Origin of the sequence: Streptomyces sp. NBRC 110028 (assembly GCF_001417735.1) — a bacterium.
GTDB lineage: Bacteria > Actinomycetota > Actinomycetes > Streptomycetales > Streptomycetaceae > Streptomyces.
In genome coordinates this window covers 120,094-177,499 of record NZ_BBUZ01000024.1, presented here as the reverse complement: position 1 = coordinate 177,499, position 57,406 = coordinate 120,094, and the positions used below count along the sequence as shown (strand labels likewise).

The window sequence follows — 57,406 nt, the reverse complement described above, 5'->3', positions numbered from 1 at the left end:
GGGCCGCTGCCCCGGATGACGACGGTCTTGCCCTGGCCGAGGGCCCGTTGGCGCAGGTCGAGAAGGATGTTGAGGCCGGAGCAGTCGCAGAAGGTCAACGCGGTCAGGTCCAGATCGACGCCGCTCGCCGACCGGCGCAGGGCTTCGTGCAGGTCGCCCCGGAGCAGCTGGCCGGTTAAGTCGAGTTCCCCCCGCAGACTCACGCGCATCCGGTCGCCGTCCGGCGCGATGTCGGTTGCCGCCGGGCAGGGCGGGAGCACCGCCGGCCCGCCGTCACTCTCCGCGTGCCCGACGCACTTCGCGACGACAGGCTGTGCCGGTTCCGGCATGGCGGTGGCCCTCCCCTTTTCCGATCACCAACCTCGGTTCTCAGACTCACCTACCCGCCCCACACACGTCAACCGATACATGAAATGTGTTACGTGTTTTTGGTTGCGTGCGTGATCGGTCGCTAGAGTTGGGCCATGGACGAAGTGCCCGAGCCGCACACCGGATGGACGTTCCTGACCAACCATGCGCGGGTGCTGGCAGCCATCGCGGACAATCACAACGCCCGCATCCGTGACATCGCGGTGCACTGCCGACTCACCGAACGCGCCGTTCAGAAGATCATTGCTGACCTGGAGCGGGACGGTTATCTCTCTCACACCCGGGAGGGGCGCACCAACACGTACCAGATCGACCCGGGCAAGGTACTGCGCCACCCGGCCGAAGCCGGACTGACGGTGGCGTCGCTGCTCTCCTGGCTCGTCCAGGACGAGGCCGAACGCACGACGCTCCCCGACGGCCACGCCCGGTCCCACACCTCCGCCTGACCGAGGCCGCGTTCGGCCGCGGCCGTCACCATGTCGTAAGCGGAACGGCTCGCTCCCCGTAACCTCCTGCCCACCGGGGCGCATCCGCGCTGTGCAACGCTGGGACCCGGCCCGCGCGCCCAGCGCGGGCCGCGATCCGAAGTGAGGCCACGGCGTGCAGAAGCCCCGATGGAAGACCGTGGGGGGAGCCCTGCTCCGGGTGGCGGCCGTGTGGGCGGTGTCGACGCTCACCATGCTGGCGCTCGCGGGCATCCTGCCCGATTTCCACTTGCAGGCCGCTGACGGCGACAGCGCGACGAGGGTCGCGGTCACCGCCGCCAGCGGCGCGGGCGCGTTCGGTGTGCTGAGCGCGCTGGTGTGGCCGCTGCTGGTGCGGGCGTTGCTGCTGATGCCCGCGTTGGTGCTGGGGCTGTTGGTGTTCGTGCTGAACGGCTCGCTGCTGCTCCTCGCGATCGGGCTGATCCCGGACGGGCGGGGCACGGTGGAGCCGGAGACGGCGGTCGTGGTGGCGGCGGTGATGTCGGCCGCGTCCTCGGCGACCAGCACGTTCCTGACCGTACGGGACGACGGGGCGTACCGGCACAGGCTGGCGCGGCTCGCGGACCGAAGACGGCGGCGCAGCGGGGAGGACGGGGGCCGGGCGCGGCCGCCGGGCACGGTGTTCCTCCAACTGGACGGGGTGGGGCACGCCGTGCTGCGGGACGCGCTGCGGCCACGGGACAACAAGCCGCCCGTGATGGAGACCGTGTCGACGTGGGTGGGCGGCACCCACACCGTCACGCCGTGGCGCACCGACTGGTCCAGCCAGACCGGCGCCAGCCAGCTGGGCATCCTGCACGGTTCGAACGAGGACGTGCCCGCCTTCCGCTGGTACGAGAAGAAGAGCGGCGAGGTGATGGTGAGCAACCGGCCGTCGAGCGCGGCCGTGTTGCAGCGCCGGGCCGCCGCCCGCGCCGGGCACGAGGGGCTGCTGACGGTGGACGGGGCGAGCCGGGGCAACCTGTTCACCGGGGGTGCCGACGAGCTGGCGCTGGTGCTGTCGGTCGCGGCGCGGCGCAGCAAGCGCAACCGCTCCCGCAGCGGCTACTTCACGTACTTCTCCGACCCGGCCAACGCCACCAGGACCGCTGCCTCGTTCGTGGCCGAGGTGTGCCGGGAGATCTGCCAGTCCACCCGCGCCAAGCTGCGCAGGGAGACGCCCCGGGTGGGGCGCGGCGGGCTCTACCCCCTCATCCGGGCGTTCGCCACGGTGGTGGAGCGGGACGTGGTGGTGGCGGCGGTCATCGGGGACATCCTGTCGGGCCGTACCGCGATCTACGCCGACCTGGTGGCGTACGACGAGGTGGCGCACCACTCCGGGCCGCGCAGCCGCGACGCCCAGCAGGTGCTGGCCCGTCTGGACCGGTCGATCGCGCTGATCGCCAAGGTCGCGGAGCGGGCGCCCCGCGACTACCGCATCGTGCTGCTGTCCGACCACGGCCAGAGCCCGGGGCCGACGTTCGCGGGGGCGTACGGGCTGACGCTGAAGGACCTGGTGCGCGCCGGGTGCGGGCTGCCGGTGCCGAAGGCGGCCGGGCGTACGGCGAGCGGGGCGGAGGCGCGCGTGGCGGCGCGGGCGGCGCTGCGCCGGCCCGAGAAGGACGAACCGGAGGGAGGGGAGGGGCAGTCCCGGCCGGTGGTGCTGGCCTCCGGGAACCTGGGGCTGATCTCGTTCCCGGACGTCCCCGGCCGGATGAGCCGCGAGGCCATCGACCGGCGCCATCCCGCCCTGCTGCACACCCTCGCAGGCCACGCCGGGATCGGCTTCCTGCTCGTGCGCTCCGAAACGGAGGGCGCGGTGGTGCTGGGCGCCGGCGGTGCCGAGCACCACCTCGACACCGGCCGGGTGATCAAGGAGAGTCCGCTCGCGGTCTTCGGGCCGGGCGCCGCCGATGCCGTACGGCGGACCGCGCACTTCCGGAACACCCCCGACATCATGGTCAACTCGGCCTACGACGCGGCGACCGGCCAGGTGCACGCGTTCGAGGAGCAGATCGGCTCGCACGGCGGCCTCGGCGGCGAGCAGGGTCATCCCTTTCTGCTGTGGCCGGTCCGGCTTTCCGCGCCCGTCGCGGCGGGGGAGGAGCTGGTGGGTGCGGAGCGGGTGCATACGGTGCTGCGGCGCTGGCTGCGGGAGGCGGACGGACCGGAGGTTCCTCAGGGTCTGGGTGCGGGGGAGGAACGGGGGCCGGAGGAGGCGCCGGAGGTGCGGGTTCCGGGGGACGGGGTCTTGTCTGACGGGTCGCAGGGTCTCGCGCAGGAATCCCGGGTTCCGGGCCCCGCCGCCGTACCTTTTCCGGTCACTCGCCCTGTTCTGCCGGACAAAGCCCGGTGATTTGGTGCACCGTACATCGTCCCTGACGATATTCACATGCTCGACCAGCACCACACGCGCCGCTTCGGCCTGCCCACGGCGACCACCCTCGTCATGGGGAACATCATCGGCGGCGGCATCTTCCTGCTCCCCGCCTCCGTCGCCCCGTACGGCACGCTCAGCCTGCTGGCCTTCGTCGTCCTGACGGTCGGCGCCATCGCTCTCGCGCTCGTCTTCGGGCGGCTCGCGCGGCGCGACCCGAGTACGGGCGGGCCGTACGTCCACGCCCGCGCCGCCTTCGGCGACTTCGCGGGCTTCCTGTCGGCGTGGTCGTACTGGACGATGACCTGGGTCAGCAACGCGGCGCTCGCGGTGGCGGCGGTCGGCTATGTGCATGTGCTGGCCCCCGGCCACGCGTCCAAGGGCACGGACCTGGCCATCGCGCTGCTCGCGCTGTGGCTGCCCGCGCTGGCGAACCTCGCGGGGACGCGCTGGGTCGGTGCCGTCCAGTTCGTCTCGACCGTGCTGAAGTTCGTGCCCCTGCTCTTCGTGGCGGTCGTCGGCCTCTTCTTCTTCGACCCGCACAACATCGGCCCCTTCAACGCCGGCGGCGGCAGCGCGGTCGGCGGGGTGTCGGCGGCGGCCGCGATCCTGCTCTACAGCTACCTCGGCGTGGAGTCGGCGTCGATGAGCGCGGGCGAGATGGAGAACCCGGAGCGGAACGTGGGGCGCGCGAGCGTGCTCGGCACGGTCGGCGCCGCCGTGGTCTATCTGCTCGGCACGGTGTCGGTGTTCGGCACCGTCGCCCACAAGGACCTGGTGAACTCCACCGCGCCCTTCTCCGACGCGGTCGACGCGATGTTCGGCGGCACGTGGGGCGGCACGCTGATCGCGCTGGCCGCCGTGGTGTCCATCGTCGGCGCGCTCAACGGCTGGATCCTGATGAGCGCCCAGGCGCCGTACGCGGCCGCGCGGGACGGGCTCTTCCCGGCCGTGTTCACGGTCAAGCGGCGCGGGGTGCCGACGGTCGGGGTGTTCGTCGGGGTGATCCTGGCGTCGGTCCTCACCGTGGTCAACTACACCTCGGGGTCGAACGGGGTCTTCGCGACGCTGGTGCTGATCACCACCTTCTCGGCGACGGTCCCGTATCTGCTGGCGGCCGGGGCGCAGCTGTACTTCCTGCTGGCGGGGCGCCGCGAGAAGGTGCGGACCGGGCGCTTCGTCTGGGACCTGGTGCTGGCGCTGGCGGGCTTCGGCTTCTCCTTCTGGCTGGTCTCGGGGGCCGGATACGCGGCGGTGTACCAGGGCGTGCTGTTCCTGTTCGCCGGGGTGCTGGTGTACGTGGTGATCGCGGCCCGCCGCCAGAGCCAGGGGGCGGGCGGCGCGGTGACCGAGAACGGCGCGGTGGCGGAGGCGGGTACTCCGTAACGGCGTGTGCGAATATCTTTTCGTAAGCGCCATATGCTGTTTCTTGCCTCTTCGCTATTCCGCCGGGATATGCGACCGCGAGCGGTTTCCTATGCGGCGAATGAGGGAGAGGGGGTGGACGTTCTGTGCTTTCCTTCGCCTTTCCTCTTTTCTCGTGCGGTGCGATTGAGCGAAAATTTCTCTTCATGAGTGCCGAGTTGACCTCCGGGTGCCCCTTCCGCCTCGACCCGACCGCCCGCGACATCCACGCCGAGGCGGACCGGTTGCGGGACCGGGGTCCGGCCACCCCGGTGGAGCTGCCCGGCGGGGTGGTGGCCTGGGCGGTGACCGACCCGGCTCTGGTGAAGCGGCTCCTCACCGACATCCGGATCTCCAAGGACGCCCACCGGCACTGGCCGGACGACTACATCGACGAGCGTATTCCGCCCAAGTGGCCGCTGCGCCTGTGGGTGGACGTCCGTAACGCGCTGACCGCATACGGCCCGGAACACGTCCGGCTCCGCCGGCTGATCGGCACCGCGTTCACACCCGGCCGCATCCGGGCCCTCGCCCCGAGGATCGAGGAGATCACCCGGTCCCTGCTCGACGGGCTGGACGCCACCGAGGACGCCTCCCCCGGCACGGTGGTGGACCTGCGGTCACGCTTCGCCTGGATGCTGCCGCTGATGGTCGTCAACACCCTCCTCGGCGTCCCCGACGAGCTGCACAACGCCTTCCGCGCCGGGGTCGCCGGGATCTTCGCGACCGGCCAGTCGGAGGCGGAGGCGGAGGCCAACACCCGTGAGCTGTACCGGCTGTTGACGGGGCTGCTGGCCACCAAGCGGCAGGCTCCCGGCGACGATGTGACCAGCGCGCTCATCGGCGCACACGACGACGAGACCGACTCCCGGCTCAGCGAGCAGGAGCTGCTGGACAGTGTGCTGCTGCTGATCGGCGCGGGACACGAGACCACGGTCAACCTGCTCGACCACGCCATCGTCAACCTCCTCACCCACCCGGACCAGCTCGCCCTGCTGCGCTCGGGGAAGGCGTCGTGGGACGACGTGGTGGAGGAGACCCTGCGCCACCAGGCGCCGATCGCCTCCATCGTCATGCGGTTCCCGATCGAGGACGTCCACGACGCGGCGACCGGGCTGACCTTCCGTCAGGGCGACCCCATCGTCATCAACTACGCCGCTGTGGGACGCGATCCGGGGACCCACGGCGCGGGCGGCGGAGACTTCGACCTCACCCGGGCGACCCGCCGCGAGCACCTGTCGTTCGGCTACGGTCCGCACTTCTGCCTGGGCGCGGAGCTGGCCCGGCTGGAGGGGCGCATCGGGCTGAGCGCCCTCTTCGCGCGCTTTCCCGGCCTGGCCCTCGCGGTGCCACCCGCCGAGCTTCGCCCATTGGAGTCCTTCATCTCCAATGGGCATCGGCACCTGCCCGTCCTGCTGCGCGACTAGATCTTCTTCGGGACCGTCCACCTCGCATACCTCGCATAGGGCGAGTTGGCCATAAAACGGTCCGTCACGTTTTGGTTGCGTACGCCACGCGGCGACTGCTACGGTCGCTTCATTCTGGAACTGATGTTAACTCGCACTGTGAATGCTGCGGTTCGTCAACGATCCTGGTAAGACCCAGCGCGAACCTTATCGACATCTGCCATGAAGAACTCCCGATGAACCGGTCGACGTGTGGGCGTCGGCGCGCCGGGTAGGGGCAGAGGGCTCGCGTTCCATGAGACGGACGGGGTAAGCGGAAGTCCACGGGGGTGGCCTTGAGCTGGTCATTACTTCACCTTCGCGTCGATCGGCCGGGCCGGTCGGCCAGTGCCCGGCCCTCCATGGGCAATACGCCTCCTGATGTCTTCGTCCATCGCTGTCTTCCATGAAGCACCGGATTGTCACAGGGGGATAGGCACATGAATGGTCAGCTGCTGGCTGACACTGCCGAAATCATGACGCACCGGTCCACCGAAATGGTGTCCCTGGGCGACTTAACGCACTTTGATTCGCCGCGGCTCTCGGGCGCGGACAGCGAACATGTGCGCCTCCTCGCCGAGTCGGACACCGAACTGCCGCCCATTCTGGTCAATCGCAGGACCATGCACGTCATCGACGGGATGCATCGGGTACGGGCCGCGGACCTGCGCGGCCAGGCAAAAATCGAGGCGATCTTCTGCGAATGTGACGACGAAGAGGCGTTTGTCCTCGCGGTCAAGGCAAATATCTCGCACGGACTTCCCCTGCCACGGGCCGACAGGAATGCCGCTGCCAAACGTATCATCAACTCCCACCCGGAATGGTCCGACCGGGCCATTGCCTCGGTCACCGGGCTCTCCCACAAGACGGTCGGCGCGATCCGCCGCCGTGCGAGTGGGGAAATTCCCCAGTCGAGCACCCGGCTCGGGCGCGACGGCCGGGAGCGCCCGGTGGACGCCGCCGAAGGCCGTATCCAGGCAGGCCGGATACTCGCCGAGCGCCCCGGCGTCTCGTTGCGCGAGGTCGCCCGGGAGGCCGGGGTCTGCGCCGCCACCGTGCGGGACGTCCGCGACCGGCTGCGGCGCGGTGAGGCCCCCGTGGGGCCCGTACGCCGCGAGCCCGAGGCGGCCGCCACCGCGACCCCGCTGCGTCCCAAGGCGGTGGCCCGGATCGACGGCTCCGACCGCGCGGCCGACCGTGCCCCGGACCTCCCCGCACTGATCCACAATCTGCGCAAGGACCCGTCGCTGCGGCTCTCCGAGTCCGGCCGCACGTTGCTGCGGCTGCTGGACGCCTGCACGGTGGGCCCGCAAGAGTGGACCCGGATCAGCGACAACGTGCCGCCGCACCGCGTGGAGCTGATCGCCACGGCCGCACGGGAATGCAGCCGGGCGTGGCAGGACTTCGCGACGGAGCTGGAGCAGCGCTCCGGCCGGCAGGCATCCGGCTGAGGGTTTCCGGCCCGTCTCCTTCTTCTCCTCCGTTTCTTCTCCGCCGTTTCCTCTCCTTCGTCGGCCCACTTTCATCGGGTCGATGCCCGATCGCATCGTGAGTCAGCTTCTCGGCGCCTAGGGAAGGCAGGCATGACGATCCATCACCCCAGGGGCTTCCCCGACACGGACGCCCGGGATCTCCTCCGCTCACTGGTGGCGCCCGACCCGCCCCCGTTCGCCCTGCTGCGCAGAGCGGGCGCGGGCGGGCACGAGGTGGAGGTGCTGACCGGGACGGTGGCCGAGGTGGGGGCGCTCGCCGAACTGCCGTCGCCCGGCCCCGGGGACGGGGACGCCGGCCCCGGGGGAGGCGGACCGGCCGAGGTGCTGGCGGTCATTCCCTTCCGCCAGGTCACCGAGCGCGGCTACGCGTGCAACGACGACGGCGAACCGATCCTGGCGCTCGCCACCCGGCGCCGCGCCGCGCTGCCGGTCAAGGAGGCGCTGGATCTGCTGCCCGACGCCGAAGTCGACCTGTGCGACAGCGGGTTCGACATCGGGGACGAGGACTACGAGAAGGTAGTGGAGAAGATCCTCGACCAGGAGATCCGGGCCGGTGAGGGCTCCAACTTCGTCATCAGGCGCTCCTTCCGGGCCACCCTGTCCGACTACCGGCCCGAGGTCGCCATGACCGTCTTCCGGCGGCTGCTGACCATGGAGTCCGGCGCCTACTGGACCTTCGTGGTGCACACCGGCGACCGCACCTTCGTCGGCGCCTCCCCGGAGCTGCACGTCCAGGTCGAGGGGGGCACCGCGCGGATGAACCCGATCAGCGGCACCTACCGCTATCCGACCTCCGGCGCGGACCTGGACGGGGTGCTGGAGTTCCTGGGCGACCAGAAGGAGACCGACGAACTCTTCATGGTCGTGGACGAGGAGCTGAAGATGCTCGCCCGGGTATGCGACCGCGGCGCCCGGGCCCGCGGCCCCTATCTGCGCGAGATGGCCAAGCTCGCGCACACCGAATACCTGCTGGAGGGCGCCACGTCGCGGGACGTGCGCGAGGTGCTGCGCGAGACGATGTTCGCGCCGACCATCACCGGCAGCCCGCTGGAGAACGCCTGCCGGGTGATCGCCCGGCACGAGGAGAGCGGCCGCGGCTACTACGGCGGCGCCCTGGCCCTCCTCGGCCGGGACCCCACCGGCCGGGCCACCCTGGACTCGGCGATCCTGATCCGCACCGCCGACATCAGCCGCGCGGGCGCCCTGCGCATCGACGTCGGCGCCACCCTGGTCCGGGACTCCCGGCCCGCCGCCGAGGTCGCCGAGACCTGGGCCAAGGTGGACGCGCTGCTGGCCGCCACCGGACTGGAGCGGAGGGCGGGGCCCACCACGCCGGTCCGGCCCTCGGGCGGCGGCGCGCCACTCGCCCACGACCCCGAGGTGATCAGCGCGCTCGAGCGGCGCAACGCCGGGCTGTCGGCCTTCTGGCTGGGCAAGGAGGACGCCGCGCCCGCCGCGCCCGCACGGACCGCCGGGCCACAGGCCGGGCGGGTGCTCATCGTGGACGCCGAGGACATGTTCACCGGCATGCTCGGCCACCAGACCCGCTCGCTGGGGCTGGACGCCACCATCCGCTCCTGGGACGCGGTCCGCCCCGGCGACATCGACGGCTACGACTGCGTCGTGCTCGGCCCCGGACCCGGCGACCCCCGGGCCGCCACCGACCCCAAGGTGCGCGGCATCGCCGGCCTGATCGGCCGGCTCTTCGCCCGAGGAGTCCCGTTCATCGGCGAATGCCTCAGCCACCAGGTGCTGTGCGCACTCCTGGGGCTCGAACTCTTCGCCCGGGAGCGGCCCAACCAGGGCACCCAGCGCCGCATCGACTTCTTCGGACGCTCCGAACCGGTCGGCTTCTACAACTCCTACGCCGCCCGCCATCCCGCCGGCCGGCTCCACTCGCCCCTCGCGCGCGGCACCGTCGAGCTGTGCCGCGACCCGGCCACCGGCGAGGTGCACGCGGTACGCGGCGAGCGCTTCGCCGCCACCCAGTTCCACCTGGAGTCGGTGCTCACCGAACACGGCACCGACCTCCTCGCCGACCTGCTCGGCTGGGCGCTGCGGCGGCGGCCCGCCGAGCTGATCGAATGCGACGCCGAGCGGTGATCGGCGACGGCACCCGGGCCGCGCCCGGACCCACCGGGCCCGAGGGGACGGTGGCCGCCCAGCAGCCGCGGTGGCGGACCCATCCCGACTACGCGGCGAGCCGGGCCGCGCTGGCCGCCGCGCCCGCGCTGGTGACCGCCGCCGAGCTGACCCGGCTGCGCCGGGCGCTGGCGGTGGTGGCCGGTGGCGGCGCGCGGATGGTGCAGCTCGGCGACTGCGCGGAGAGCTTCGAGGAGACCGGCGCCGATCACGTCCGCGCCAAGACGGCCGTACTGCACGCCCTGGCGGACGAACTCGTCGACGACGGACCGGTGTTACGGGTCGGCCGGATCGGCGGCCAGTTCGCCAAGCCGCGCAGCCGGCCCTTCGAGGACGTCGACGGGGTGCCGCTGCCCGCCTTCCGCGGCCACATGGTCAACGGCGAGGCCCCGTCCGCCCGGGCGCGGGCCCACGACCCGCGGCGGATGGTGCGGGCGTACGAGGCGAGCGCCGAGGTGTTATGGGTCCTGGCCCGCGAGCGGGACCGCCGGAACCCCGGCGACGCGTGGTGCGACGGGCCGTGGGCCAGCCACGACGCGCTGGTCATCGACTACGAGGCCCCGCTGGTCCGCGCCGACGCCGGGCAGCGGATCCTCGGCTCCACCCATCTGCCCTGGCTCGGCGACCGCACCAGGGCGCCCGGCTCGGCCCATGTGCGGCTGCTGTCCCAGGTGGCCAACCCGGTCGCGCTCAAGCTCGGCCCCACCGCCGACCCCGCCGAACTGGCCGAGGTGTGCGCCCTGCTGGACCCCGACCGGGCCCCCGGCAGACTCACCCTGATCGCGCGCATGGGCGCGGAGCGGGTCACCGACCTGCTGCCGTCCCTGGTGGCCGCCGTACGGGCCGGGGGCCACCGGGCGGTCTGGCTGTCCGACCCGATGCACGGCAACACCGTCCGGGCGGGCGGGCACAAGACGCGCCATCTGAGCGCCATCGTGGACGAGGCGATCCGCTGCAGACGCGTCCTGGAACGGGCGGGGGAGCACCCCGGCGGACTCCATCTCGAAGTCGCCGCATCGGATGTCACCGAATGCCTCGGCGGAAAGGTCGACCGCGTCGAGCGACTTGGTGAGCGCTATACGACGCTGTGCGATCCGCGGCTGAATCCCGACCAGGCCGCCGAATTGATGCGCACCTGGATTCGAGCATAGGAATCCGTAGACTCGGAAATACCTCCAGGAGGTGAGGATTTGACCGAGCACAAGGAAACCGACGGCATCGCCTGCCGGGTCGCACTGGTCACCGGTGCGGCCGGCGGAATCGGATCCGCCATCGCACGGGCGCTCGCGGGCCAGGGAACTCTGGTGGCCGCCGTGGACAAGGACGCCGGCGGGCTGACCGCTCTGGTGGAGAAGATGGTGGCGGACGGACTGGCCGCCGTCGCCTTTCCCGCCGATGTCACCGACAGCGAGCGCATCAATGAGATCGTCGACCGGATCGAAACCGAACTCGGCGCCGTGGACCTTTTGGTGAACGCGGCCGGAGTGATGCGGGCCGGGTCCGCCCTGGAAATGTCGGACATCGATTGGCGGGCCATCTTCTCGATCAATCTGGACGGCGTCTTCCACTGTTCCCGGGCCGTCGCCTCGCGCATGAAGGAACGCGGCGAGGGCGCCATCGTGACCGTCGCCTCCAACGCGGGCCGGATACCCCGGGTGCATATGGCCGCTTACGGTGCCTCGAAGGCCGCCGCGTCCCTCTACACCAAGTCCCTCGGACTCGAACTGGCGGAATACGGAATCCGCTGCAATGTGGTGTCGCCCGGTTCGACCGACACCGACATGCTGCGTTCGCTGTGGTCCACCGATGCCGACCGGCAGACCACCCTCGACGGCTCGATGGCCACGTACAAGACCGGAATCCCGCTGCGCCGGATCGCCGAACCCGGCGACATCGCGGACGCCGTGCTCTTCCTCGCCTCCGACCGGGCCCGGCACATCACCATGCAGGACCTGTGCGTCGACGGCGGCGCCGTTTTGGGGGTGTGAGGCGTGGGAATCCCCGCCATCGCGCCCTATCCGATGCCGACCGCGGCCGATCTGCCGAAGAACCAGGTCGACTGGCGGCCCGACCCCGAGCGCGCCGTCCTGTTCCTCCACGACATGCAGCGGTACTTCCTGGCGCCCTACGACCCGGAAAGCGCCCTGTACGGCGAGCTGCTGGCCAACACACGCGCCCTGCGCTCCCGGGCCGCCGCGCTCGGCATGCCGGTGGTGTACTCGGCCCAGCCCGGCGACATGGACCGCCGCGAGCGCGGTCTGCTGCACGACTTCTGGGGGCCCGGGATGTCCGCGCACGAGCGGGACACCGGAATCGTCGAACCGCTGCGCCCGGCCGACGGGGACACCGTTCTGACGAAATGGCGGTACAGCGCTTTCGTCCGCTCCGATCTCCGTGACCTGTTTCAGGAGTCCGGCCGCGACCAATTGATCGTGTGCGGGGTTTACGCCCATGTCGGCTGTCTGATGACCGCGGTCGACGCCTTCAGCTCCGATATCCAGCCGTTCCTGGTCGCGGACGCCCTCGCCGATTTCACCGCCGACCACCACCGGTCCGCGCTGGACTATGCCGCGCGCTGCTGCGCGGCGATCCACACCACCGAGCAGATGCTGGATTTCCTGGCCGCCCGATGAGCCGCCCGATGAGCCGCGCGCCAGAGCCGTGCGCCAGAGCCGCCCGATAGAGGGATGCTGACCCATGAATTCCACGGAAACGTTCCGCGTGGCCGCCACCACCGACATCCATGCCGATCCCGCCACCGTCTTCGCCTACGTCAGCGACCTCACCCGGGGCGGTGAGTGGAGCCCCGAATGCCTGGGCGGGGAGTGGACCGAAGGAGAACCCGGGGCGGTCGGTTCCGTGTTCACCGCGCGCAACCACCGCGAGCCGGATGTGGTGGCCTGGGCGCCGGTCGTGCGCGGGGACTGGACCACGCAATGCGAGGTCGTGGAATCCACCGCACCCCGCGCGTTCAGCTGGGCCATGCGCACCAAGGACGGACGCGCCCAGGAGAGCGTATGGTCGTTCACGGTCGAGCCGACGGCGGGCGGAGCCACGCTCACCCACGCCTTCTGGATGGGCGAACTGACCGAAGGCATGCGGGGAATTCTCCACGGCCTGAGCGACGCCGAGGTGAAGAAGTTCCTCGACGACTGGTCGGACAAGATCGACGGCGATATGCGGACCTCGCTCGCCCGTATCAAAGCCGCACTCGAAACCGCCTCCTGACGGCGAGGGGTGACGCCCACCGTGATTCTGCAACGCATCGGGAACAGAGGTCTGTTCCTGGGCTCCTTCTTCGACGGCGCAGCCAGGAAGAGCCCGTACCAGAAAATCACCCTCGACCACGAACTCGACATCGCGCCGGAGCTGGGCAGCGACCTCACCGTCTACGCCTGCGCGAATCTCGTCGCCGAAATGGCGTCCGCGCTGCGTGATCTGCGGGTGCGCCCGGGAGACAAGGTCGCCGTCTACAAGGAGGACGGCTTCGACATCTTCCTGCTCACCTGCGCGGTCGCCCGCGTCGGCGCGGTGCCCGTCGCCCTCTCGCCCAGCCTCGGCGGCGAGGTCGTCGCGGAGCTGCTGAACCGCTGCGACTGGCCGCATCTGATCACCGACGAGAAGAAGCTCCTCGGCGAGCTGCCAACGGGTGTCACCAAGGCGTGCGAGCGGGTCCTCCTGGTGACCGGCGAGGCCGAGGGCACCACCCCGCTGCGGCGGGACCCCGAGGCGCGTCCGCGCCCGTTCACCCGCACCAGGGCCACGCGCCCGGCGCTGCTCACCCACACCTCCGGCACCACCGACGTCCCGAAGCTCGTCGTGCACACCGCCCGGTCGCTGCGCGCCCGCTACCGCCCGCAGGCGCTGGGCGCCCGGCTGCTGATACGCGGCCGCGAAACCCTCGCCGTCCGGGTGTCGTTCGTCCACTCGCGCCTGGTGACCGCGCTCGCCATCGCGCTCAAGCGCGGCTTCCCGATCGTCATCACCAAGGACGCCACGCCCGAGCGGATCGCCGACATCTTCGCCGAGACCAAGCCCGGTGTGCTGGAGGCCCACCCCAACACGTTCGTGGAGTGGGAGCCGCTGGCGGACGATCCGCGCGGTCCGCTGTCCAACGTGGTGGCCCTGAGCAGCACGTTCGACGCGATCCACCCGCGTACCGTAAGGAAGATCCTGGGCGCGTCCCGGCGCCGGCGCCCGTTCCACCTCCAGCTGTACGGCCAGAGCGAGGTCGGGCCCACCGTCGGCCGGGCCACCTCCCGGCGGCGCGCGATGTCCGCCGACGGGCGCTGCGTCGGCTTCCCGTTCCCCGGGATGACGGCGGTCCGGGTGGTCGACCGCGACGGCCGCACCCCGGGGCCCGGCACCCCCGGCTTCATCGAGGTCCGCTCCGACGGCCGGGCGCTCACCTACTTCGGCGAGGACGCCCGCTTCCAGCGGCAGCTGGACGACGGCTGGTGGCGGATGGGCGACGTCGGCTACCGCACCCGCTGGGGCTGTCTGCACGTCTCCGACCGTGAGGTCGACGTCATTCCCGGCTTCGGCAGCGCGCTGGAGGCCGAGGACCTGCTGATGTCGCGGCTCGACAGCCTCCTGGAGGTCGTGGTCGTCCCCGGGGAGGAGGGCGCGCCGACCCCGGTCGTGGTGACCCGGGACGGCGGTCCGCTGGACCTCGTCCAGTGGCGGAAGGCCGCCGCCCAACTGGCCCCGATGCGCCCGCCGGTGCGGCTGAGCCTGGACGAACTGCCGCGCACCGCCACCGCCAAGGTGCGGCGGCTGGAGCTGGCGCGGCTGCTGCGGGAGCGGACCACCGAGCCCGGGCCGGACGCCCGGCCCACCGAAGAGTAGGGGGAAGGTCACCTTGGCGCAGCGAACAGCGCACCGGAAGACACCCGATCACGAGCGCGTGTTCGGCTGGCTGGACGACCCGTCGGACGAGCGCGGGATGCGGTTCCGGCTGGACGACGGCTCCTGGCAGCGGCTCACCTACCGGGAGCTGGCGCGGCGGACCCTGGGCGCGGGCGCCGCGCTCGCGGACGCGGGGGTGCGGCCCGGCGATGTGGTGCCGCTGGTGCTGCCGGGCGGGGAGGACTTCGTCACGCAGTTCTTCGGGCTGCTCGCCATCGGCGCCACCCCGTCCGTGCTGCCCCTGCCGCTCGCCCTGCGCGGGGGCGAGGGCTACCAGAACCAGCTGAAGGCCATCACCGCCCGCATCCATCCGCGCCACGCCATCGCCGACCCGCGCTACCACGACGTGGTCGCCGAGAACGTGGCCCGGCTCGGCGGCGCCACCGAGGTGCTGGCGCCGCTTTACGCCGACCGCCCGGAGGAGGCGCCGCGCGCCTGGGGCGAGCTGGCGGTGCTCCAGTTCACCTCGGGCTCCCGCGGCTCACCGCGCGGGCTGCGCATCTCGATGGCCAACCTGGCCACCAACCTGCGCATGATCCAGGGCTGGATGAACCCGGTGGGCTACGGCGCGGTCACCTGGCTGCCGCTCTACCACGACATGGGGCTGGTCGGCGGGCTGCTGGGCGCGCTGACCCTCCAGGTGGAGCACGCGCTGATGCGGCCCGAGCAGTTCATCCGGGACACCCGCGGCTGGATCGCCGAGTACGGACGCACCCCGTACTCCAACATGTGCATGCCCAACTTCGGCTTCGAGCGGGTGCTCTCGGCGGTCGGTCCCGACGACCTCGAAGGGCTGGACTTCTCCCCGCTGACCGCCGTGGTCAGCGGCGCGGAGCGGATCGACCCCGCGGTGCTGGCCCGCTTCGCCGCGCTGCTCGGCCCGCACGGCTTCGACGTGCGGGCGCTGATGCCCGCGTACGGGCTGGCCGAGGGCACCCTCGCGGTCACCGGGGTGAGCAAGCACCACGCCGCCCGGATGGTGCGGGCCCAGGGCCTGGAGCGGCGGCTGGGGGAGAAGCTGGACGTGAGCGAGGTCGTCGAGCTGACCACCGCGCCCGTCGACGAGCCCTGGACATGGCAGGTCTCCTGCGGTCCGCCGCTTCAGACCGCGCGCGTGGAGATCCTGGACGAGGACGGCGCCCCGCAGCCCGAAGGGGTGCTCGGCGAGATCTACGTCGAGGGCCCCTCGGTCGCCGACGGCTACGCCGACCCGCGCCCCGAGGACCTGGCCAAGCTGCACGACGGCAAGCTCTACACCGGCGACGCCGGATTCCTGCTGGACGGCGAGCTGTATGTGATCGGCCGGCTCGGCGACAGCGTGAAGATCAACGGCCAGAACGTCTTCGTCGAGGACATCGAACTCGAACTCGTCGCCTCCGGGGCCATCTCCCGGCGGTACGCGACCGTCGTCGCCGGGATCACCGGGGGCGAACCGACGGTGCTGGTGGTCACCGAACGCCCGCTGGGCGACCGGCTGGACGACGCGCTGTCCGTCATCTCGTCGTTCACCGGCGACACGGCCCGCGCCCGGGTGCTGTACGTCAAGCGCGGCACCATCCCCCTGACCTCCAGCCGCAAGCCCCGCCGCCGTTCGCTGTGGCTGTCCTACGTGGCGGGTGAACTGAAGGAGCGTAACGACTCGTGAGTGTTGTGGCCGCAACCGTGGAGCAGACCGCACCGGCGGGGCAGACCTCCCGTCTCTTCACGGCCGGACCGTTCGGCGAGCGGGTGGAGGACACCCGTGAGCGCGTCGCGCAGCTGCTGCGCCGGGCCTTCGAACCGGTCGCCGAACAGGCCGAGGCCGAGGGGCTGTTCCCGCGCGACGCGCTGGCCGGACTCGGCCTCGCCGGACTGTTCGAGGAGCGCTGGCGCGGCGCGTCCGCCGCAAACCCGTACGGCGACCCCGGACTCGGCGTGATCATCGCCGAGGAGAGCGGCCGGCTCGGCCGGGCGAGCCTGTCGGTCGGGCTCAGCCTGCACTGCGAGACGGTCCTGTCCGTCCTCACCCGCTTCGGGGATTCGGACCTGCTGGCCGAGTACCGGGCCGGGGCGCTGGAAGGGCGGCTGGTGGGCTGTCTCGGCGCCTCCGAACCGACCGGCGGCTCCGACCTCAACGGGGTGCGCACGGTCGCCCGCAGGACGCCCGGCGGCTGGCGGGTCACCGGCGAGAAGAAGTATCTGTCGCTCGGCCTGGTCTGCGACTTCGCCCTGCTGCTGTGCCGGCTGGACGAGGGCTCGGGGCCGGTCGACGGCAGGCTCGGGCTGTTCGCCGTACCCCGCGACGGGCTCAGCCCCCGCAAACGGCTCGACAAGGCGGGCACCTCCGCGCTGGACACCACCTGGATGGTCATCGACGCCGAGGTGCCCGACGAGGCCCTGGTCGGGCGGCGCGGCGGCGGACTCCTCGGCGCCACCTGGGGGCTGAACCACGAACGGCTCTCCATCGCCGCCCAGGCCGTCGGCGGCGCGGCCCGCGCCATCGGACTGGCCACCGCGCACCTCCAGCGCCGCAAGCAGTTCGGCAAACCGCTGATCGAACAGCAGGCGCTGCGGCTGCGGCTGGCCGAGCTGTCGTCCCGGCTGATCGGCCTGCGTTACGCCGTCTACGCCGCCGCCCAGGGCGTACCCGTCCCCGGCGGGTGCGGCACCCGCGAGATCGCGGCGCTCAAGACCACGGCGGCGCGGTTCGTCGAAGAGGTGATGAGCGAGTGCATGCACCTGTTCGGCGGCCCCGGCTACCTGGAGGACGAGACACCGCTCGCCCGCATGTGGCGCGACTCCCGGCTGGCCCGGCTCGGCGGCGGCACCGACGAGATGATGTGGGAGCTGGTCGCCGGGGGACTGGTGCCCGACATCGCCGCCTACGACGAGGGTGTCGATCTCGGATGAAGCTGCTGCTGACCGGAATCACCGGACAACTCGGCACCGCGGTCGCCGAGATCGCCCCGAGCCGCGGGGTCGAGATCGTGCCGCTGGTGCGCCGTACCCGCCCCGGCCAGGTCCCCTTCGAGCGGCTGTTCCCCTCGCTCGCCACGGCCCGGGTCGGCGGCGATGTGCGCGAACCGCTGTGGGGGCTGTCGGAGGCGGAGCTGGACGAACTGGCCGAGGACGTGGACGCCGTCGTCAACCTCGCCGGGGACACCAACTGGGCGGGCAGCGGCCGCGATCTGTACGCCGTCAACGTGCTGGGCGCCCTGGGCGGCTACGACGTCGCCCGCGAGCTGCAGCGTCGCTCCGGCCGCCGCGTCGTCTACGGATACGCGTCCTCGATCTTCGTCGCGGGCGGCACCCTCGGCCGGATCGCCGAGACCCCGCTCGCCCCCGACCGCCACCGCACCGCGTACGAGCACAGCAAATGGCTGGCCGAACAGGAGCTGACGCGGCGGCACGGCCCCGGCGAGCCCGACGTCCTCATCAGCCGGGTCGCGGCCCTGCTCGGCGACTCGCGGACCGGCGCCACCCGCAAGCGCAACTCGCTGTACCTGCTGGCCGAGCGCTGGGACGAGCTGCCCGGCCGGATCCTGCCCGCCATGCGCGGCGCCCGGGTCGACGTCCTGCCGCGCGACCTGGCGGCGGGCACCCTGCTGGACGCGCTGGCCGGGCTGCACCGCTCCGGTCCGCGCCCCGAGCCCGTCGTCACCCATCTGTCCGCGGGGGAGCGGGCCCCGTCGATCCGCGGTCTGCTGGAGGTGGCGCGCGGCCTCGCGCCGCTGCGCTTCGGCACGTGGCTGCGGCTGGTCCCGGCCTCCGCCGAACAGGTCCTGTGGCTCTCCGCCAACGCCGAACGCTTCCTGCCGCTGTCCCCGGCATGGCGCAACAGCGTCATCGGACTGCGCTACATCGGGCTCGACCGGGTGATGGAACGCGGAAGGCTGGCCGGTCTGGTGGACGGGCCGCTGCCCGAACCCTCCACCGAACAGCTCGCCCGGCTGCTGTTCGACCTCCCGGCGCCGAAGCGCCCCCTGGCCCCCGCCGACAGCGGATTGTCGAGGTTCCTGGCATGAACGATCCCGGCATGAACGTGCTGATCCTGGGTGGCTCCGGATTCCTGGGCACGGCCGTGGCCCAGTGTTGTGAACGCGACGGCGCCACCGTCCGGGTGCTCTCCCGCAGCGGCCGCACCGCCGTCGGCGAGGGCGTCCGCGGCGATGTGCGGATGCCGCGCCTCGGCCTGTCCGCCGCCGATCTGGCCCGGGTGCGGGAGGAGACCACCCATGTGGTGTTCTGCTTCGGCTCGGTGTCCTGGACCTCGGGCCCCGGCGAGGTGCTGGAGACCCACAGCTCCGGGATGCGCTCCGCGCTGGCCTTCCTGCGCGAACTGCCCCGGCTGCGGCAGGCCGTGCACATCTCCTCGCTGCTGGCGCTCGGCCGCGCCAAGGGCCGGATCACCAACCGCGAGCTGTACACCGGCCAGCGCTTCCGCAACTGGTACGAGTACGGCAAGTACTGCGCCGAACGGCTCGTCCGGGACACCGCCCCCGAACTTCCCGTGGGCGTCGTCCGCTTCGGCCCGGTGCTCGGCCCCGACCCGCGCGGCGGACGGCCCGACACCCGGCACGGGCTGCCGATGGTCTTCCCGCATCTGCTCGCCGGATATCCGGTGCACCTGGCCCGGCGCGGGGAGTTTCCCTGCTGGATCACCGACGCCACCTCCGCCGCGCAGATCGTGCTGAAGGCGCTCACCGCGCCCATCGGCCGGTCCACCTGGACCTGGTTCGACCCGGCGTTGCCCACCCTCGGCGAGGTGTTCACCGAGGTGTGCCGCCCCTGGGGCGTGGTGCCGAAGATCGTCGAGGCCGGGCCGCTCGGCCGGCTCACCCGGCTGATCGGCGAACGGGTCGGCACGCCACGGGAGCTGACCGAGTACACCGAGCCCTGGTTCGACCTGGACGTCGATGTCCTCAAGGAGATCCCCGAGCCCTGGCCCGTCCCCGACCCCGACTACCTCGGGGCCACCGGTGAGGCGCTGCGCGGCGGTACGGAGAGGAGGGCCCTCGTATGACCGAGCAGGTCACGGAAGAGTCCACCGGGCGACCCGCGTCCGTCGACACCGACCCGCATCCCTACTTCCGCGTCTATTCGGCGGGCAACTTCGGCGAAGTGGCCCCGCAGCGGCTCTCGCCCATGTCCTGGTCGCTGGTGGGCGACCCGATGGAGCGCGGCACCCGCGCCCTGGCCCGGCGGCTGTGGGGCCGCCCGGCCTGGGCGGAGGGCGGGCACTACGTCTTCGTCGGCTACTTCGGCTGCCGCCCGTACCACAACCTGGCCGCCTACTGCCAGCTGTCCGCCTCCATCCCGGGACTTCAGCCGAGCGACGTCACCGACGCCTACTTCGAGGGCATCGACTCCCCCAAGGAGCTGACCGCGCTGCGCTCCGGCCGGGTCCGCCAGGTCGCGGGCAGCGCCAAACTGCTGGGCGAGCTGCGCGACACCGGGCCGCGGCTGCGCGCCCTGGAGGAGCGGGTCGCCGAGCTGGAGTGGGGGCTGCGCGCCGCGACCACCACGGACAGCCCCATCGCGCTGGCCGGGGTGGAGCGCGACGCGCTGCCCGTCCTCGAGGAGGCCTGGGCGGTGCACATCCTGACCACCTCCGGGCTGGTGCCGGTCCGCGCGCTCCAGCGGCGCGTCTACGGCAAGCTGCTGCGGCACGGCAAGGAGATCGCGCACTGGCTCACCCGCCCGCGCGAACTGGTCTGGGACCGGCTGCACACGGCGGCGTCCACCCTGGACCCGTTCGGCCCCGGCGACTTCCTGGCCTCCTCCTTCTACGAGGTCGCCGACGGGCAGGCGCCCTGGCAGGACTACGCGGTGCGGCACAAGCAGGTGGCGGGCGGCAGCGGCGAGACGTCCGTGGCGCCGATCGACCCGGCCGAGGCGCTGGCCGGGATGGTCTCGCCCTGGCGCAGCCGCACCGTACGGTCGCTGGCGGTCGCCGTCGGCGAGATGATGGCCGGGCGTGAGCACTCCAAGTCCCTGGCGATGCGCACCCTGCACGTCTACCGCCGGCTGCTGCCCGCGCTGGCGGGGCAACTCGGCGGCGACGCCGATCTGTGGCCGTATCTGACGATCCGGGAGTTCACCGAGCTGGCCACCCGGCCGGGGCTGATCGAGCGGGCCCGGCCGCGGATCGAGGCCTGCCGGGCCGCTCTCGCCACCCCGATGCCCGAACACCTCGACCTCACCGGCGACGACGGCGTGATCCGCCCCTGGCTGAGCCAGACGCCCCAGGGGCTGCGCGGGGTGGCGCCCGGCATCGGCACCGGCACGGTGATGACCCCCGAGGGCGATCTGCCCGACGAACCCGTGATCATCGTCTGCTCGTCCGCCGACGCGGACATCGCCCCCCTGCTGCCCTTCGCCGAGGGCGTGCTGAGCGAGCGCGGCAGCGATCTGTCGCACATCGCGATCCTCTCCCGCGAGTACGGGATTCCGTGCGTCGTGGGCTATCCCGGCGCGGCCTCGCTGCCTGCGGGCACGGCCGTCTCCATCAACGGCAGTACCGGAGAGGTGAACATCCTTGACCATTCCTGACTCCGCGCAGACCGCACGGACATCGGTCGATCCCGAGACCCTGACCGCCCTGGAAGAGGTCTACGCCCAGGTCAAGCGGGTCCAGCGGGATCTGCGGCCGACCGACCGCATCATCCAGGACCTGGAGGTCGACTCGCTGGCCACCCTGGAGATCCTGCTGGCCCTGGAGGAACGCTTCGGCGTGGCGCTGGTCGACAACCCCAAGGCAGCCACCCTCACGACGGTCGGCGACCTCGTCGGACTCCTCGACGAACTGCGCGCCGACGCCACCACGACATGACGACGGGAGAGACCGTGCTTCCCGACACCGCCGCCTTCGACGTCCTGCACACCCTGGTCATCAAGGGCATGGCGACCGCCGACCCCCTGGTGGCGGGCGCCGGGCACGACCGCGGGCGCGTCCTCGCCGAACTGGAGAAGCTGCGGGCCGACGGGCTCGCCACCCATATGGAACGGCGCGGACTGTGGCGCATCACGGCCGAGGGCCGCGAGCGGCACGCCGCGCTGATCGCCGACGACCTGGCGGGCGACGCCCGGGACCGGCTGCGACCGGGATACGAGCGCTTCCTGCCGGTGAACGACCGGTTCAAGGAGCTGTGCACCCGCTGGCAGCTCCGCGACGGTGCCACCAACGACCACACCAACGCGGCGTACGACCGGGCGCGGGTGGCCGAACTCGGCGCCGTGCACGACGAGGCCGTGGAGGTGATCGGCGGGCTCGCCGCCGTACGCCCCCGCTTCGGGGCCTACGCCGACGGGCTCACCGGTGCCCTGGCCCGCCTGCGCGACGGCGACCACAAGGCGTTCACCGGCGTCCTGTGCGACTCGTACCACGACGTCTGGATGGAGCTGCACCGCGATCTGCTGCTGTCGCTGGGGATCGAGCGGGAGGCCGAGGAGCGGGCGGGGACACCACGGTGAGCGGCGCGGACACCCGGGCGAGCGGCGCGGACACCGTGCTGCGGCTGACCGGCGGGCTCGGCGACGGCGACCGGAGCGCGGTCGGCGGCAAGGCCGTGGGGCTCGCCGCGCTGCTGCGCGCCGGGGTGACCGTCCCCGACACCTGGGTGGTGCCGGTCGGCGCCGAACCCGCCGCCGACGGCCTCGCCCGGCTCGCGGCGGTCGCCCCGCGCTGGGCGGTGCGCAGCTCGGCCACGGTCGAGGACGGGGCGGCGCTCAGCTACGCGGGCATGTTCCGCAGCGAACTCGACGTCCCCGCCGACCGGTTGGCCGCGGCCATCGCCGCCGTACGGGACTCCGCGCGCAGCGGCCGGGTCGCCGCGTACCGGGCGCGCACCGCCTCCGGCCCGCTGCCGGAGGTCGGGATGGCGGTGCTGCTGCAGCCGTTCCGTACGCCGGCGCGCAGCGGGCTGTGGCTGGGCCGCGGCCCCGGCCGGGGGCGGCTGGAGTGGGTGCACGGCAGCGGCGACGCCCTGGTCTCCGGCGCCGTCACCCCCGCCTGGGAGGAGTGGACGCCCGAGGGGCCCGCCGGGGGATCGGAGCCGGAACCGCTCACCGACGGCGGCCGGCCGGTCGGCGGGGCGTGCGTCGCCGTGCAGGACGCCCTCGGCATGCCCGCCGACCTGGAGTTCGCCCTGCTCGAAGACGGGCTGGTGTGGCTGCAGTTCCGGCCGATGACCACCGCGCTGGGCGAGTCGCCCGGGCCCGCCGCCGGGAGGGACGAGAAGGTCGTCCACGGCATCGCGGCCTCCGCCGGGGCGGCCACCGCCCCGGCGCTGCGGCTGCGGGACATCGACGACCCCCGCTGGGAGCCGGGCGCGGTGCTGCTCGCCGAGCGGACCGACCCGGACTGGGTCCCGCTGATGGCGGAGGCCGCCGCCCTGGTCACCGCCGAGGGCGGCATGCTGTGCCACGCCGCCATCGTCGCCCGCGAACTCGGGGTGCCCTGTGTGACCGGGGTCGGCGCGGCGGCGCTGGAGCGGCTGTCCGCGGGCGGCCCGGTGGCGGTCGACGGCTCGGCGGGGACGGTGGCGATCCTGTGACCCCGGTACGCGAGGAACTGGCCGATCTCGCCGATGAGCAGCGGGAGTTCGGCGCCCTGGTGCGGTCGCTCGACGACACCGACTTCGGCCGTGACTCGGCGGCGGACGGCTGGACCGTGGCCGACCAGGTGTCCCATCTGGCCGACACCGAGGAGGTCGCCCGCGACACCCTGGCGGGCGGCCCGCGCGCGTTCGCCGCCGCCGTTCCCGCGTATCCGACCGCCGAGGACTTCACCGCCGCCGGATGCCGCCGGGGCGACGGGCTGTCGCCCGGGGATCTCACCGCCTGGTGGGACCGCGCCGGTACGGCCACCCGCCGGCTGCTGGCGGAACGCGCCCCCGGCGACCGGGTGGCCTGGGGCTTCGGCATGACCACGGAGGTGTTCGCCACCGCCCGGCTCATGGAGCACTGGGCGCACGGCCTGGACATCCGCGACGCGCTGGGGCTCGCCGTGCCCGAGACGCCCCGGCTGCGCCACATCGCCGCGCTCGGCCACGCCACCTTGCGCTACGCCCTGGCCCGCGCCCGGGTGCGGTCGCCGGCGGGTCGCACCCTGCGGCTGGAACTGACGGCGGGCGACGGCACCGGCTACGCGTACGGGCCCGAGGACGCGACCGATGTGCTGCGCGGCCCGCTGCTGGCGTGGTGCCGGGCCGCGACCCGGCGCACCCGGGGCGCCCCGGCGGGGCGGCTGACGGCCGACGGGGACCTCGCCGAACTCGCGCTGCGGCACGCGCGGGCCTATCTGTGAAAACGAGTCAGGAAGGTAGTGTGACCTGATGGTCAAGGTGGAGAAAGAACAGTCAATCGCCTGTACACCGGAAGCCTTCCTCGACTTCGTGATGGACATCGAACGCTACGTCGAAGTCGATGACAAGGTCGGACCGATCTCCTGGGTACGCAGGAGCGGAAACCTCACCGAGTTCAAATTCCAGCCCAAGCTGCCCGGACTTCCCCTTCCGGAGCCGAAAGCCGTGGCCCAGATGCGGCTCACCCCGGGCTCGTGCATCGACATCCGGCTGGCGCCCCTTCCGCTGAACAAGTTCAATCACCGGATGGCCGAATTCAGCGCCCGGTTCTCCTGTGTGCCGGTGGACGGCGGCATCCGGGCCACCCGCATGATTTCCTTCTCGTTCAACCCGGCCACCCGCTGGATGCTCGATCCGGTCCTGCGGCGCACTCTCCCCGGGTCGGTCGAGCGGGAACTGCGGCTGACCAAGCAGATTCTGGAACGGGCCGCGAGCGGCTAAGGGCTGTCCCGCAATCCCCAGTGGATCAGCGAGCGGCGTCAGATGCGGTCAATCGCAAGGCGGAGGGTCGTCCTCGTACCGGGTCGTACTCGGGCGATCCCGACAACGCAGCGAGTGGCCGTAGCTGGCGTCGGGAGCCCGCTGGGGATTGCGGGACAGCCCTTGGCCTCCCGGTCCACGTACGACAGGGGGAAACCCATGGCGATATCGGCGGACGACGATACTCCGGCCACGGCCGGGGAACAGCACGCGCATGTCATCGTGATCGGCGCGGGTTTATCGGGAATCGCCGCCGCGGTCAAACTGCGACGCGGCGGCATCACCGACTTCCTGGTCCTGGAGAAGGCCGACCGGGTCGGCGGGACATGGCGGGAGAACACGTATCCGGGATGCGCCGTCGACATCCCCTCGCCGGTCTATTCCTTCTCCTTCCGCCCCAACCCGGGCTGGAGCAGGAATTTCGTCGGCCAGCCCGAGCTGCTGTCCTACATCGAGGACACGGTGGAGACATTCCGCCTCGCCCCGGCGCTGCGCTTCGGCACCGAACTGCTGGAGGCCGCCTGGTCCGTGGACCGCCGCCGCTGGATCCTCGACACCAGCCGGGGACGCTACGTCGCCCAGCACGTCATCTTCGCCTCCGGTCTGCTCCATGAGCCGGCCACGCCCTCCCTGCCCGGCCTGGACGGATTCCCCGGCGAGACCTTCCACTCGGCCCGCTGGAACCACGACGTGGACCTCACCGGCAAGCGGGTCGCCGTCATCGGCACCGGCTGCTCGGGCATCCAGATCGTGCCGGAGATCCAGCCGCGGGTGCGGCAGCTGTACGTCTTCCAGCGCACCGCCGCCTGGGTGTTGCCCCGGCCGGACTTCCGCGTTCCCCAACCCGTGCGGCGGCTCTTCCGGCACGTGCCCGTCACCCAGCGGCTGTTCCGCGGCGTCTGCGACGGCTTCCTGAAGACGCTCGCCCTGGTCATGCGCCGCGCGCGCTTCGCCCGGCTGCTCACCCCGGTCGGCAAGGGCACCCTCAGGCGCCAGGTGCCCGACCCCGAGCTGCGGGCCCGGCTGACACCGGACTTCACCATCGGCTGCAAGCGGCTGCTGCTGTCGAGCGCCTACCTCCCGGCCATGTCCCGGCCCAACGTCCGGCTCGTGCCGCACGCCCTCGCCGGGGCCAGCGGCAGCGAGCTGATCGCGGCGAACGGCGACCGGGTGGAGGCGGACGTGATCGTGTTCGCCTCGGGCTTCGAGATGCGGCATCCGCCGATCGCGTCACGCATCCGGGGGCGTGACGGCCGGCTGCTGTCCGAGACCTGGAAGACGAAGAGCCCCGAGGCCTACCGGGCCACCACCCTGCCCGCCCTGCCCAACGCCTATCTGCTGCTCGGCCCGAACATCGTGATGTACAACTCGCTGCTCGCCCTCGCCGAGGCCCAGCTCGACTACATCGTGGACGCGATACGTACCGCACGCGCCCGGGGCATCGACGCCCTGGAGATCCGGCCCGAGCCGTTCCGCTCGTTCAACGACGAGGTGCAGCGCGGCCTCGCCTCGACCGTCTACAACACCGGCGGATGCAGCAGCGTCTATCTCGACGAAAAGGGCAAGAACTTCGTCACCTGGCCATGGTCCACCAAAAGGCTGCGCAACGACCTGGCCCGCTTCGACATCGAGAATTACGCGACGACCCCTGCGGAGCGCTGAATGTACGACTACACCCAGCCCCTGAGCCGGAGCGAGGCGAGCCGGGCCAAAGTGCGGCAGCGGACCGATATCGACGTGGGCGGCACACGATGGGCCCTGCTGCCGGATGTGTTCTCCCCGGCGGACTCCAAGTCCAGCCTGGCCCATCTGTCCCTGCTGCGATTCCCCGTCGGCGGCACGTTCCTCGAAATCGGCTCCGGCATCGGGCTGATCGCCGTCCAGGCCGCTCTCGCGGGCTGCCGTTCGGTATATGCCACCGATCTCAATCCGGCGGCGGTCAAGAACACCGAACTCAACGCCGAGCGCTTCGGCGTCGCGGACCGGGTCACCTGCGTCCACAGCGATCTGTTCAACGCGCTTCACGACGCACCCGCGTTCGACGTGGTCTACTGGCACTCCAACAATGTGTGGGCGCCGCCGGAACTCGACCTCACCGCGCACGAGCTGGCCTATGTCGACCCCGGATACGAGGCACACCAGCGGTATTTCCGCGAGGCGAGGAATCACCTCGCGCCCGGGGGCCGGGTGCTGATCGCGCTGAGCAGCCGGGCCGGCCGCGCCGAATTGGACGAGCTGGCGGCGGCCGAGGAACAGCGGCTGATCAGCCTCGACTCCACCACCGTGGACGAGCCGGAAGGCCCCGTGGTCTACGAACTGCTGGAACTCGTCACGCGGTGACCAGGTCATCCGGAAACCCGGCCCATTCCGAGAAGAGGCCCACCCTTGATCTTCGACAAGCTGCTGAGTCTGCCCAGTGACGCCGAACCCTGGATCGTCGACCACCAGCCGATCGCCGTCACCTCCGAGGACGAGAAGGTACGGCCCGGCGATGTCGCCGACGCCGCCGCCCGTGGCGCGACCGCGCTGCGGTCCCACGGCGTCGAGCCGGGGCGGCGGTGCGTCGTCTGGCTGGAGTCCCCGACCGACATCATCATCGCCTACGCGGCCATCACCGCCCTCGACGCCGTGCCCATCCTGATGAGCCCGACCCTCTCCGGCCCGGACGTCGCCTCCATGGTGGGAAACGTCTCCGGCATCACCGCCGTCATCTCCACCGACGACCGGCTCGCGACGAGCGAGAAGACCTTCCCCGACATCGGCACGTTCATCGACTGGCGCGACATCGCCGCCGAACTCCCCGACCACAAGCGGATATCCCGGCCCCGCGAGGTCGCCTCCGACGCCCCGTACGTCGTCGTCCACACCTCCGGCACCACCGGCACCCCCAAGCTGGCCGAATGCTCCAGCGCCAGCATCCGGTTCAACGCCCGCGTCCAGGCCGTCATCCACTGGCTGTCCCGGCTGGACGGCCATCTCGCGCTCGTCATCTCACCCGTGCACGGCCGGACCGTGGTCGGCATCCTCGCCGCCCTCATGCGCAAGGCGCCGCTGCTGCTCCTGGAGGACGACTCCCCGGAAAACGTGGACCGGATGCTCAAACGGCACCGCCCCAGCTATCTGGAGACCCACCCCAACACCTTCCGCGCCTGGCAGCACCTCGCGCCCGGCGGCGCGTTCCGTTCGGTCCGCTTCTTCGGCGCCGGATTCGACGTCATCCACCCCGACACGGTCAGCGCCCTGCTGAAGGGCTCGGACCACCGCTTCGCCGTCTGCGTGGAGGTCTACGGGCAGAACGAGACCGGGCCCATCGCCATCCGCAGCCACCTCAAGGGCACCCAGAAGCCGCTGCGAGCCCTGCGCCGGCTACGCCGGGCCACGCTGCTGCGCGGCCACCCGGCCGGGTTCCACTTCCCGTTCTGCCGGGTCCGCATCGTCGACGACTCGGGGCGGCCCGTACCGGCCGGCACCCCCGGGCGCATGGTGGTGCGCACCCCCGGAGTCTTCTCCGGTTACATCAACCGGCCCGATCTGACGTCCAAGAACTACCCCGACAAGCGCTGGTGGGACACCGGCGACTGGGGCACCAAATCCCGCACCGGACGCATCACCCTGATCGACCGCCAGGTCGACAAGGTCTCCGGATCGGTCAGCGGCATCGGCATCGAGGACATCCTGCTGGAGAAGTTCCCCGAATTCCTCGAACTCGTCGTCCTGGAGATGGACGGCACCCTCCAGCCCGTCCTCTCCCTGCGCCCCGGCGCCGCGTTCCGGCGCAGGGCCTGGGAATCGGCGTCCCACGGGCTCGCCCCGATGGCCGAGCCCGTGGTCATCCCCGACAGCGCATTCCCCCGCACCGTCACCGGAAAGATCAAACGGGAGCAGCTGAAGCAATCGCTGGCCGCACAGCGCCTTTCCGCCGGCGTCTGAGGGAGGGGTTTCACATGACCGCCACCAGCGCGCCCGGCACCACCAAGACACCGGTCGCCACCAAACTCATCGGCTACGTCCAGCTCGGCAAGGTCCGGATCTACCACCATGCCTACGGCTGGATCCTCGCCCTGCTCCTGCTGCGCCTGGACGGCCGGGTCGGCGGCGACACGGCGGCCGCGCTCGCCCTGACCCTGCTCATGGTGTGCGCCACCCAATGGAGCGGAGGCGCCGCCGATGACCTCGGCGGCTTCCGGGACGGCAGCGACGCCCGCAACTACGCGGGCCGCCCCGCCTCCACCGTCGCCAAGAAGCCGCTGCTCACCGGGGTGCTGACGGAAGGGGAGGCGGTCCGGTTCGGCGTCGTGATGTGGCTGGTCGCGATCGCCGCCGGGCTCGGGGCCGTGGCCAGCCTGGACGGCACGGCGCCGCTTGCCGCCGTCCTGGTGATGCTCGTGGGGCAGATCGCCTCGGTCCAGTATTCGACCGGACTGAAACTCAGCTATCTGCCCGGCGGCCTGGAAGCCACCATCTTCTACGTCATCGGCTGTATCGGCCTGGTGCCGTACTGGCTGATCGCGGGCCACGTCACCACCGAATCCCTCATCACCAGCGCACTGGTCGGACTGTGGTTCCTGCTGATCGTGTCCTACGGGAACGCGTCCGACAAAGAAGGCGACTCCGAGGTCTCCCGCTACACCATGGCGGTCCTTCTCCCGCCCAAGGGATTCAAGGTATTCCTCACCCTGCTCTTCGCCGCCAGCGTCACCCTGCTGACCCTGCTGTTCACCACCACCCGATTCGACCCGCTGCTCGGGCTGACCGCCGTGCCCGTCGTCGTGCTCCACGCCGTACAGCTCTATTACGGTGCCGGAAAGGAAGAGTGGCGAAAGGCGCGTTTCATCGGACTCAGCTCCGTCGATCTGGGATGTCTGGGACTGGCGCTCGCTTTCGTTCTCGCATGACCGCTCGGAGTGGGAGAGCAGTGCAGTGAACGGCGATATGACGGCGGCCTACATCACCGGCTTCGGCGGAGCCGACGACATCCGGACCGGGCCGCTGCCCCGCCCCGTGCCCGGGCCGGGCGAGGCGCTCGTCCGGGTCGGGGCGGTGGCGGCCAACCACGTGGACACCTTCGTCCGCTCCGGCGCGTACACCACCGAGGTGCCCTTCCCGTTCGTCATCGGACGCGACCTGGTCGGCACGGTGGAGAGCCCCGCCGAGGCCCCCGCCGGGACCTTCGCCCCCGGCGACCGGGTGTGGTGCAACAGCCTGGGCCACGACGGCCGGCAGGGCTCGTTCGCCCAGTACGCCGCCGTCCCCGTGGACCGGCTCTTCTCCCTGCCCGCCGGGGTCGACCCGGTAGCGGCGGTGTCCGTGCTGCACACCGCCGGGACCGCATACCTCGGCCTGTTCCGGGAGGCCCGGCTGCGGGCGGGGGAGACGGTCCTCGTCGAGGGCGCGGGCGGCGGCGTGGGCAGCGCCGTGGTCCAGCTCGCCACCGCGGCCGGGGCGCGCGTCATCGCCGTCGACCGCGCCGAGAACGCCCAGTGGTGCCGTGACTGCGGCGCGGACCAGGTCCTGGACCGCGCCGATCCCAAGGTCCACGCCGCGGTCCGCCGCCTCGCCCCGGACGGGGTCGACGTGCTGTGGGACTGCTCCGGGCGCCATGACCTCGAAACGACGATTCCGCTGCTCGCCCGGGGCGGCCGCGTCGTCCTGATGGCCGGGCTGCGGGCGCGCGCCGTGCTGCCCGTCGGCGCCGTCTACGCCCGCGACATCAGCCTGCACGGCTTCGTCATCAGCAACGCCTCGGTGGCGGACCTCGCGGAGGCCGCCGGGACCATCAACCGCGAACTGGCGAGCGGCCGGCTGCGCGGCCGGGTCCGCGCCCGGCTTCCGCTGACGGAGGCGCCGCGGGCCCACCGCCTGCTGGAGGGCCGCGAGGGCGGTGCCGGCGGCCCGGGCCGCATCGTGCTGATCCCCTGACCGGAAGAGAGAGGAAGGCCGTAGGTGCCCCGTCCGAACAGCAAGCCGCGTCTGCTCAGCAAGGAATGGTGGGAACAGCGAGTCCTGCGGATGTACGACTCCTGGCGGGACCCGGTGACCTGGCATGTCACCGCGACCCCGAACGGCCCCGGTGATCTGCGGCAGTTCAGGCGCCGCCGGTTCGCCCTGCTGGTCACCTACAAGCGCAGCGGCGACCCCGTTCCGTCGGCGATGTGGTTCGGCCTCAAGGACGGCCGCGCCTATCTGCGCACCGGCTGCGACTCCTGGAAGGTGCGGCGGATGCGCAACAACGACCAGGTGCTGTTCGCGCCGTCCAACATCCGCGGCAAGCCCAAGGGCGCGGTCATCCCGTGCACCGCGCGCATCCTGCCGGACGAGGAGAAGCCGGGCGCCGCACAGATCATCGTGGACTCCTACGGCAAGGGCCGGAAGCTCTACGACCGCACGGTGGCCACCGTGTACGAGGAGGCCGCGTACATCGAGATCACCCCGAACGCCCTGCTGAAGGCCGAGGCCGAGCGCGCCCGGGCGCAGCGCGGCACCCCCTAGGTCGCCGGGCGCGTCCGGGACCTCCCCGGAGGCGCCCGGCGCTTTCGTACGCCGCCTACTTCTCCCGCAGGCCCACCTTGGCGTGCAGCGCCCGCAGCGGCTTCGGCGCCCACCAGTTGCCCTTGCCGACCAGCCGCATGAAGGCCGGGACCAGGGCGCCCCGGACCAGCGTGGCGTCCATCAGCACCGCGAGCGCCAGCCCGATCCCGATCGCCTTGAGATAGACGATGCCGGAGATCAGGAAGCCCAGGAACACGATGGCGATCAGCACCGCGGCGGCCGTGATCATCGAACCGGTGCGCTCCAGGCCACGGGCGACCGATGCCACGTTGTCCCCGGTTCTGTCGTACTCCTCCTTGATCCGGGACAGCAGGAACACCTCGTAGTCCATCGACAGCCCGAACGCGATGCAGAACAGCAGCACCGGCACGGTCCAGGTGATCGAGTCGGTGACCACGAAGTCGCCCACGGCACCCTCCAGATGGCCGTCCTGGAAGCCCCACACCAGCACGCCCAGCGTGGCGCTCAGGCTCAGGCAGTTGAGGACCAGCGCCTTGAGGGGCAGCAGCAGGGAGCCGGTGAAGAGGAACAGCACGGTGAAGGAGCTGGCGGCGATCACCGCGAGCGCCAACGGCAGCCGGGCGTTCATCGAGTCGATGGAGTCGGTCAGCTCGGCCGCGGGCCCGCCCACCTGGACGGGGTACGGCGCCGGGAGGGCCCTGATGTCCGCGACCAGCGCTCGGCCCTCCTCCGACAGCGACTGGTGGCTCGGCACCACGGACAGATAGGTGCTGTGACCGGAGCCGAAGCGCGCCGAGAGGGCCGACGGCCGCCGCACCAGCCGCCCGTGGGCGAACGTCCCGGCCTCGCTGTCCACCCGGGACACATCGCCGAGCTTCGACAGCCGCTCGGCGTACGGGGCCACCTTCCGGTCGCCGGGCCCGGACGTCCCGTCGAGCACCACGTTGAGTGCCTGGGTCTCCTGTGCCGGGAAGGTGTTCCGGATGTCGCCGCCGACCTGCCGGGCCTGGCTCTCGGCGGGCAGCACCCGCTCGTCCGGCAGGCTCAGCCGCAGATCGAGGAAGGGCGCGCCGAGCAGCAGCAACAGCGCGGTGACGGCGCCCGCGACCGGCAGCGGGAACCGCATCACGCCGGTGGCCAGCCGGTGCCAGAAACCCTCCCCGGAGCCCTTTTCGGCCTCAGGTGTGCGGCGGCGCAGGACGCGCCCCTTCTCGATGCGGTGGTCCAGCGCCTTCAGCAGCGCGGGCAGGAAGGTGAGCGAGACGAACGCGGCGAGCAGGGCGGTCGGGATCCCGGCGTACGCGAACGAGCGCAGGAAGTAGAACGGGAACACCAGCAGCGCCCCGAGTGCCAGGGTCACCGTCACCGCGGAGAACAGCACGGTGCGGCCCGCGGTGCGCAGCGTCGTGGCGATGGCCTGGTCGGTCCGCACCCCCTGGCCGCGCTCCTCCCGGTAGCGCTTGATCAGGATCAGGCTGTAGTCGATCGCGAGGCCGAGTCCGAGGCCGGTGGTGACGTTGCTCGCGAGCGCGGAGACCTCGGTGAACAGGGTCAGAATCCGGATGACCAGCAGGACGGACAGGATGGTCAGCCCGCTGACCATCAGCGGCACCAGGGCGGCGACCACGCTGCGGAACACGAACAGCATCACGATCAGCAGGACCGGGAAGGTCACCGCCTCGATCTTGATGAGGTCCTTCTCCGTGGTCTCGGACATCTCCTTGTCGGCCAGCGCGCTGCCGCCCACCCGGACGTCGAGCCCTTCGGCACGGTCCTCGTAGCGGCTCTCCAGCCGCTCGAAGGTGTTCTGGACCCGGTCCTCGTCGCCGGAGATCCGGGCCATCAGCAGCGCCTGCCGGCCGTCCTGCGCGCGCAGCGGCTCGGCCTTGCCCAGCGACCAGTACGACACGGCCTGCTCGACCCCGGGTTCATGGGCGACGCGTTCGGTGAGCCGGGCGCCGGCGGCGGCCACGGCGGGGGAGTCCACGCCCCGTTCGTCGGATATGAGCAGGACGAAGTCCGGGGCGCCCGCCCGGAATCTGTCGTCCATGACCTTCGCGGTCCTGGCCGATTCCGTCGAGTCGTCGACGAACCCGCCGGCGGACAGTTCCTGGATCACTCCGCCGCCCAGCGCGCCCGCTATGACCAGCAGCGCTCCGGACAGATACAGCACCAGTCTGCTGCGGCGGCAGGTGAACCGGGCCAGTGAGGCGAACAATGGGGCTAACCCTTCTCGCGCTGCGGCTTCCCTTGCGAGCGGTTGACGCGCAGGGCGCGCAGCAGCGTGGACGGTGCGGCCAGGGAACGGGGATGGGTGCGCATGTACGTCACCGAGTTGAACCGCACGGCGACGGACCGGTCCGTGATCGAGGCGGCGGCGATCTGCTCGGCGAACCACTTCGAGAGGCGGTAGCCGCGCGGGTACGGGCCCGTCACATCCGGGCGGGCCAGATCGGCGGAGGTGGAGATCTGCCAGGCCGCGTCCACCACCACGCGCTGGAGGGCGAGGAAGCGGCGGGCGGGGGCGTCGAGATCCGGCCGGGAGCGCAGGTACTCCGACAGGGCGGAGGCGTGCAGGGTCGCCGAGGACATGCCCTGCCCGTAGATCGGGTTGAACGAGGCGACCGCGTCACCGACGCTGATCAGCCGGGCGGGGAACCGGGTGAGGAGATGGAAGTCCCGGCGGCGGCTGTCGGCCTGGTGGTACGGGAGGATCTCGCCCAGCTGATCGCCCGCGACCGCCTCGCGGTAGACCGGCGGCAGTTCGCCGCACAGCTTCCGGAACTCCGCCACGTCCCGGATCGGCGGCTGCTTCCCGTAGTTGGCCAGGGTGATCAGCCAGCGGTCGCCCTCGATGGCGGTGATCGCGCCGCTCGCCACCCGGGGCGGGGTCGCGGTGGGGGTCCGGTAGGCGATGGCCGCGGCCAGCTCCGGGTCGGCGTCGGCGCGCCGGAAGTAGCCGGTGGCGTAGTCGATGTCGATGGCCATGCGCCGCATCGCGGGCCGCTGCCAGCCGTCGCGCTCCAGCCAGTCGCCGAGCTTGCTGGCCCGCCCCATGGCGTCGACGACGAAGTCCGCCTCCTCGGTCCATTCGTCCCCGTCCGCCCCGCACCGCACTCCGGTGACGGCGCCCGCGCGGAATTCCAGGCCCCGGGCGCGGCAGGTGAGGACCTTCACATTGGGCAGGTCCAGGGTGCGCCGCCGGACCAGCGACTCCAGGAACGGGCGGCTGCTGGAGATCAGCCCCATCGTGCCGTCGCTCACCTTCGGCACGCCGTCGGCGTAGGCGCGGATGGTGTACGGGGACGAAATGATCGCGCCGCCCGCCCGCGCCTCGTCCTCGAACCCCGGGAACAGCCGCCGCAACTGCATCCGGCCGCCGTGCATCAGGGTGTGCAACTGCCCGTCGTGCGGGGTGCCCGGCCGCGGGGCGGCGGTGCCGGGTAACGCGTCCCGCTCCACGATCACCACGCTCTCGGCGTGATCGGACAGCACCCGCGCCGCCAGCATTCCGGCCAGACTCCCGCCGAGCACCACGGCCTTGCCCATCAGGACGTCGGTATTCGTGATCGGTTCGTCGGTACTGAGCCGGGCGAACACACGTGCGGCAGACTCCATCACGAAACCTCCAGACTGGTTATATGCATCAACCAGGTACTGCTGGGTAGGCGCACGAATCCGTCCGAGGAAGAGAGAGAAAAGCTTGTGCCTGCCCTGACCGATTCCGATGCCCCCGCCGCAGCCCGGCACCCCATGCTCCACCGCGCCATCAAGCGGCGCAAGAACCCTCCGCTGCGGCGCAGTGACATTACGGTCACCAAGGAGAAGGACGTTCATCGCGCGGTCAAAGCCGCCGCTCTGGGCAACGCCATGGAGTGGTTCGACTTCGGGATCTACAGCTATCTCGCGGTCACCATCGGCAAGGTCTTCTTCCCCGGCGGCAACGCCACGATCCAGGTCCTGTCCTCCTTCGCGACGTTCGCGGTGGCCTTTCTCGTACGGCCGCTGGGAGGTATGTTTTTCGGGCCGCTCGGTGACCGCATCGGGCGGAAGAAGGTGCTGTCCTTCACCATGATCATGATGGCGACGAGCACGCTCGCCATCGGCCTCATCCCGGGCTATCACTCCATCGGCTACGTCTCGCCCGCGCTCCTCATCCTGTTCCGCATGTTGCAGGGATTCTCCACCGGCGGTGAATACGGCGGCGCGTCCACGTTCATCGCCGAATACGCCCCCGACAAGCGGCGCGGCTACTTCGGCAGCTTCCTCGAATTCGGCACCCTCATCGGCTACACCTCCGCGGCCGGACTGGTCACCATCCTGACCGTGACGCTCTCCGACGACACGATGAACTCCTGGGGCTGGCGCATCCCGTTCCTGGTCGCCGCCCCGATCGGACTCGTCGGCCTGTATCTGCGGCTGAAGCTGGACGAGACCCCCGCCTTCCAGAAGCTGGAGGAGGAGGCGTCCGCGGCGCAGGAGCGCACGACGCTGCCGTTCTGGCAGGTGTTCCGGTCCCAGTGGCGCGCGATGGTGCTGTGCATGGCGCTGGTCGCCGCGTACAACATCACCGACTACATGCTGCTGTCGTACATGCCGACGTACCTCTCGGAAACCCTCCACTACAGCAGCACCAGCGCCCTCGTCTCGATCATCATCGTGATGCTGGTGCTCATGGCGGCCATCACCTTCGTCGGCCGGCTCTCCGACCGCATCGGCCGCAAGCCCGCGCTGATGGCCGGGTCCATCGGCTTCTTCGTCCTCGCGGTGCCCTCCTTCCTGCTCATCAAGCAGGGCGGTATCGTCCCCGTCTTCGCCGGTCTGCTGCTGCTGGGCATGTGTCTGCTGCCCTACGTCGCCGTGATGTCGGCCTCCCTGCCCGCGCTCTTCCCGACCGACGTGCGCTACGGCTCGCTGTCCATCGCCTTCAACATCTCCGTGTCCCTCTTCGGCGGCACCACCCCGCTGGTCGTCGAGGCCCTGGTCAGCGGCACCGGCGACGATCTGATGCCCGCGTACTACACGATGCTCGCGGCGATCGTCGGCATCATCGCCTCGGCCGTGATGAAGGAGACCGCCCGCAAGCCGCTGGAGGGCTCGCCGCCCTCGGTCGCGACCAAGGAGGAGGCCATCGCCCTGGTCGAGTCCCAGTCCCAGCAGGCCCATCAGCGCCCCTGATCCTGGGGGCCCGCCCCGAGGGCATTACCCCCGCGGTAATCGACCTCCTCGCACCTCCGGCGGCACAGTGAAGGCATCGGGTTCCGGGCCGGCGCACTCCGGCCCGGGACCCGGATCCGAGACGTCGCACAGGCCGCTCGCGGCCGCCCAGGAGGGGACGACATGACCGACTACGACACCGCGGTGGCCCGCTACTTCGAGGCGTGGAACGCCACCGGGCCGCACGCCCTCGCCAAGGCCGTCGCCGCCGCTTGGACGGAGGACGGCGGCTACACCGACCCGCTGGCCGACGTACGGGGGCACGAGCAGCTGGCCGCCGTCATCGCCGGGGCCCACGAGCGGTTCCCCGGCTTCGAGTTCCGGCAGCTGGGCAGCGCCGACGGGCACCATGACATCGTCCGCTTCGGCTGGGAGCTGGTGGCGCCCGACGGGTCCGCGCCGGTCGCCGGATTCGACGTGATCACCCTCGCCGAGGACGGCCGCATCCGCTCCGTCCTCGGCTTCCTGGACCGGGTCCCTACGGCGGCGTGATGCCCTTGAGCACGGCGGCGGTCTCCGGGTCGGCCGGGAGGAACGTCTCGATGGCCAGCTCGGAGACGGTCACGTCCATGGGGGTGTTGAACGTCGCGATCGTCGAGATGAGCGACAGCACCCGCCCGCCGTGCTCGATCACCATCGGCAGCGCGATGGGCGCGTGGGCGCCACCGGTGGCCGGCTCCCGGCCGCCCGCCTCGGGCAGCGGATAGCCGGTCACCTCGTCGTACAGCTCGCGCAGCGCGGCGGAACGCATCAGCGCGAGCTGGCGGTCCATCTGGTCCAGCAGATGGCCGCGCCACTCCCGGAGGTTGCGGATGCGCGGGGCCAGCCCGTCCGGGTGGAGGGTGATCCGCATCGCGTTCAACGGCGGGGCCAGCAGATGGTCCGCCACGCCCTCCAGCAGCATCCGGACGCCCCGGTTGGCCGCCAGCACCTGGTACGTCCCGTCCAGCACCAGCGCCGGATACGGCTCGTAGCCGGTCAGCAGCCGCTCCATCCCCTCGCGCAGCGCGCCCATCGACGGATCGTCCACCGCCCGCTCCGGATAGTGCGGGGCGTAACCGGCGGCGATCAGCAGCGCGTTGCGCTCCCGCACCGGCACGTCGAGGTGGTCGGCGAGCCGCAGCACCATCTCCTGGCTCGGGCGGGACCGGCCGGTCTCGATGAAGCTGATGTGGCGGGCCGAGGAGTCGGCGCGCAGCGCCAGCTCCAGCTGGCTGATCCGCCGCCGGTCCCGCCATGCGCGCAGCAGCGCGCCCACCCCGGGCGGCGCGACAGTTGTCATGCCCCGAAGGTAACGGAACCGTGGTGGTGGCCGTGGCAGGGTGGAAGACCGAGCCACCACCCGAGGAAGGGACGCGCCATGGCAGTCGAGCCGCTGGCCCGCACGGAGATCGAGGAGCGCCTGGAGCAGCTGCCCGGCTGGTCGTTCGCGGACGACCGGCTCTCCCGCGGTTACGTCTTCGACGGGCATCCGCAGGCCGCGGGCCTCGTCGCGGAGATCGCCCGCATCCAGGACGAGCTGGGCCACCACTCCGACCTGACCCTCGGCTACAACAAGGTCACCGTCACGGTGAACACCCACAGCGTCGGCGGCAAGGTCACCGAACTCGACCTCGCCCTCGCCCGCCGCATCGAGGACGCCGCCCCCGGCCACGGCGCGCATGACTGAACCCGCCGCGCCCGCGCGGGAATCGTGACCAAACCGCTCCCCGACCGGCTCCGAATACCCCCACGAGAGGGCGGCGTCGACCGGAGGAGCGGGCATGGGCGGGCAGCGGCAGCGGATCCCCGACAGCGTCATCCACCACCCGGCCGTCGACGCCGCCCGCCGGCCCGCCGGCCCGGCCCCTCCCGGACCCGCGACGCCCTGGCCCGGTCACTGGTCCGCCGGGCCCTGGACCGGCGGGCGCTCAGGTGGTGTGGCGGGCCCGGCGGAAGCGGGCGGCGGCTTCGGCGAGGTCGACGACGGGGGGCGGGTAGGACAGGGCGGAGCGTTCCGCGTCGGGGAGCGTCCAGGGGGTGTGGACGCGCCGGCCGGGGATCTCGGCGAGTTCGGGCACCCAGCGCCGTACGTACGCCCCGTCGGGGTCGAACCGGCGGGCCTGGGCCAGGGGGTTCAGGACCCGGTTGGGGCGGGTGTCGGTGCCGGTTCCGGCCACCCACTGCCAGTTCAGCTGGTTGTTCGGCACGTCCCCGTCGACCAGCAGGTCCAGGAAGTGCCGGGCCCCCACCCGCCAGTCCACGTACAGCGTCTTCGTCAGGAAGCTCGCCACCAGCAGCCGGGCCCGGTTGTGCATCCACCCCTCGCCCGCCAGCTGCCGCATCCCCGCGTCGACCAGTGGGTAGCCGGTGCGGCCCGCCTTCCAGGCGGCGACGGCGGCGACGGCGGCGTCGTCCGACCGCCACTGGTCGCCGCGCGGGCGGTAGTCGGTGTGGGAGGCGTCCGGGCGGGCGGCGAGGACCTGGTAGTGGAAGTCGCGCCAGGCGAGCTGCCGTACGAAGGCGTCGGCGCCGGGCCCGCCGGACTCGCGCGCCCGGTGCACCAGCTCCACCGGGGACAGACAGCCGAAGTGGAGGTAGGGGGAGAGCCGTGAGGTGGCGTCGCCCGCCAGGTCGTCCTGGCGGTCGGCGTACGGGCCCAGGCCCGACCGCAGCCACGCCTGGAGGCGGCGGCGCCCGGCCCGTTCGCCGCCCTCGGGCAGCGCGGGGGAGGTGCTGCCGGAGGCGAGCGAGGACACGGCGGCGACCGGTTCGGACCGCACCCCGGACGGCACCCGCACATGGCGCGGCGCGGCGAGCGGCCTGCGCGGCTCGACGGCCTGCCAGGCGCGGAAGTACGGGGTGAACACGGCGAAGTGGGTCTTGCCGGCGGGGGTCAGGGCGCCCGGCTCGGCCGCCGTCACCACGGTTCCGTGGACGTGCAGGGCCCGCTCGCCCAGCGCCTCGCGCAGCCGCGCCTCCCGCCGCCCGGCGAACGCGCTCACCCCGCCCGCGATGTGCACCTCCCCGGCGCCGACCTGCTCGGCCACCCGGCGGATCTCCTCCACCGCGTCACCCGTACGGACGACCAGCCGGCCGCCGCGCTCCCGCAGGACCGCGTCGAGGCCGGCCAGGCAGTCCCGCAGGAACGCCACCCGGTTGGGCACCGCGAACCCCGCCGCGGCCACCCGGCGGTCCACGACGAACAGCGGAACGACCTGGTCGGCCGAGCGGAGCGCGGCGTGGAGCACGGGGTTGTCACTCAGCCGCAGGTCGGAGGTGAAGACGGCGATCGAGGTGCTGGGTGTGGTCACCCCTCTCCCTTACACTAGGCGCCCTCACCCCGCCGGGAGCGACATCAGCCCGATCGGGTCGGTGGTCGGCGCCCTGGAGCCCCCGGCGGGCTCGACCGTCAGCCCCACGCCGGACGCCTTGCCCACCGCACCGCTCAGCAGGGCGGCCGTGCCGCCGCCGGTGCCGGTGTCGGCGGTGTCCATGAGCCCGGCCGACCGCATCGTGCCGCCGTCGCTGAACCACAGCTGGTACACCCGCCCATCGGGCGGTTTCGGCAGGCCGGAGGCGAGGAACGCGGCCTTGTCCAGGGCGTGCGAGACCACGACCGTGCCGGTGGCGCCGTTGGTCAGCTTGGCGTTGCGGCTGTGGGCGTCCGGGGCGGCCAGCACCTCGGCCACCGCCTCCACCCGCGCCACCTGCTCCTCGGAGCGGCGGGCCGTATCGCGCGCGTCGGACGCCTGCTGGTTCTGCCAGACGGCGACGCCGCCGAGCGCCACCGCCCCGGCGAGACAGGCCGCCAGCGCGAAGTTCTGCCGGCGGCCGCGCGCGGGACGCCGGGGCGCGCCGCCGCCGGAGAACTCCGGTTCGCGCCTCGCCACCCGCGGCGGGTCCTGACGGACCGTGGCGATCCGCCGCATCACATCGTCCTTGAGCACCGGCGACGGCGTCAGCGAGGTGGCCATGCCGAGCTTGGCGGCGGTGGCCCGCAGCTCCCGTACCTCCTGGGCGCATGCGTCGCAGTCGGCCAGATGCCGTTCGAAGGCCAGCAGTTCCCGCCCGGAGAGGGCGTACACCGCGTAGGCGCCGGTCAGCGTGTGCAGATCCGCTCGGTCCGCTCTGGTCATGCCCCGACCCCCATGCAGTCGCGAAGCCGGATGAGTCCGTCCCGGAGTCTGGTCTTCACCGTGCCCAGCGGCAGCTGCAGCAGCTCCGCCACCTCGCGGTAGGTCCGGCCACGGTAGTAGGCGAGCGTCACGGACTGACGCTGTAGTTCGGTGAGCGTCTGCAGGCAGCGGCGCACCTGCTCACGCTCCAGTCTGGCCTCCACCTGCTCCGTCACCTCGTCGAAGGCCGGGGTGCGGTTCAGCAGCGCGGCGCGCTCCTCGCGGTCCGAGGCGGACTGCGCGGACCGTACGCGGTCGACGGCGCGCCGGTGGGCGAGCGTCATGATCCACGCCATGGCGCTGCCCCGGGCGGGCTCGAACCGGGCCGCCGTCCGCCACACCTCGACCAGGACCTCCTGGGTGACCTCCTCCGCCTGGGCGGGGTCCCGCAGCAGGCTGCGCGTCAGACCGAGGACGGACCCGCTCACGGCGTCGTAGAGCGCCGCGAAGGCGTTCTGGTCCCCCCGCGCCACCAATCCGAGCAACTCCTCGAGGTCCGGGCCCCTGGGGGCCGGTCCACCGATGAACACGGGCTCTCTCACTGGCCGTCCTTCCGGATGAGCTGTACGACACCACGCAGGTGTCGTATCTCATTCGTCGCCCGGGCGGGTGCGGATTGGTCAACAAAGCGCGGGGACCGGCGAATTTGCCGATCCGGCAAGGAAGTTTGGCGGTACGGCCGCGATGCGGGCAGGCTCACGGTCATGACCGCACACGACCACGCGCACGACCACGACCACGCGCGCAAGCACGCACACGATCACGGGCATCAGCCCGACTGGGACGCTTTCGCCCCGCTCCTCGAGCGGGGCGCCGAGACGCACGCCCCCATCCACGAACAGGCCGCCGCCTGGCTGCGTGAGAGATTCACGGCGGGCGGCGGCTCCGTACGCCGCGTCCTCGACGTGGGCAGTGGCCCCGGCGTGGTGACGTGTCTGCTCGCCCGGGCCTTCCCGGACGCCGAGGTCGTCGCCGTGGACGGTGCGCCCGCCCTGCTGGAGCGGGCCCGGGAGCGCGCCGCCCGGCTCGGGCTCGCCGACCGCGTCACCACGCTGCCGGTCGAGATGCCGGACGGACTCGACCCGGCCACGATCGGCACCGCGGACCTGATCTGGTCGAGCCGGACCGTGCACCATCTGGGTGACCAGCTGGACGCGCTGCGGCGGCTCACCGCCGCCCTGCGCCCCGGCGGGCTGCTGGCGGTCGGCGAGGGCGGGCTGCCGCCCCGCTTCCTGCCCCGGGACGCGGGGCTCGGCCGGCCCGATCTGCTGGCCCGGCTCGACGCCGTCCAGGCGGAGGGGTTCGCCGCGATGCGGGCCGAGTTGCCGGGCGCGACCGAGGTCGTCGAGGACTGGCCCGGGCTGCTCACGGCGGCCGGTCTCACCGGCGCCACCAGCCGCAGCTTCCTGCTCGACCTGCCCGCCCCGCTCGACGCGGCGACCCGCGAGACCCTGCGGACCGAGCTGGCCCATCGGCGCGAGGGCGCCGCCGACCGTCTCGACGACGGCGACCTCGCCGCGCTGGACCGGCTGCTCGACCCGGACGACGAGGCCGGGATCGCGCGGCGGCCGGATGTCTTCCTGCTGACCGCGCACACGATCCACGTGGCGGCCCGGGCGGAGTGAGGGGAGGCGTCAGCCGGTGGTGAGGGTGAGCCCGTAGGCGCTGAGGATCGGGTTCACCGGCTGGTAGTACGTCGTACCGCCGACGGTGCAGTTGCCGGAGCCGCCGGAGAGGACGCCCTGCGCCTCGGTGCCGGAGACGAACGAGCCGCCCGAGTCGCCGGGCTCGGCACACACGTTGGTGCGGGTCACGCCGCGAATGGTGCCCTCGGGGTAGACCACGCTGGTGTTGTGCTGCTGGATCGTGCCGCAGTGCCAGCCGGTGGTCGACCCCGAGCGGCAGACGGACGAGCCGACCGGCGCCTCCTGGGAGCCGGTGACCGTGACGGTGGTGGAGTCGGGGCCGATCACCAGGGGCGTGGGCGTCCAGTCGGCGTTGGTGGCCACCCACGCGTAGTCGCTGCGGGGGAAGACCGAACCCTGGAAGGTGCCCTGCGCGACGCGGTTGAAGCCGGCGGTGGTGTCGCCCTGGTCGCCGCAGTGCCCGGCGGTGACGAAACCGGCCCGGGTGTCCTGGGCGACCGGGAAGCCGATGGAGCAGCGGGCGGTGGCATTGATGTAAAACGCCTCGCCGCCCCGCAGGTCATGGAGGGGAGCCGGGCGCTCGGCCGACTCCACGATCCGCACCAGGCCGCGGTCGACGCCGCCGGCGTCGATGAACCGCTGGGCCGCGGCGGGCTGTGCCGACTGGACGACCACGCTGTTGCTCTTCACGTCCACATACCACAGGGAGGCGGTGGCGGCGGCCGGGGGATGCTCCTCGGCCGTCCGGTCCAGCGCGTCCTTCGCCGCGTTGAGTTGTTCGAGGCTGTGGCCGACGACGGCGGCCTTGGCGCCGGCGGCGCTGATGGCGCCGCTCTGGGCCTGGTCGGTGGTGCCGACGGTCAGCTCGGCGGTGTTCCCGCTGACCCAGCTGCCCGCGTAGGCGCTGCCGAGGTTCTTGCGCAGGCCGGGTTCGGCCTGGCCGGCCTTGTATTCGTTCGATATGCGGGTCCGCGCCTCGTCGGCCGTCAGGCCCAGGTCGCGTTGCATGGCGGCGAGCACCTCGGGCGGGACGTCCCGGCGGGAGCCGGGTGGCGGGGAGGAGTTCGCGGCGGCGGGTATGCCCGTACCGGCGAGGAACAAGGCGGCTATGGCGAGGGTGCAGCCCGTGGCGAGCTCAAGACCATGACGACGTCTGCGGCGCATAGTGCGTTCTCCTGTCGCGAATCACGCTGCGTGTCTCATTGAGCGCCAAGCGTAATTGCGGTGCCAGGGGGCCGCTCGGCGGGCGCGGGCATGACACCGCCCCGCCGCGCGGTGCGCGACGGGGCGGTGCGGGACCCGCGTCAGGCCATCAGACCTCGGTCAGGTTGAAGGTGTCCGGGTTCGGGCCCAGGCGGTTGCCCGAGTCCAGGGCGCCGATCGCGGACAGGTCGTCGGAGTCCAGCTCGAAGTCGAAGACGTCGATGTTCTCCTTGATCCGGGACGGCGTCACGGACTTCGGGATCACCACGTTCCCCAGGTCGAGGTGCCAGCGCAGTACGACCTGCGCCGGGCTCTTCCCGTGCTTCGCGGCGATCTCGACGAGCTTCGGCTCCTCCAGCAGCCCCTTGCCCTGGCCCAGCGGGGACCAGGCCTCGGTGGCTATGTCATGGCGGGAGTTGAAGGAGCGCAGCTCGGCCTGCTGGAGCTGCGGGTGCAGCTCGACCTGGTCGATCACCGGGGTGACCGAGGCCTCGGAGAGCAGGCGCTGGGTGTGGGCGGGGTGGAAGTTGGACAGCCCGATGGCCTTGGCGCGGCCGTCGGCGTAGATCTTCTCGAACGCCTTCCAGGTGTCCAGGTACTTGTCGACCTCGGGCAGCGGCCAGTGGATCAGGTAGAGATCCACGTACTCCAGGCCGAGCTTGGTCAGCGAGGTGTCGAAGGCGCGGAGCGTCGAGTCGTAGCCCTGCTCGGAGTTCCAGAGCTTGGTCGTGACGAACAGCTCGTCGCGCGCGATGCCCGACGCGGCGAGCGCCTTCCCCGTGCCCTCCTCGTTGCCGTATATGGCCGCGGTGTCGATGTGCCGGTATCCGGCGTCCAGCGCGTTGCGCACCGCGACCTGCGCCTCGTCGTCGGGGATCTGCCAGACGCCGAAGCCGAGCTGCGGAATCCGAACGCCGTTGTTGAGGGTGATGAAGGGGACCTTGCTCACGAGCGGTCGATCCTTACGTCGCTATCGGATACGTACTCTCCGGTTCAACGGTCAACCGGAGGCGCGCATTCCCGGTCCGCGAGCCGCACCGGATGCGCGATCTCCGCGCGAAAGCGGTGCGGGGTGTGTCCCTCGCGTACCGTCGCGCCCACCGCGACCGCCGCCCAGGTCACCGTACCGCGCGGCGCCCGCACCACCATGACCAGCCGGTATGTACCCCCGATGGGGACCGTGCCGGTGCGGCGGATCTCCCAGCCGGGGTCGGAGCGCAGCTCCCGCCGCGCCTCCACGCAGACCCGCTCGCCGGCCGGTGGCGCGTGGTGGTCGTCCCGGAGCCCCAGCCGGGGCCCGAGGCGGACCGGTGCGGACGGGTCGGCGGTCCCGGTGAGCTGATGCGGGGCCATGGACCAGGCGATCGGCCCGGAGACCGGGGGCCGCTTGATGTCCGCCGACAGGGTCAGATCGAGGTTGATCGCGTGCAGAGCGGGTTCCGGCGCCTCCTGGGCGCAGGTGATCGCACAGTGCAGCAGATGGTAGACGGCGGTGTGCGTCTCGGCCTCCACGAAGGCCAGCAGTCCGGGGTCCCCGGTGACCAGTTCGGACGTGACCGGGACGGACACCGGTCCGCCCAGGGTGAGGTGTCCGGTCAGCGCCGGGGACTGGGGAGTTTCCTCGGAGACCAGGGTCAGTTCGCGCTCGGGAAGTGCGGGGAGAATGACGTCGATCATTTCGTGCCCCCTTCGCGGCTCGGTGGTTCCCAGGGAGTGCGCCCGTCCCGTACCTAGGTGTGGTACAGCGCCTCGACCTCGACGGCGTACGCCTGTTCGATCGCCTTGCGCTTCAGCTTCAGGGACGGTGTCAGGAGACCATGCTCCTCCGTGAACTGAGCGGCAAGTATGCGGAACGTACGAATCGACTCGGCCTGCGAGACGGTGGTGTTCGCCGCGACCACCGCGCGCCGGATCTCGGTCTCCAGATCCGGGTCCCGGACCAGCTCGTTCGCCGCCATCGGCGGTTTGCCGCGCATCGTCAGCCAGTGCGAGACGGCCTCCGGGTCCAGAGTGACCAGCGCCGCGACGTACGGGCGGTCGTCACCGACCACGATGCACTGGGCCACCAGCGGATGCGCCCGCACCCGCTCCTCCAGCCCCACCGGGGAGACGGTCTTGCCGCTGGAGGTCACCAGGATCTCCTTCTTCCGCCCGGTGACCGTCAGATAGCCGTCGTCGTCCAGCGTGCCCAGATCGCCGGTGGCCAGCCAGCCGTCGCGCAGCACGGCGTCGGTCGCCTTCGGATCGCCGAGGTAGCCGTTGAAGATCTGGCCGCCGCGCAGCCAGATCTCGCCGTCGTCGGCGATGTGGACGGTGGTGCCGGGGATCGGCTGGCCGACCGTGCCGTACCGGGTCCGCTCGGGCGGGTTGGCGGCGGCGGCCGCGGTCGACTCGGTCAGGCCGTACCCCTCGTAGATGGTGACGCCCGCGCCCCGGAAGAACAGCCCGAGCCGCCGCTCCATGGCCGAGCCGCCCGACATCCCGTGCCGGACCCTGCCGCCCATCGCGCCGCGCACCTTGCTGTACACGAGCTTGTCGAAGAACTGGTGCTGCATGCGCAGCGAGGCGCTGGGGCCCGCGCCCAGGCCGAACGCCTTCTCCTCCACCGCCTCCGCGTACCGCACCGCGACGTCGACCGCCCTCTCGAACGGCCCCGATTTGCCCTCCGCCTCCGCCCGGCGGCGCGCCGCCGAGAACACCTTCTCGAAGATGTAGGGCACGGCGAGGATGAAGGTCGGCTTGAAGGACTGCAGGTCGGGCAGGAGCGCGGACGCCGCGAGCTTCGGCTGGTGGGCCAGCTTGACCCGGCCGCGGATCGCGGCGACCTCCACCATCCGGCCGAAGACGTGCGCGAGGGGGAGGAAGAGCAGGGTGGCTGTCTCGTCGCCGCGCTTGGAGCGGAAGGCGTCCTCGTACCGCTTGACGATGTTGTCGCACTCGGCCATCAGATTGGCATGGCTGATCACACAGCCCTTGGGACGGCCGGTGGTTCCCGAGGTGTAGATGATGGTCGCGGTCTGCTCCGGGGTCATCGCCAGCCGGTGCCGGTCGACCAGGTCGTCGTCGATGGACTCGCCGTCGCTGAGCAGCTGGTCCAGCGCCCCGGCGTCCAGCTGCCACAGCCGCTTGAGGTACGGCAGCCGGCCGACCACCGAACCGACCGTCATGGCGTGGTCCTCGTGCTCGACCACGCACGCCATGACCGACGCGTCGTGCAGCATCCAGAAGACCTGCTCGGCGGAGGAGGTCGGGTACAGCGGCACGCTCTGCGCGCCCACGGTCCACAGCGCGAAGTCGAACAGCGTCCACTCGTAGCGGGTGGGGCACATGATGCCGACCCGGTCGCCGAACCGGACGCCCTGGGCCAGCAGCCCCTTGGCGAGTGCCACCACCTCGTCCCGGAACTGGGCCGAGGTCACGTCCACCCAGCGGCCGTCAGGCGTCTTGCGGGCCAGCGCCACCCGATGAGGATCGGATTCCGCATGCTCGAAGACGGCGTCCGCCAGTCCTCCGGCCTGGGGCACCGACGTCATCGGGGGGACGGTGAACTCGCGCAATACCTGCTCCTTGAAGCCGCTCCGCACAGCGCCGCGACCGTACCCGATCCCGGCCCCCGGGCGGGAGAGGTGTTTCGTCGGGGAATAGTCGGAATGTGCGCTCGCCAGTGAGGTGAAAGAGCGTCAAACAGTCACTTCGGTAACCGGTTTGTGCGCGGCCTGCCCCTATGCGCCGCATGTGTGGCTGATATGTGACGACTTCCTGCACGGAATCTCTCCGATCACGGCACAGGTCGCGGTACAGGTCGCGGCCCGGGTCACGGTACGGGGCCCGGGTCATGGTACGGGGCCCGGGTCACGGCACGGGCCCGGCGAGGATCGCTTCCGCCAGCCGCTCCGCCGCCGCACGGGTCGCGGTGTCCCGCTGCCGCTCCCCGTACAGCAGGACGAAGTCCACCGGCCCCAGCTCCGGCAGTCCGGCCCGCTCCGGAACCGGCACCAGGCCCGGCGGGATCAGGCCATCGGTGTGCGCCATCACCCCGAGCCCCGCACGCGCCGCCGCCACCAGTCCGTTGAGACTGCCGCTCGTGCACGCGATCCGCCACGCCCGGCCGTGCCGCTCCAGTACGTCCAGCGCCCGGGCCCGGGTCAGCCCGGGCGGCGGGAAGAGGATCAGCGGCAGCGGACGGCCGGGCTCCAGCCGCAGCCCCTCCGCGCCGATCCACACCAGCCGGTCCCGCCACACCAGCTGCCCCCGCGGCCGCTCCTCCGACCGCTTGGCCAGCACCAGATCCAGCTTGCCCGCCTCCAGCCGCTGGTGCAGGGTGCCCGACAGCTCGACCGTCAGCTCCAGATCCACCTCGGGGTGATCGCGGCGGAACCCCTTCAGGATCTCCGGCAGCCGGGTCACCACGAAGTCCTCCGACGCCCCGAACCGCAGCCGCCCGCGCAGCCGGGTGCCCCGGAACCAGCTCGCCGCCCGTTCGTTCGCCTCCAGGATCGAGCGCGCGAACCCGAGCATCGCCTCGCCGTCCTCGGTCAGCTCCACCCCATGGGTGTCCCGGCTGAACAGCTGCCGCCCGGCCGCCTCCTCCAGCCTGCGGACGTGCTGGCTCACGGTGGACTGGCGCACCCCGAGGCGGTGGGCGGCCTGGGTGAAGCTCAGGGTCTGGGCGACCGCGAGGAACGTACGGAGCTGGGCGGGGTCGAACACGCCCTCCACTGTAGGCAGGCCCATCACGGAACGCGATAGCAGTCAGTGCGGTATGCGGGATTCCCGATGGGCCCGATCGCGGGCACGCTGGAGAGGGCCCGTCCGGGCCCGTTCGTACGTCACGCGAGACCGAGAAAGAGAGTTCATGCTCCGCCCGCGCCACCTGCTCCGTCGCACGATCCCGCTGCCCTCCTGGCTGCCCCTGGACGGCTTCATTCTCGGCCTGGTCGGCACCGTCGCCCTCGCCGCGCTGCTCCCGGTCAGCGGCCGGGCGGCCACCGTGACGGACGGGGCCACCACGGGCGCCGTCGCCTTCCTCTTCTTCCTCTACGGCGCCCGGCTCTCCACCCGTGAGGCGCTGGACGGGGTACGTCACTGGCGCCTCCACCTGACCGTGCTGGCCTGCACCTTCGTGATCTTCCCGGCGCTGGGCCTGGCGGCCCGCGGGCTCGTCCCCCACGTCCTCACCCAGCCCCTCTACACCGGCCTCCTCTTCCTGTGCCTGGTGCCCTCCACGGTCCAGTCCTCGATCGCCTTCACCTCGCTCGCCCGGGGCAACGTCGCCGCCGCGATCTGCGCGGGCTCCTTCTCCAGTCTGATCGGCATCGTCGTCACCCCGGTCCTGGCCGCGCTGCTCCTCGGCGGCAGCGGCGGCGGGTTCTCCCCCGACTCGATGATCCAGATCGCGCTCCAGCTGCTGGCCCCCTTCCTGGCCGGTCAGCTCCTGCGCCGCTGGATCGGCGGCTTCATCTCCCGCCACCGCGCGGCCCTGCGCCTGGTCGACCGGGGCTCGGTCCTGCTCGTCGTCTACGCGGCCTTCAGCGAGGGCATGACCCGGGGCATCTGGCACCAGATCACCCCCGCCCGGCTGGCGGTCCTGCTCGCGGTGGAGGCGGTGCTGCTCGCGCTCATGCTCACGCTGACCACGTACGGCTCCCGGAAGCTGGGCTTCCGCCGGGAGGACCGCATCACGATCACCTTCGCGGGCTCCAAGAAGAGCCTGGCAGCGGGGCTGCCCATGGCCAGCGTCCTCTTCGGCGCCCAGGCGAGCCTGGCCGTCCTGCCGCTGATGCTCTTCCACCAGATGCAGCTGATGGTCTGCGCCGTCCTGGCCCGCCGCTTCGCGGACCGGGCCCCCGAACCCGCCCCGGAGCCCGTGCCGTCAAAGACCCCGAAGGCCCCGGAGCCCGCTGCCGCCGTCCGCTGAGCGAGTCTTCCGGCAGCTTTCGCTAATCTCCGCACATGTCGAACACTCTTACCCATGGGGCCTTTCGTACCGAGCGCCTGTGGGCCGGGGCCGGTGTGTCCTCTCTCCTCCTGTTCCTCTCCTTCATGGTGGCCTGGGTGGACGCCCTGGAGTTCGACGAGCGGTGCAGCCAGGGAATGGTGAAGGGTCCCGGGCGGCTGGGCGACATCCGGCACCAGGCGTTTCCCCCGGCCATCATCTGCGAGTACGACGGGGGAGAGGTCTCCGCGGGCGGCACCGGGGTGCTGGGCGCGGTGATCTGGTGCGCCTTCGCGGGGCTCGCGCTCTGCGTGCTGCTGGCGCTGCTGGCCGAATGCGTCGAACTGCCCGCCGGAACCGGTCCGCAGATCTCCCGCAGGGAGCGGCTGCGCCGCACGGGGACGGCCTTCTTCGTCACCGGCTCCGTCTTCGCCCTGGTGTACGGCCTGGCGGCCTGGCCGCTGTTCACCGGCCCGTCCTCGGCCTGTTCGGCGGGCGGGGAGTGGGGCGTCTATGCGCCGAAGACGCTGGAGTACACCCTGTTCCCGCCGCAGGCGACGTGCATGACCCACAGCGGGAGCACCTCGCGGCTGAACGCGGGCTGGGTCGAGAACCTGACGGTGATGCTGGCCGTCCCCGCGCTGATCTCCGCGGCCGGGCTGGCGCTCGCCTGGCGGCGCGGGCGGCGTGAGGCACACGCCGTCCGCGCCGCGAGCGAGGCGTCAGCGGGATGACCGGATGTGGTCCAGGGGGAGGTGGGCGGTGGCGGACTTCCCGTCGACCGGGGCGTTGAACTCGCGGATCCGGCGCAGTTCGGTGTCGGTCAGCGCCCGGGCGTAGACGCGTACCTCGTCCAGGGCGCCCGTCATCCGGGACCGGCCGTCGACCGCCTCGCCGAGGTGGAGGGCGAAGGGGGAGGAGCGGCTGACGGTGCCGGGCGCGTCGGGCGCGGAGGCCGGGTCGGCGCCGTCCACCGTGAGGGTGAGGTGGCCGTCGGCGCGGGTGAGGGCCAGGTGGTGCCATGCGCCGTCGTTGTGGGCGGTGGTGGTGGCGACCGAGGCGGAGGTGTAGGTGGCCGGGCCGTTGACGGTGGTCATCAGGGCGCGGACGCGGTTCGAGGACGGTTCGCCGCGCACCCAGACCTGGGCCTGTTTGCCCCCGATGCCGCCCATCCAGAGGAACGGGTGCTGCCCGGAGGCGGCGGAGTAGCGGAACCACAGGCTGACGGTGAAGTCGCGGGTGCCCAGCGGCAGCGACGGGCGGTACGGGAGGCGTACGGCGTCGTCCGTACCGTCGAAGGCGAGCGCCCCGCCGAAGCGGCCCCCGGTCCCGGTGGCGCCGCCGAGGACGGTCGCGGGGCGGGCCCGGGGCGCGCGGTCGTCCGTGACCGGGGACGGGGCGGCGCGCGGGCCCAGCCAGTCCTCGGTGAAGCGGGCGAAGCGGATCTCGTCGCGGGCGTCCACCGCGCCGCCCTCGTACATCAGCCCGACCGTGCCCGGCGCGATGAGGGCCATGTCGGAGTAGCCGGACCAGTCGGTGGTGACCACCTTGCCGCGGTCGGTGCCCTCCCAGCCGCGGGCCTCGTCCCAGGAGGAGCGGATCATCATGGTGCGGCGCCGGTCGGGGTCGGCGGGCGCCGAGAACAGCAGCCGCCCGGGGCCGTCGCGGCCCGGGGCGCGCAGCCGGAGGACCGAGCCCTGCACCATCGGCGTGGACAGGCCGGGGATGGTGCGGAAGGGCGCGGCGAAGCTCTCGCCGCCGTCGCGGCTGACGGCGTAGTCGCGGTGGCCGAGGTCGGTGCCGTCCTGTTCGCGCCCGTTGACGTAGACCGAGCCGTCGGCCCGCTCCACCAGCGTCATCTCCGACGGCTTCTGGCGGAACGTCCCGTCCTGCGCTGTCGGGTACGAGTCCACCGCGCCGATCCTCCAGCGCCTGCCGCCGTCGTCGCTGTAGGCGAGCGCCGCGTGGTTGGCGGTGATGCGGGTGCCGTCGTGGCTCTCGGTGTTGACGGTGAAGAGCAGCCGCCCCCTGTGCCGCCCGTGCCGCAGCTGGATGCCGTGCACCGGGCCGGTGGCGTACCAGGAGTTCCACGTCGGCGGCAGCAGGGTGGAGCTCAGATCGCGCGGGGCGGACCAGGTGGCGCCGTCGTCGTCGCTGTACTGCAGGTGCGGGGTGCGGTCACACGGCACCTCGCAGCTCTGGGAGTCGTCGCGGCCGGTGTTGTACGTGCTGGCCAGCAGGATGCGGCCGGTGCGCGTGTCCACGACGGGCGCCGGGTTGCCGTGGGTGTCGCCGCCGCCCTCGTTGATCACCTGTAACGGGCCCCAGGTGCGGCCCCCGTCGGTGGAGCGCTTGAGCACCAGGTCGATGTCCCCGGCGTCGCCGCAGTTGTCCTTGCGGCCCTCGGCGAAGGCGAGCAGGGTGCCGTCCTTGGACGTGACGATCGCGGGGATCCGGAAGCAGAAGTAGCCCGCGTCCTGGCCGGACTTGAACAGGATCCGCTGGTCGAAGTCCGGGGCGGAGCCGGGGGAGCCGGAATCGGCAGGGGCCGCGGACACGGTGTCGTCCGTGTCCGCGGCCCCTGCCGGAAGCGGGGTCAGGGCCAGCGCCGCGACGGCGAGGAGCACCGAGGCGCGGCGCCACCGACGTCTGGTGCGGGGGCGGTTGCGGGGATCTGACGCCATGGTCACGACCTGCCCTTCAGAGCCATCTGGACATCAAGACATCACGACATCCCATGTCCCATGGAGACTGTCGCAGAAGTGTCCCGCTTTGCGACCCGTTGAAACAAGGACCGTGCGTCAGGGGATGAGGACGGCGGCCGGCGCGCAGGCTTCCGCCGGCGCTTCCGTCAGGGTGTCCGTCCGCACATCACGTCGTCGAGCAGCGACTGAACGGCCCGCTCGCCCGTCAGGAGCCGTTTGGCGTCGTACGTCGTGCCGGTGGTCATGACCACGACCGAGCGTCGCCCGTCCGGGGCGACGGCCGTCCTGATCGTGCCGCCGTCGAGGTCGCCGCCGTGGCCCCAGCGGTAGCCGCCGCAGCTCAGCGGCTGCCGGTCCAGACCGAGGCCGTAGCGCATCCCGGGGAAGGCCTTCTGGTACTCCGCGTCGACGGGGACGGTACGGCGCATCGCGGCGAGCTGCGCCGGTGGCAGCAGCCGCCCGCCCAGCAGCGCGGTGAGGAACCGGTCCAGATCGCGGTCGGTGCTGATCAGGGCGCCCGCGGAGCCCGCCGAGGCCACATTGCGGACGGTGGTGTCGGTCCACGTCGAGGAGCCGGGGAAGCGGTGGTACGTATGCGCGTGCGGGCCGCGCACCCGCGGATCGTCGCCGGGGTCGTAGGTGCCGGTCAGGCCCAGCGGGCGGACGATCCGGTCGCGGACCTCCGTGGACCACGGCCGCCCGGTGGCCTTCTGGATGATCATCCCGGCGAGGACATAGCCGGGGTTGGAGTAGTTCCACCGCGGACGCGGGTCGTTCTCGGCGGCGGGCGGGAAGTCGGGCCGGTGCTTCATCGCCCCGGCGACGATGTCCTCGGGGCCGAAGTGGCGGTACCGGCTCTTCTCGAAGGCGGCGGCCGTGCTTCCGGTGTTCTCCGTGGTGTCGTAGCGGTAGATCCCGCTGGTGTGCTGCAGCAGGTTCCGGATGGTGATCCGGCGGCCGTCGTTGCCCTTGCCGCGCACCACGCCCGGCAGCCACTTCTCCACCGGATCGCTCAGCGACAGCCGCTTCTCGGCGACCAGTTGCAGCATCACGGTGGCCACGAACGTCTTGGTGACGCTCGCGGCCCGGTAGTTCGCCCCGTAGGGCATGGGGCGGCCGGTGTGCAGTTCCTCCTCGCCCGCGCGGGCGTGGGTCCGGCGGCGGCCGTCCCGCACCTCCACCGTGATGCCGGTGTACCGGGCCTCCTTGAGTACCCGGGTCACCCGCTGGTTCAGCTGTGTCGAGGTGAGCGGGGCGGGGGAGGGGGCGGTGGGCACGGCGCGTGGGGTGTGATGACCGGCCGTGGCCGCCAGGACGGCGGTGACGCCGATGAGGAGGGCGGCGGCCGCCGCGGCGGCAGCGGCGAGGCGTAAACGGGCCGGCCTGATGCGTCGGTTCATATCCCCTCAGCCTGCCGGGGCGAGGGGGCCGCGACCACATGGTGGCGACCCCCTGCCCGGGTGGTGCCCGCACCCCCTGGAGGGGTGGAGCCGGCTAGGGGGTGTCGTGTGGGTCAGGCCGGGCTCCCGACGCCCGGACTGACCCACACGACACCCGCTGTCGGGCCGGGGTGGGGTCAGGGCTACCCCGGCCGGGCCGTCAGGACCCGCCGACTGCCGTCGGCAGGGCGAGCCGATGCTCGCCCGCGTACACGTTCATGGACGTGCCGCGCAGGAAGCCGACCAGCGTGAGCCCCGCCTCGTTCGCCAGGTCCACGGCCAGCGAGGACGGCGCCGAGACCGCCGCCAGTACCGGGATTCCCGCCATGACCGCCTTCTGCGCCAGCTCGAACGAGGCCCGGCCGGACACCAGCAGCACGGCCTCGGACAGTGGCAGCGCCCCCTGCTGGACGGCCCGCCCGACCAGCTTGTCCACCGCGTTGTGACGCCCCACGTCCTCCCGTATGTCCAGCAGCTCGCCCTCCGGCGTGAACAGCGCCGCCGCGTGCAGCCCGCCGGTGCGGTCGAAGACCCGCTGGGCGGCGCGCAGCCGCTCGGGCAGGTCGGTCAGGGTCTCCGGGGTGATACGGACCGGGGCGCACGTGTCGGCCGGCTCGTCCAGCCGCCAGCGCGCCGTCGTACGGACGGCGTCCAGGCTGGCCTTGCCGCACAGACCGCACGACGAGGTCGTGTAGACGTTGCGCTCGAGGGTGATGTCGGGGACGGGCACGCCCGGCGCGAGCTTCACGTCCACCACGTTGTAGGTGTTGGATCCGTCCTCGGTGGCGCCCGCGCAGTAGACGATGTTCGCCAGCTCGTCCGCGCTGCCGAGCACTCCCTCGCTCACCAGGAATCCGGCGGCCAGCGCGAAGTCGTCACCCGGTGTGCGCATGGTGATCGCCAGCGGTCGGCCGTTCAGCCGGATCTCCAGCGGCTCCTCGGCCACCAGAGTGTCCGGGCGGGTGCCGACCACCCCGTCGCGGACGCGGATGACGCGGCGTCGCTCAGTGACCCGTCCCATGTCGATCAGTCCCGGTTCTGTGCGTGGTTTCCGTACGTGCTGGGGCGTCTCATTCTCCCGCACGCGGTTGTGAAGACCGTAGCCCACCGTGTGCGTAAACTGTAGACAATAGCCAATCCGGGAATCCGGCCGACACCGATCCACAGGGGGCGCGATGCTGTCCAAGGGACTGCCGCAGGGCGCGGTGCCGAGGCTGGAGCGGCCCGGGCCGCTGCGCGAGCGCGTCTACGAGGCTCTGCTCGAGCTGATCACCACCCGCGCCCTCCGCCCCGGCCAGCACCTCGTCGAGAGCGAACTGGCGGGCCAGCTCGGCGTTTCCCGGCAGCCGGTGCGCGAGGCGCTGCAGCGGCTCAACACCGAGGGATGGGTCGATCTGCGCCCGGCGCAGGGCGCGTTCGTCCACGAGCCCACGGAGGAGGAGGCCGATCAGCTCCTCACCGTCCGCACCCTGCTGGAGGCCGAGGCCGCGCGGCTGGCCGCCGTGGGCGCGGGACCGGAGGGGATCGCGGCGCTGGAGGAGGTGTGCGCCACCGGTGAACGGGCGGTCCTGGCCGACGACGTGGACGGCGCCGTGGCCGCGAACGCCGAGTTCCACGCCACGGTGATGGCGCTCGCCGGGAACGCGGTGCTGGCGGACCTCGCCGCCCAGGTGCACCGCCGGGTCCGCTGGTACTACACCCCGGTGGCCCGGCAGCGCGGCAAGCAGTCCTGGATCGAGCACCGTGACCTGATCGCCGCCATCGCCGCGCGCGACGAGCGGCGCGCCACGGAGATCATGCGCGCGCACACCGAGCACACGCGCCGCAGCTACCACGAGCGCCCGACGGACTGACCGTGCCCATCGCGTGGCGCTCGGGCCTCAGCCGCGGGTGCCGTCCATACGGTCGACCGCGTCCTTGGCCTCCTTGAGGTCGGCGTCCGTGATCTCGCGGTACACCTTGATGGCCTGGATCTTCTTGTTCTCGCGCAGCAGCGCGGTCACCCGCTCCATGCCCGGCTCCTCCTGACGCACGCCCAGGTGGTCGAGGATCAGGTCCGCCTTGCGCTCCAGCCGGGCGGCCCGGCGCTCCATGCGCTTGAGGCGGGCTTCCAGGCCGCCGTAGATCACGATGACGGCCACGAGGGTGGCGAAGCTCGCTATTTCCATGATCGGCATGTTAACGGGTGGCGCCGACGGCGACTGACGGAAAATCGCCCCTGGCTGCCCGTAAGTTTGTCCTTCCGCAGGAGAAAGTGCGCATGGATTGCGGCGCAAGTTCTTCCCACCCCCGACAACCGCTGCTACGTTCCCCGTGAAAGCCCGACCATGTGCATGCCGATGACGGCGGGAGGGGCGGCGTGAGGCGCATGACGGCACGACCCGCGAACGCGCACCAGGCCCGGCTGCTCCGCCTGTTGCGCGACGGCGGCCCCAACTCCCGGGCCCAGCTGGGCGATCAGATCGACCTGTCGCGTTCCAAACTCGCCGTCGAGATCGACCGGCTGCTGGAGACCGGACTGGTGATCGCCGACGGGCTCGCCGCCTCACGGGGCGGGCGCCGCTCGCACAACATACGGCTCGCGCCCGCCCTGCGGCTGCTCGGCGTCGACATCGGCGCCACGTCCGTCGATGTCGCGGTGACCAACGCGGAACTGGAGATTCTCGGCCACCTCACCCAGCCCATGGACGTCCGCGAGGGCCCGGTCGCGGTGTTCGAACAGGTCCTGGCCATGGCCGCCAAGCTCCGCGCCTCCGGCGTCGCGGAGGGGTTCGACGGCGCGGGCATCGGAGTACCGGGCCCGGTCCGGTACCCCGAGGGCGTGCCCGTCGCGCCGCCGATCATGCCGGGCTGGGACGGCTTCCCCGTACGGGAGGCACTCAGCCAGGAACTGGGCTGCCCCGTCATGGTCGACAACGATGTGAACCTCATGGCCATGGGGGAGCAGCACGCCGGAGTCGCCCGCTCCGTCAAGGACTTCCTCTGCGTCAAGATCGGTACCGGTATCGGCTGCGGCATCGTGGTCGCCGGTGATGTCTACCGCGGTACGACCGGCAGCGCGGGCGACATCGGGCACATCCAGGCCGAGCCCGACGGCCGCCCCTGCGCCTGCGGCAACCACGGCTGCCTGGAGGCCTACTTCGGCGGAGCGGCCCTCGCCCGCGACGCCGAGGCCGCCGCCCGCGACGGCCGCTCCGCCGAACTCGCCGCGCGGCTGGAGGCCGCGGGGCACCTCGCCGCCACCGATGTCGCGGCGGCGGCCTCGGCCGGTGACGCCGCCGCCCTCGAACTCATCCGCGAGGGCGGCATGCGCACCGGCCAGGTCATCGCCGGTCTCGTCAGCTTCTTCAACCCGGGCCTGGTGGTGATCGGCGGCGGTGTCACCGGCCTCGGCCACACGCTCCTCGCCGCCATCCGCACCCAGGTCTACCGCCAGTCCCTTCCGCTCGCCACCGGCAACCTCCCCATCGTGCTGGGCGAACTGGGCCCCGCCGCGGGGGTCACCGGCGCGGCCCGACTGATCAGCGACCACCTCTTCTCCCCGGCCTGACCCACCCCTACGGCCCGCCGTCGCCGACGTGGTCCGTACCGAGGCACAGCGCGTGGCCCGTGTGGTACCCCCGGACGTGGCCTTTTCCCCACCCCGCCCCTTCCCGAACCGGGGCTCCACCCCGGACCCCGACCCCGCACGTGAACCCGGACTTCGCCCCGGACCCGCGTGCGGCCCCCGCCCCCGAACCCGACTCCCGAACCCGACTCCCGAACTTTGGCCCGGACTCGGACCTGGCCCCGGACTGGCCCTGGTTGGGGCCCGGAGACCCGGACCCGGGCTCCGGCCCGAGCCCCCGGACTCGGGCCCGGCCACCCGGACCTGGACCTGGGCCCGGGCCTGGACCCGAACTCGCCGCGGACTGACTCTGGCTGGGGCCCGGGGATCCGGACCCGGGCTCCGGCCCGAGCCCCCGGACTCGGGCCCGGCCACCCGGACCTGGACCTGGGCCCGGACCTGGGCCTGGGCCTGGGCCCCGGAGACCCGGGCCCGGGGCCTCCGGCCCGAGCCCCCGGACTCGGGCCCGGCCACCCGGACCTGGACCTGGGCCTGGACCTGGGCCCGGGGCCTCCGGACCGAGACCCCGGGTTCGGGCTCGGCCACCCGTGCCCGTGCCCG

51 protein-coding genes (1 of these 51 cut by a window edge) are annotated in these 57,406 nt (G+C 72.0%); 35 read left to right on the top strand and 16 right to left on the bottom strand.

The window, feature by feature from the left end; genetic code table 11:
* A protein-coding gene (locus ASC60_RS10055; RefSeq protein WP_079038300.1) for an STAS domain-containing protein crosses the window boundary here: on the bottom strand, positions 1-329 show its 5' portion. The gene continues 184 nt to the left of window position 1, outside the view; only the first 329 of its 513 coding nucleotides appear in the window; the start codon lies at positions 327-329; its stop codon lies off the left edge, out of view.
* Positions 330-464: 135 nt separating this feature from the next.
* Here ASC60_RS10055 and ASC60_RS10050 point away from each other — a divergent pair, with 135 nt between their 5' ends.
* The 27 genes from ASC60_RS10050 (at position 465) to ASC60_RS09920 (ending at position 30,915) form a co-directional block, all read left to right on the top strand.
* Positions 465-815, top strand: a complete 351-nt coding sequence (locus ASC60_RS10050; RefSeq protein WP_055549104.1) for a helix-turn-helix domain-containing protein — start codon at positions 465-467, stop codon at positions 813-815.
* 154 nt (positions 816-969) lie between these two features.
* On the top strand, positions 970-3,189 hold the full coding sequence (locus tag ASC60_RS10045) for a phage holin family protein (RefSeq protein ID WP_063787103.1): 2,220 nt from the start codon (positions 970-972) through the stop codon (positions 3,187-3,189).
* A 36-nt stretch (positions 3,190-3,225) separates the two neighbouring features.
* Positions 3,226-4,596, top strand: coding sequence for an amino acid permease (locus ASC60_RS10040; RefSeq protein ID WP_055549101.1), 1,371 nt, complete (start codon positions 3,226-3,228; stop codon positions 4,594-4,596).
* A 185-nt stretch (positions 4,597-4,781) separates the two neighbouring features.
* Positions 4,782-6,041: a cytochrome P450 gene (locus ASC60_RS10035; protein ID WP_055549098.1), complete on the top strand. Its 1,260-nt coding sequence runs from the start codon at positions 4,782-4,784 to the stop codon at positions 6,039-6,041.
* 494 nt (positions 6,042-6,535) lie between these two features.
* Positions 6,536-7,510, top strand: coding sequence for a ParB N-terminal domain-containing protein (locus tag ASC60_RS10030; protein ID WP_234356879.1), 975 nt, complete (start codon positions 6,536-6,538; stop codon positions 7,508-7,510).
* A gap of 132 nt (positions 7,511-7,642) precedes the next feature.
* Entirely contained in the window at positions 7,643-9,655 is a 2,013-nt protein-coding gene (locus ASC60_RS10025; RefSeq protein WP_055549095.1) for an anthranilate synthase family protein, read from the top strand.
* Positions 9,637-10,845 (top strand): 3-deoxy-7-phosphoheptulonate synthase, encoded by a 1,209-nt coding sequence (locus tag ASC60_RS10020; RefSeq protein ID WP_055549093.1) that lies wholly within the window; start codon positions 9,637-9,639, stop codon positions 10,843-10,845. Before ASC60_RS10025 ends, ASC60_RS10020 begins: the two co-directional genes overlap by 19 nt.
* A gap of 39 nt (positions 10,846-10,884) precedes the next feature.
* Positions 10,885-11,682: a 2,3-dihydro-2,3-dihydroxybenzoate dehydrogenase gene (locus tag ASC60_RS10015; protein WP_055549091.1), complete on the top strand. Its 798-nt coding sequence runs from the start codon at positions 10,885-10,887 to the stop codon at positions 11,680-11,682.
* Positions 11,683-11,685: 3 nt separating this feature from the next.
* Positions 11,686-12,327 (top strand): isochorismatase family protein, encoded by a 642-nt coding sequence (locus ASC60_RS10010; protein WP_055549089.1) that lies wholly within the window; start codon positions 11,686-11,688, stop codon positions 12,325-12,327.
* Positions 12,328-12,391: 64 nt separating this feature from the next.
* Positions 12,392-12,922 carry an SRPBCC family protein gene (locus ASC60_RS10005; protein ID WP_055549087.1) on the top strand — a complete coding sequence of 177 codons (531 nt, stop codon included), beginning with the start codon at positions 12,392-12,394 and terminating at the stop codon, positions 12,920-12,922.
* A 21-nt stretch (positions 12,923-12,943) separates the two neighbouring features.
* On the top strand, positions 12,944-14,542 hold the full coding sequence (locus ASC60_RS10000) for a class I adenylate-forming enzyme family protein (protein WP_055549976.1): 1,599 nt from the start codon (positions 12,944-12,946) through the stop codon (positions 14,540-14,542).
* A gap of 13 nt (positions 14,543-14,555) precedes the next feature.
* Positions 14,556-16,247, top strand: coding sequence for an AMP-binding protein (locus ASC60_RS09995; RefSeq protein ID WP_159043231.1), 1,692 nt, complete (start codon positions 14,556-14,558; stop codon positions 16,245-16,247).
* Positions 16,244-17,491 (top strand): acyl-CoA dehydrogenase family protein, encoded by a 1,248-nt coding sequence (locus ASC60_RS09990; RefSeq protein WP_055549084.1) that lies wholly within the window; start codon positions 16,244-16,246, stop codon positions 17,489-17,491. Before ASC60_RS09995 ends, ASC60_RS09990 begins: the two co-directional genes overlap by 4 nt.
* Positions 17,488-18,606 (top strand): SDR family oxidoreductase, encoded by a 1,119-nt coding sequence (locus tag ASC60_RS09985; protein ID WP_055549082.1) that lies wholly within the window; start codon positions 17,488-17,490, stop codon positions 18,604-18,606. The genes ASC60_RS09990 and ASC60_RS09985 overlap by 4 nt, the downstream gene beginning before the upstream one ends.
* A complete protein-coding gene (locus ASC60_RS09980; RefSeq protein WP_055549080.1) occupies positions 18,603-19,604 on the top strand; it encodes an SDR family oxidoreductase in 1,002 nt (333 codons plus the stop codon). The genes ASC60_RS09985 and ASC60_RS09980 overlap by 4 nt, the downstream gene beginning before the upstream one ends.
* Positions 19,601-21,133 carry a PEP-utilizing enzyme gene (locus tag ASC60_RS09975; protein WP_055549078.1) on the top strand — a complete coding sequence of 511 codons (1,533 nt, stop codon included), beginning with the start codon at positions 19,601-19,603 and terminating at the stop codon, positions 21,131-21,133. The genes ASC60_RS09980 and ASC60_RS09975 overlap by 4 nt, the downstream gene beginning before the upstream one ends.
* On the top strand, positions 21,120-21,413 hold the full coding sequence (locus ASC60_RS09970) for an acyl carrier protein (RefSeq protein WP_055549076.1): 294 nt from the start codon (positions 21,120-21,122) through the stop codon (positions 21,411-21,413). Before ASC60_RS09975 ends, ASC60_RS09970 begins: the two co-directional genes overlap by 14 nt.
* Positions 21,410-22,054: a hypothetical protein gene (locus tag ASC60_RS40680; RefSeq protein ID WP_055549074.1), complete on the top strand. Its 645-nt coding sequence runs from the start codon at positions 21,410-21,412 to the stop codon at positions 22,052-22,054. Before ASC60_RS09970 ends, ASC60_RS40680 begins: the two co-directional genes overlap by 4 nt.
* Complete coding sequence (locus tag ASC60_RS09960) at positions 22,051-23,136, top strand: PEP-utilizing enzyme (protein ID WP_055549072.1); 1,086 nt, start codon at positions 22,051-22,053, stop codon at positions 23,134-23,136. The genes ASC60_RS40680 and ASC60_RS09960 overlap by 4 nt, the downstream gene beginning before the upstream one ends.
* Positions 23,133-23,888, top strand: coding sequence for a maleylpyruvate isomerase family mycothiol-dependent enzyme (locus ASC60_RS09955; protein ID WP_055549070.1), 756 nt, complete (start codon positions 23,133-23,135; stop codon positions 23,886-23,888). Before ASC60_RS09960 ends, ASC60_RS09955 begins: the two co-directional genes overlap by 4 nt.
* Before the next feature lie 28 nt (positions 23,889-23,916).
* The gene (locus ASC60_RS09950) at positions 23,917-24,387 is read left to right on the top strand and encodes an SRPBCC family protein (RefSeq protein WP_055549068.1); all 471 of its coding nucleotides are present in this window, start codon (positions 23,917-23,919) and stop codon (positions 24,385-24,387) included.
* A 198-nt stretch (positions 24,388-24,585) separates the two neighbouring features.
* On the top strand, positions 24,586-26,088 hold the full coding sequence (locus ASC60_RS09945) for an NAD(P)/FAD-dependent oxidoreductase (RefSeq protein ID WP_055549066.1): 1,503 nt from the start codon (positions 24,586-24,588) through the stop codon (positions 26,086-26,088).
* Entirely contained in the window at positions 26,089-26,766 is a 678-nt protein-coding gene (locus ASC60_RS09940) for a methyltransferase (protein ID WP_055549064.1), read from the top strand.
* 45 nt (positions 26,767-26,811) lie between these two features.
* On the top strand, positions 26,812-28,356 hold the full coding sequence (locus ASC60_RS09935; RefSeq protein WP_055549063.1) for a class I adenylate-forming enzyme family protein: 1,545 nt from the start codon (positions 26,812-26,814) through the stop codon (positions 28,354-28,356).
* 14 nt (positions 28,357-28,370) lie between these two features.
* Entirely contained in the window at positions 28,371-29,321 is a 951-nt protein-coding gene (locus tag ASC60_RS09930; RefSeq protein ID WP_055549061.1) for a UbiA family prenyltransferase, read from the top strand.
* Between the two features lie 37 nt (positions 29,322-29,358).
* Positions 29,359-30,345: an NADPH:quinone reductase gene (locus tag ASC60_RS09925; protein ID WP_055549059.1), complete on the top strand. Its 987-nt coding sequence runs from the start codon at positions 29,359-29,361 to the stop codon at positions 30,343-30,345.
* A 24-nt stretch (positions 30,346-30,369) separates the two neighbouring features.
* Positions 30,370-30,915 (top strand): PPOX class F420-dependent oxidoreductase, encoded by a 546-nt coding sequence (locus tag ASC60_RS09920; protein ID WP_055549057.1) that lies wholly within the window; start codon positions 30,370-30,372, stop codon positions 30,913-30,915.
* Between the two features lie 55 nt (positions 30,916-30,970).
* Here ASC60_RS09920 and ASC60_RS09915 read toward each other — a convergent pair whose 3' ends face one another.
* Both ASC60_RS09915 and ASC60_RS09910 read right to left on the bottom strand, forming a co-directional pair.
* Positions 30,971-33,154: an MMPL family transporter gene (locus ASC60_RS09915; protein ID WP_055549055.1), complete on the bottom strand. Its 2,184-nt coding sequence runs from the start codon at positions 33,152-33,154 to the stop codon at positions 30,971-30,973.
* A gap of 5 nt (positions 33,155-33,159) precedes the next feature.
* Positions 33,160-34,554 (bottom strand): NAD(P)/FAD-dependent oxidoreductase, encoded by a 1,395-nt coding sequence (locus ASC60_RS09910; RefSeq protein WP_055549974.1) that lies wholly within the window; start codon positions 34,552-34,554, stop codon positions 33,160-33,162.
* A 135-nt stretch (positions 34,555-34,689) separates the two neighbouring features.
* Between ASC60_RS09910 and proP the strand changes: the two genes are divergently transcribed.
* A complete protein-coding gene (gene proP / locus ASC60_RS09905; protein WP_107097053.1) occupies positions 34,690-36,114 on the top strand; it encodes a glycine betaine/L-proline transporter ProP in 1,425 nt (474 codons plus the stop codon).
* Between the two features lie 162 nt (positions 36,115-36,276).
* A complete protein-coding gene (locus ASC60_RS09900) occupies positions 36,277-36,645 on the top strand; it encodes a nuclear transport factor 2 family protein (RefSeq protein WP_055549053.1) in 369 nt (122 codons plus the stop codon).
* Here ASC60_RS09900 and ASC60_RS09895 read toward each other — a convergent pair.
* Positions 36,632-37,435, bottom strand: coding sequence for a helix-turn-helix domain-containing protein (locus tag ASC60_RS09895; protein WP_055549051.1), 804 nt, complete (start codon positions 37,433-37,435; stop codon positions 36,632-36,634). The two genes, ASC60_RS09900 and ASC60_RS09895, sit on opposite strands and share 14 nt — an antisense overlap.
* Positions 37,436-37,513: 78 nt before the next feature.
* Here ASC60_RS09895 and ASC60_RS09890 point away from each other — a divergent pair, with 78 nt between their 5' ends.
* A complete protein-coding gene (locus ASC60_RS09890; RefSeq protein WP_055549049.1) occupies positions 37,514-37,822 on the top strand; it encodes a 4a-hydroxytetrahydrobiopterin dehydratase in 309 nt (102 codons plus the stop codon).
* 241 nt (positions 37,823-38,063) lie between these two features.
* Here the strand turns inward: ASC60_RS09890 and ASC60_RS09885 are convergent, their stop codons facing one another.
* The 3 genes from ASC60_RS09885 to ASC60_RS09875 are packed head-to-tail and all read right to left on the bottom strand — an operon-like array spanning position 38,064 to position 40,852.
* On the bottom strand, positions 38,064-39,446 hold the full coding sequence (locus ASC60_RS09885) for a deoxyribodipyrimidine photo-lyase (RefSeq protein WP_055549047.1): 1,383 nt from the start codon (positions 39,444-39,446) through the stop codon (positions 38,064-38,066).
* Positions 39,447-39,470: 24 nt separating this feature from the next.
* The gene (locus ASC60_RS09880) at positions 39,471-40,271 is read right to left on the bottom strand and encodes an anti-sigma factor (RefSeq protein ID WP_055549046.1); all 801 of its coding nucleotides are present in this window, start codon (positions 40,269-40,271) and stop codon (positions 39,471-39,473) included.
* Positions 40,268-40,852, bottom strand: coding sequence for a sigma-70 family RNA polymerase sigma factor (locus tag ASC60_RS09875; RefSeq protein ID WP_055549044.1), 585 nt, complete (start codon positions 40,850-40,852; stop codon positions 40,268-40,270). The genes ASC60_RS09880 and ASC60_RS09875 overlap by 4 nt, the downstream gene beginning before the upstream one ends.
* A gap of 162 nt (positions 40,853-41,014) precedes the next feature.
* Here ASC60_RS09875 and ASC60_RS09870 point away from each other — a divergent pair, with 162 nt between their 5' ends.
* Entirely contained in the window at positions 41,015-41,935 is a 921-nt protein-coding gene (locus ASC60_RS09870) for a class I SAM-dependent methyltransferase (protein WP_055549042.1), read from the top strand.
* A 9-nt stretch (positions 41,936-41,944) separates the two neighbouring features.
* Here ASC60_RS09870 and ASC60_RS09865 read toward each other — a convergent pair whose 3' ends face one another.
* From ASC60_RS09865 to ASC60_RS09845, 5 genes are all read right to left on the bottom strand, one after another.
* A complete protein-coding gene (locus ASC60_RS09865; RefSeq protein WP_055549040.1) occupies positions 41,945-43,120 on the bottom strand; it encodes a S1 family peptidase in 1,176 nt (391 codons plus the stop codon).
* Between the two features lie 148 nt (positions 43,121-43,268).
* A complete protein-coding gene (locus ASC60_RS09860; RefSeq protein WP_055549038.1) occupies positions 43,269-44,108 on the bottom strand; it encodes an aldo/keto reductase in 840 nt (279 codons plus the stop codon).
* A gap of 44 nt (positions 44,109-44,152) precedes the next feature.
* Positions 44,153-44,836 (bottom strand): hypothetical protein, encoded by a 684-nt coding sequence (locus tag ASC60_RS09855; RefSeq protein ID WP_055549036.1) that lies wholly within the window; start codon positions 44,834-44,836, stop codon positions 44,153-44,155.
* A gap of 53 nt (positions 44,837-44,889) precedes the next feature.
* Positions 44,890-46,716 carry a long-chain fatty acid--CoA ligase gene (locus ASC60_RS09850; RefSeq protein WP_055549034.1) on the bottom strand — a complete coding sequence of 609 codons (1,827 nt, stop codon included), beginning with the start codon at positions 46,714-46,716 and terminating at the stop codon, positions 44,890-44,892.
* 295 nt (positions 46,717-47,011) lie between these two features.
* Positions 47,012-47,869, bottom strand: a complete 858-nt coding sequence (locus tag ASC60_RS09845) for a LysR family transcriptional regulator (protein ID WP_055549032.1) — start codon at positions 47,867-47,869, stop codon at positions 47,012-47,014.
* A 145-nt stretch (positions 47,870-48,014) separates the two neighbouring features.
* Between ASC60_RS09845 and ASC60_RS09840 the strand changes: the two genes are divergently transcribed.
* Together ASC60_RS09840 and ASC60_RS09835 are read left to right on the top strand one after the other, a co-directional pair.
* On the top strand, positions 48,015-49,076 hold the full coding sequence (locus tag ASC60_RS09840; RefSeq protein ID WP_055549031.1) for a bile acid:sodium symporter family protein: 1,062 nt from the start codon (positions 48,015-48,017) through the stop codon (positions 49,074-49,076).
* Positions 49,077-49,111: 35 nt separating this feature from the next.
* Positions 49,112-49,828 (top strand): hypothetical protein, encoded by a 717-nt coding sequence (locus ASC60_RS09835; RefSeq protein ID WP_055549029.1) that lies wholly within the window; start codon positions 49,112-49,114, stop codon positions 49,826-49,828.
* Here ASC60_RS09835 and ASC60_RS09830 read toward each other — a convergent pair.
* The 3 genes from ASC60_RS09830 to fdhD form a co-directional block, all read right to left on the bottom strand.
* Entirely contained in the window at positions 49,817-51,778 is a 1,962-nt protein-coding gene (locus ASC60_RS09830) for a sialidase family protein (RefSeq protein WP_055549969.1), read from the bottom strand. The genes ASC60_RS09835 and ASC60_RS09830 overlap by 12 nt on opposite strands.
* A 167-nt stretch (positions 51,779-51,945) precedes the next feature.
* The gene (locus tag ASC60_RS09825; protein WP_055549027.1) at positions 51,946-53,199 is read right to left on the bottom strand and encodes a serine hydrolase; all 1,254 of its coding nucleotides are present in this window, start codon (positions 53,197-53,199) and stop codon (positions 51,946-51,948) included.
* 199 nt (positions 53,200-53,398) lie between these two features.
* Positions 53,399-54,259, bottom strand: a complete 861-nt coding sequence (gene fdhD, locus ASC60_RS09820) for a formate dehydrogenase accessory sulfurtransferase FdhD (protein ID WP_055549025.1) — start codon at positions 54,257-54,259, stop codon at positions 53,399-53,401.
* A gap of 154 nt (positions 54,260-54,413) precedes the next feature.
* Between fdhD and ASC60_RS09815 the strand changes: the two genes are divergently transcribed.
* Positions 54,414-55,091 carry a GntR family transcriptional regulator gene (locus ASC60_RS09815; RefSeq protein WP_055549023.1) on the top strand — a complete coding sequence of 226 codons (678 nt, stop codon included), beginning with the start codon at positions 54,414-54,416 and terminating at the stop codon, positions 55,089-55,091.
* A gap of 27 nt (positions 55,092-55,118) precedes the next feature.
* Here ASC60_RS09815 and ASC60_RS09810 read toward each other — a convergent pair whose 3' ends face one another.
* Positions 55,119-55,406, bottom strand: a complete 288-nt coding sequence (locus ASC60_RS09810) for a ribosomal protein L7/L12 (protein ID WP_055549967.1) — start codon at positions 55,404-55,406, stop codon at positions 55,119-55,121.
* Positions 55,407-55,606: 200 nt separating this feature from the next.
* Between ASC60_RS09810 and ASC60_RS09805 the strand changes: the two genes are divergently transcribed.
* Entirely contained in the window at positions 55,607-56,788 is a 1,182-nt protein-coding gene (locus tag ASC60_RS09805) for an ROK family transcriptional regulator (protein WP_055549021.1), read from the top strand.
* The last annotated feature ends 618 nt before the right edge of the window (positions 56,789-57,406 follow it).

Excerpts from the sequence above, each read along its gene's own strand:
- ASC60_RS10050 (WP_055549104.1), top strand. The coding sequence starts at position 465 with ATGGACGAAGTGCCCGAGCCGCACACCGGATGGACGTTCCTGACCAAC.
- ASC60_RS10040 (WP_055549101.1), top strand. The coding sequence starts at position 3,226 with ATGCTCGACCAGCACCACACGCGCCGCTTCGGCCTGCCCACGGCGACC.
- ASC60_RS10035 (WP_055549098.1), top strand. The coding sequence starts at position 4,782 with ATGAGTGCCGAGTTGACCTCCGGGTGCCCCTTCCGCCTCGACCCGACC.
- ASC60_RS10030 (WP_234356879.1), top strand. The coding sequence starts at position 6,536 with ATGACGCACCGGTCCACCGAAATGGTGTCCCTGGGCGACTTAACGCAC.
- ASC60_RS10025 (WP_055549095.1), top strand. The coding sequence starts at position 7,643 with ATGACGATCCATCACCCCAGGGGCTTCCCCGACACGGACGCCCGGGAT.
- ASC60_RS10020 (WP_055549093.1), top strand. The coding sequence starts at position 9,637 with ATGCGACGCCGAGCGGTGATCGGCGACGGCACCCGGGCCGCGCCCGGA.
- ASC60_RS10005 (WP_055549087.1), top strand. The coding sequence starts at position 12,392 with ATGAATTCCACGGAAACGTTCCGCGTGGCCGCCACCACCGACATCCAT.
- ASC60_RS09985 (WP_055549082.1), top strand. The coding sequence starts at position 17,488 with ATGAAGCTGCTGCTGACCGGAATCACCGGACAACTCGGCACCGCGGTC.
- ASC60_RS09980 (WP_055549080.1), top strand. The coding sequence starts at position 18,603 with ATGAACGATCCCGGCATGAACGTGCTGATCCTGGGTGGCTCCGGATTC.
- ASC60_RS09975 (WP_055549078.1), top strand. The coding sequence starts at position 19,601 with ATGACCGAGCAGGTCACGGAAGAGTCCACCGGGCGACCCGCGTCCGTC.
- ASC60_RS40680 (WP_055549074.1), top strand. The coding sequence starts at position 21,410 with ATGACGACGGGAGAGACCGTGCTTCCCGACACCGCCGCCTTCGACGTC.
- ASC60_RS09950 (WP_055549068.1), top strand. The coding sequence starts at position 23,917 with ATGGTCAAGGTGGAGAAAGAACAGTCAATCGCCTGTACACCGGAAGCC.
- ASC60_RS09945 (WP_055549066.1), top strand. The coding sequence starts at position 24,586 with ATGGCGATATCGGCGGACGACGATACTCCGGCCACGGCCGGGGAACAG.
- ASC60_RS09940 (WP_055549064.1), top strand. The coding sequence starts at position 26,089 with ATGTACGACTACACCCAGCCCCTGAGCCGGAGCGAGGCGAGCCGGGCC.
- ASC60_RS09930 (WP_055549061.1), top strand. The coding sequence starts at position 28,371 with ATGACCGCCACCAGCGCGCCCGGCACCACCAAGACACCGGTCGCCACC.
- ASC60_RS09925 (WP_055549059.1), top strand. The coding sequence starts at position 29,359 with ATGACGGCGGCCTACATCACCGGCTTCGGCGGAGCCGACGACATCCGG.
- ASC60_RS09910 (WP_055549974.1), bottom strand. The coding sequence starts at position 34,554 with ATGGAGTCTGCCGCACGTGTGTTCGCCCGGCTCAGTACCGACGAACCG.
- proP (WP_107097053.1), top strand. The coding sequence starts at position 34,690 with ATGCTCCACCGCGCCATCAAGCGGCGCAAGAACCCTCCGCTGCGGCGC.
- ASC60_RS09900 (WP_055549053.1), top strand. The coding sequence starts at position 36,277 with ATGACCGACTACGACACCGCGGTGGCCCGCTACTTCGAGGCGTGGAAC.
- ASC60_RS09895 (WP_055549051.1), bottom strand. The coding sequence starts at position 37,435 with ATGACAACTGTCGCGCCGCCCGGGGTGGGCGCGCTGCTGCGCGCATGG.
- ASC60_RS09890 (WP_055549049.1), top strand. The coding sequence starts at position 37,514 with ATGGCAGTCGAGCCGCTGGCCCGCACGGAGATCGAGGAGCGCCTGGAG.
- ASC60_RS09880 (WP_055549046.1), bottom strand. The coding sequence starts at position 40,271 with ATGACCAGAGCGGACCGAGCGGATCTGCACACGCTGACCGGCGCCTAC.
- ASC60_RS09870 (WP_055549042.1), top strand. The coding sequence starts at position 41,015 with ATGACCGCACACGACCACGCGCACGACCACGACCACGCGCGCAAGCAC.
- ASC60_RS09865 (WP_055549040.1), bottom strand. The coding sequence starts at position 43,120 with ATGCGCCGCAGACGTCGTCATGGTCTTGAGCTCGCCACGGGCTGCACC.
- ASC60_RS09855 (WP_055549036.1), bottom strand. The coding sequence starts at position 44,836 with ATGATCGACGTCATTCTCCCCGCACTTCCCGAGCGCGAACTGACCCTG.
- ASC60_RS09840 (WP_055549031.1), top strand. The coding sequence starts at position 48,015 with ATGCTCCGCCCGCGCCACCTGCTCCGTCGCACGATCCCGCTGCCCTCC.
- ASC60_RS09835 (WP_055549029.1), top strand. The coding sequence starts at position 49,112 with ATGTCGAACACTCTTACCCATGGGGCCTTTCGTACCGAGCGCCTGTGG.
- ASC60_RS09830 (WP_055549969.1), bottom strand. The coding sequence starts at position 51,778 with ATGGCGTCAGATCCCCGCAACCGCCCCCGCACCAGACGTCGGTGGCGC.
- ASC60_RS09825 (WP_055549027.1), bottom strand. The coding sequence starts at position 53,199 with ATGAACCGACGCATCAGGCCGGCCCGTTTACGCCTCGCCGCTGCCGCC.
- fdhD (WP_055549025.1), bottom strand. The coding sequence starts at position 54,259 with ATGGGACGGGTCACTGAGCGACGCCGCGTCATCCGCGTCCGCGACGGG.
- ASC60_RS09815 (WP_055549023.1), top strand. The coding sequence starts at position 54,414 with ATGCTGTCCAAGGGACTGCCGCAGGGCGCGGTGCCGAGGCTGGAGCGG.
- ASC60_RS09810 (WP_055549967.1), bottom strand. The coding sequence starts at position 55,406 with ATGGAAATAGCGAGCTTCGCCACCCTCGTGGCCGTCATCGTGATCTAC.
- ASC60_RS09805 (WP_055549021.1), top strand. The coding sequence starts at position 55,607 with ATGACGGCACGACCCGCGAACGCGCACCAGGCCCGGCTGCTCCGCCTG.